Below are 57,445 nucleotides of genomic sequence, written 5' to 3' on the forward strand. Positions count from 1 at the left end.
CGTCAAGAACTACTACCTGGACCAGAACCAGACCGTCTCGCGCAAGCTGAAGGAACTGGTCATCTCGCTGAAGCTGGACCGCCAGAAGTCCAAGGACTACATCCTGGCCGGCTACATCAACACCAGCTACTACGGCCGCGGCGCCTACGGCATCCAGGCCGCGGCGCAGGCGTACTACCGCAAGGACGCCAAGGACCTCACGGTCGAGCAGGGCGCCTACCTCGCCGCGCTGCTGCAGGCGCCGAACCAGTACGACTGGGCCGCCGCGACCCCGACCGGCAAGCAACTGGCGAAGGCCCGCTGGAACTACGTGCTGGACAACATGGTCAAGCAGCACTGGCTGGACGCGGACAAGCGCCAGGCCATGACGTTCCCGGTACCGAAGGCCCCCAAGGCGGCGCCCGGCATGCAGGGACAGACCGGCTACCTGGTGGACGCGGCCAACGCGTCACTGGAGAGGCAGCTGGTCGCCCAGGGCAGCGCCGCAGACGTCGGTGACGCCGAGGCGCTGGTGAAAAAGGGCGGCTGGACCATCACCCTCAACATCGACAAGAAGAAGCAGACCCAGCTGGAGCAGGCCGTCAAGTCCCAGCTGACCAGCCTGCTGAACCCCAAGACGCGCCGCGTGGACGGCAACGTCCAGCCCGGTGCCGTGTCCGTCGACCCGAGGACCGGCAAGGTCCTCGCCATGTACGGCGGCGCGGACTACTTCAAGCACTACACCAACAACGCGACCCGCGACGACTACCAGCCCGCGTCCACCTTCAAGCCGGTCATCCTCGCCGCCGCCCTCGACGGGGGCGCCCAGACGCAGGACGGCCGGGCCATCGTCCCGAACACGATCTACGACGGCACGAGCGGCCGTCAGGTCCTGGACCACGGCGCCAAGGTCGGCTTCGGCCCGCCGAACGAGGACGATCACAACTACGGGCCCATCACCGTGCAGACCGCCATGGACGCCTCCGTCAACTCGGTCTTCGCGCAGATGGGCGTCGACGTGGGCATGGAGAAGGTGATGGGCGTCGCCGGCAAGCTCGGCATGGACACCAAGGGCATGCAGGCGGTCCCCGCGCAGACCCTGGGTTCCATGGGCGCGAGCCCGCTGGAGATGGCCGGCATCTACGCGACCCTCGACAACCACGGTAGGAAGGTCACCCCGGCGATCATCAAGTCGGTGGAGCACAAGGACCGTTCGGTCACCATCCCGGACCCGATCGGCGACCAGGTGATCAGCCGCCAGGCCGCCGACACGGTCACCTCCGTGCTCACCGGCGTGGTCGACGACGGTACGGCCAAGGACTCGGTGGCGAGGAACCCGGCGCGCGACGGCCAGCAGGTCGCCGGCAAGACGGGTACGTCCGACAACAACAAGTCGGCCTGGTTCACCGGCTACACGCCCGGCCTGGTCACCTCGGTCGGCCTGTTCGGCGAGGACGCCAAGACCCACGCGCAGGTGCCGCTGACGGGCGCCACTGGCCTCATCACCGCCGGCGGCGGCCGCGTCAACGGCGGCAGCTACCCGGCGAAGATCTGGGCCGAGTACACCTTCGGCGCGATGGGCGACGTCAGCAAGTTCGACCTGGACACCACGCAGGGCGCGGCCGTCCAGCCGCCGCCGTCCGCGTCGTCGTCCCCGAGCCTGTCGAACTCGCCGTCCCCGAGCCACTCGTCGTCGCCGTCCGCGAGCCACTCGTCCTCGCCGCCGCCGAGCCACTCCTCGTCCCCGCCGCCGAGCCAGTCGTCCTCGCCCCCGGCGACCACGTCGTCGTCGCCGCCGGCGACCGGCCCCTCGGACGACACCACCCCGCAGGACCCGCTCGACCCCGGCGCCCAGTAGGGCGCGAACACGAAGGGCGCCCGGCAAACGCCGGGCGCCCTTCGTGTTCGCGCGGACCTCAGCCGCGGTTCAGCTCGAACCACACCACCTTGCCGGTGCTCAGCCGGGTCGCACCCCAGCGCCGGGCCAGTCTGTTGACCAGGTACAGGCCACGCCCGCCCTCGTCGGTGGCCCGGGCCTGGCGCAGGCGCGGCAGCTGCGGCACGTCGTCGCCGACCTCGCAGCGCAGCACGTGCGTGCGCAGCAGCCGCAGCGTCACCGGCCGGGACGCGTACCGCACGGCGTTCGTCACGACCTCGCTGACCAGCAGCTCCACCGAGTCCGTCAGGTCCTCCAGGTCCCAGCGGGCGAGCGCGCGACGGGCCAGCCTGCGGGCCTGGCCCGGGGCCGAGTCCTCCGGCTCCAGCGTCCAGTAGGCGACGTCGCTCGGCGCGATCCCGTCGAAGCGGGCCGCGAGCAGCGCGATGTCGTCGTCCCGGTCGCCGGGGCCGAGCATGTCCAGCACCTCGTCGCACAGGGCTTCCAGCGGCGGCGGATGGTCCGGGCCGGTCAACTGCGCGGTGGCGGCGAGCCGTTCGCGCAGCTGCTCTATGCCGGTCCACACGTCCCGCAGCCGGGACTCCACCAGGCCGTCGGTGTACAGCAGCAGGGTCGCCCCGGCGGGCGCGTCCAGCTCGACCGCCTCGAAGTCCACCCCGCCGACGCCGATCGGCGCGCCCGGCGGCACCCGCAGCACCTCGGCCCGGCCGCCCAGGTGCAGCAGCACGGGCGGCGGATGGCCGGCGTTGGCGATCGTGATCCGGTGCGTGACCGGGTCGTACACCGCGTACAGGCAGGTCGCCATGCGGTCGGTGCCCAGGCGCTGCGCCTGCTCGTCCAGGTGGTGCAGCACCTCCTGCGGGGGCAGGTCGAGCCCGGCCAGGGTCTGCGCGGTGGTGCGCAGCTGGCCCATGATCGCCGCCGAGGTCATGGAGTGACCCATGACGTCGCCGACGACCAGCGCCACCCGGCTGCCGGGCAGCGGGATCGCGTCGTACCAGTCGCCGCCGACCCGGGCGGTCTCCGCGGCCGGCAGGTACCGGGAGGCGAGCCGCACCCCGGTCGGGCGGGGCAGGGTCTCCGGCAGCATGGTGCGCTGCAGCTCGTCGGCGATGTAGGCCTCCCGGCCGTACAGCACCGCCTTGTCGATGCCGAGCGCGCTGTGCGTGGCCAGCTGCGCGGCCACCAGCAGGTCGTCCGCCTCGAAGGCGAGCCGCTCCGGACGGCGCAGGAACAGGGCCGCGCCGATCACCCGGCGCCGGCCGCGCAGCGGCGCGAGGATCGCGTGCTGCCCGGTCGGTACGAGCGCCTCCGCGCCGTCGCCCAGCAGTTCGGGCAGCGCGGACCGGGCGGCGGGCGCGTCCGCGAACACCGGCCGCACCCCGCGCAGCACCTCGTTCAGCGCGCCGCCGGGCCGCACCTCGCACAGCTCGGTCGTCAGCGACGACAGCTCCGCCAGCGCGGTGGTCTCCGGCTCCGGTTCGAAGGCGGGGGGCAGCAGCACCCCGTCGGTGTCCCGCTCCTCCGGGATGCGGTCGGTGCGGCGCAGCCGCAGCACCACCGGTCCGGTGGGCCGCTCGTCGCCGACCGGCAGCGGATCGCGCAGGTAGACCAGGATCGCGTCCGAGAACGTCGGCACGGTGGCCCGGCACAGGCCCATCACGATCTCGTCCAGGTCCAGACCGCGGGCGATCCGCCGGGTGGCCGCGCCCACGAACCGCAGCCGGTCCCCGTCACGCCGCATCGGCATCGGCCGCCCCGGCGGCAGTCCCCGCCCGGTACGGCGCTCCTGACCGCCCGGCGTCCGCTCCTGGTCGGCACCGGGCTGCGGCGGGATGGTCTCCGGCGCGGGGCGCGGGCGATGGGCGGCGCCGGGTTCGGCGGTGGCGGGCTGGGAGTGCTCGGGGCCGTTGACTGGGGGCTCCTTCCCTTTGCCGTCCTTTCCCTTGCCACGAGGCGTGGCCGTGCTCCGCCCGGAGGGCGTCCCGTCGGCCCTGGCCTGCACGGGTAAGGCGGGCGTCCCCGGTTGCTTCGGGGTACGCACGAGCGCCCCGCGGGTCTCCGCGGGGTCGGCGCCCGGCTTGGGGCGCTCGAAGGAGGTGGGCTGCTCCGTCACGCGTGTCGCATCCATCCGTCCGGGGCTGCGCGACGGGCGCGCAGGTGGTCCCGCAGAAGTCCCGATACCCGCAATACGTGTCCCAGGAACGAAATTTCCGCGTGGTCAGAGGTTGGTTCCGTGCCACCGGCGAGACCTGCGCGGCCGGCGGTGTTGCCCTGATGCCCCACGTTCACGTTATGGCCGCCCCTCGGTGACGTTCGGTCAAGCCCGGCGCATGCACCGGGAGTTGCTGCTCCTGAGCGCCCTTGCGGAGGACGATCCTACGTTTCTTGCCCGGGGGCGCATCAAGGGTCTCATGAGGACACGTGCGCAGGCGTACGGTCCCAGTCCTCGGGGAGTGACGGTACCGCCCAGGACGGGTCCGGGCGCCAGTGCTGCCAGCCGTCCGAGAACGGCGGCCCCCAGGAGCGGATCGCGTCCACCGCGGCGTGCCCGGCGGCCCGGACCCGCTCGGCGGTCTGCGCGTCCATCAGGCCGTCCCGCTGTGCCTGCGCGAACTCGTCCTCGTCCCGCCAGTCCCAACTGCGGTCGGGGTTCACCGTGATGTCCAGGAAGTGGTCCTCCGAGTCCACCCCGGCCGCCCAACGGGCCAGGGGCGTCTCCAGGTTGACGTACCAGTTCTTGAACCGCCAGTCCGGCTCCCAGAACAGCCACACCGACCAGGGCCGGCCGGGCTGGGCCAGCTTCAGCACGCCGGTGCCGAACCAGCGGTCCCGCCGCACCCCGCGCGGCTTGGTGTAGCGGGACTCCAGCGGCTCCAGGTGCACGGGCGTGCCGTCGGCCAGGACCGGCCGCACGCACTCGGTGCCGGGTGCCAGCCACACCGCGAGCAGGTCCTCGTCGTCCCGTACGACGGTGACGGGCCGGGCGATGTGGAAGTGCTCGCCCGCGTTCTCCCGGTACCGCCACAGGATCTGACTGCCCGGTGCCCAGTACGTAGCAGGTCCCGCCGTCACCCGTCCCACCGCTCCGTCGTCCGTCATGCACAGATATTAGGTGCCGCAGGCACACGACGCTGCGGCGCCCGTCACGGTTCCCGGCGGTGGCCGGAAAGATTCGCCCGTCGTCACGGGCGCGTCATGCGCAGGACGTCCAGTGCCTCGTCGAGCTGCTCCAGGGTCAGGTCGCCGCGCTCCACGTACCCGCCCTCCAGCACGACCTGCCGGATGGTCTTCCGCTCCGCGAGGGACTTCTTGGCCACCTTCGCGGCCTCCTCGTAGCCGATGTACTTGTTGAGCGGGGTCACCACGGACGGCGACGACTCGGCGTACTCGCGGGCCCGTTCGCGGTCGGCGGTGATGCCGTCGACGGTCCGGTCGGCGAGCAGCCGCGAGACGTTGGCGAGCAGCCGGACCGACTCCAGGACGTTCTTGGCGATGACCGGGAGCATGACGTTCAGCTCGAAGTTGCCGGCCGCACCCGCGGTGGCGATGGTCGCGTCGTTCCCGACGACCTGGGCGGCGACCATCAGCACCGCCTCGGGCACCACCGGGTTGACCTTCCCCGGCATGATCGACGAGCCCGGCTGGAGGTCGGGCAGCCGGATCTCGGCGAGGCCCGTGCGCGGTCCCGACGACATCCACCGCAGGTCGTTGGCGATCTTCGTCAGGCCGACCGCGATGGTCCTGAGCTGTCCGCTGGTCTCCACGATCCCGTCCCGGGCGCCCTGCGCCTCGAAGTGGTCGCGGGCCTCGGTGAGCGGCAGCCCGGTGACCCGGGCGACCTCCTTGATGACGGCGGCGGAGAAGCCGGGCGGCGTGTTGATGCCGGTGCCGACCGCGGTGCCGCCCAGCGGCAGCTCGGCCAGCCGGGGCAGCGAGGCGCGCAGCCGCTCGACGCCGTACCGCACCTGGGCCGCGTAACCGCCGAACTCCTGTCCGAGCGTCACCGGTGTCGCGTCCATCAGGTGCGTGCGCCCGGACTTCACGACGTCGGCGAACTCCTCGCCCTTGCGCGCGAGGGCGCCGGCCAGGTGCTCCAGGGCCGGGATCAGGTCGTGCGTGACCGCCGCGGTGGCGGCGATGTGGATCGAGGACGGGAAGACGTCGTTGGACGACTGCGAGGCGTTGACGTGGTCGTTCGGGTGCACGTCCCGGCCGAGCCGCTCGCTCGCCAGCGTCGCGACGACCTCGTTGGTGTTCATGTTGGACGACGTCCCCGAACCCGTCTGGAACACGTCCACCGGGAAGTGCTCGTCCCACTTCCCGGCGGCGACCTCCGCGGCCGCCTCCTGGACGGCCTCCGCCACGTCCTTGTCCAGCACTCCGAGTTCGGCGTTCACCTTCGCCGCGGCCGCCTTGATCCGCGCCAGCGCCTCGATGTGCGCCCGCTCCAGGCGCTGCCCCGACACGGGGAAGTTCTCGACGGCCCGCTGCGTCTGCGCCCGCCACTTGGCATGCGCCGGGACCCGGACCTCGCCCATGGAGTCGTGCTCGATGCGGTATTCGCTCATGCCCTGTACAGCGACCGGCAGGGTGCGGATGTTCCGGGCGTTGGGCCGTCCGGGGCGTCCCGATCCCCGCGGGGCCCAGGCCGGCCCGGGACCGCGGACCGGGGGCGACGTGAACGTGAGGCGGAGCGTCCGCCCCTTCAGCCGTCGTTCCCAACAAATCATCCGAGTCGTGGAACACCGACAGCATGCCGTTGCCGCCGAACACGTCGAACGCCTCACCTTGCGTGCTGTCGTAGATCGAGAAGGTTTCCAGCGGCCACATGTGCCGGGAGGCGCTGCACGGCACGACGCCGAGGGAGACGGCCGGCAAGGACATGATCGACAGCAGATGGCCCAGTTGCCCGGCCATGACCTTTGAGCCACGGGAGCGGGGGACTCATAGCGCCGCCCAGGGACAGCAGCAGACCCCCCGGCGACGCCGAGGGGTCTGTGAGGCTCTTAGGGGAGTCAGGCCAGGCCAGGACCCCGCACCGGGATGCTGGTGAACGTCGGCTGCTCAGGTTCCCGCGAAGTGAAGAAGTCATTGCCCTTGTCGTCGACGACGACGAAGGCCGGGAAGTCCTCGACCTCGATCTTCCAGACGGCCTCCATGCCCAGCTCCTCGTACTCGAGGACCTCGACCTTCTTGATGCAGTCCTGGGCGAGACGGGCGGCGGGGCCGCCGATGGAACCGAGGTAGAAGCCGCCGTGCGCGTCGCACGCGTCGGTGACCTGCTTGCTGCGGTTGCCCTTGGCGAGCATCACCTTGGAGCCGCCCGCGGCCTGGAACTGCTCCACGTAGGAGTCCATCCGGCCGGCCGTGGTCGGGCCGAAGGAACCGGAGGCGTAGCCCTCGGGGGTCTTCGCCGGGCCCGCGTAGTACACCGGGTGGTCCTTCAGGTACTGCGGCATCTCCTCGCCCGCGTCGAGCCGCTCCTTGATCTTGGCGTGCGCGATGTCGCGGGCCACGACCAGCGGGCCGGTGAGGGACAGCCTGGTCTTCACCGGGTACTTGGTCAGCTCGGCGAGGATCGTGTCCATCGGCTGGTTGAGGTCGATCCGCACCACGTCGGAGGACTCGTCGAGGTGCTCGTCGGTGGTCTCCGGCAGGAAGCGCGCGGGGTCGGTCTCCAGCTGCTCCAGGAAGACGCCCTCGGCCGTGATCTTCGCGACGGCCTGACGGTCGGCCGAGCAGGACACGGCGATGGCGACCGGGCAGGACGCGCCGTGCCGGGGGAGGCGGACCACGCGGACGTCGTGGCAGAAGTACTTGCCGCCGAACTGGGCGCCGATGCCGATCTTCTGGGTCAGCTCGAAGACCTTCTCCTCCAGCTCCTTGTCCCGGAAGCCGTGGCCGAGCGGCGAGCCCTCGGCGGGGATCTCGTCCAGGTAGTGCGCGGAGGCGTACTTCGCGGTCTTCAGCGCGAACTCGGCGCTCGTGCCGCCGACCACGATCGCGAGGTGGTACGGCGGGCAGGCGGCCGTACCGAGCGAACGGATCTTCTCCTCCAGGAACTTCATCATGGAGGCCTCGTTCAGGACGGCCTTCGTCTCCTGGTACAGGAAGGACTTGTTGGCGGAGCCGCCGCCCTTCGCCATGAACAGGAACTTGTAGGCGCCGCCGTCGGTCGCGTACAGCTCGATCTGGGCGGGGAGGTTGGAGCCGGTGTTCTTCTCCTCCCACATGGTGAGCGGAGCCATCTGCGAGTAGCGCAGGTTCAGCTTCGTGTAGGCGTCGAAGATGCCGTGCGACAGGTGCTTCTCGTCCGCGCCCTCGGTGAGGACGTTCTGGCCGCGCTTGCCCATGACGATCGCCGTGCCGGTGTCCTGGCACATCGGGAGCACGCCGGCGGCCGCGATGTTCGCGTTCTTCAGCAGGTCGAGCGCGACGAACTTGTCGTTGCCCGACGCCTCGGGGTCGTCGATGATGCGGCGCAGCTGGGCGAGGTGGGCCGGGCGCAGGTAGTGCTGGATGTCGTGGACCGCCTCCTCGGCGAGCTTGCGCAGCGCCTCCGGCTCCACCTTGAGGAACGTCCGCCCGTCGGGACCCTCGACCGTGGAGACGCCCTCGGACGTCACCAGGCGGTAGGGGGTGGTGTCCTCTCCCTGGGGGAGCAGATCGGTGTACGCGAACTCAGGCATCGCAGCCCATTCCTCACTCTGACGGACGGCGCCCGCCGACGCTGGCGGGCCTCACCAGCCTAGAACCTGCCGCGGGCACGGATCCTGTGAGGTGAGGCTCAGTGCGTGTGAGGTGGGGCTCAGTGGGTGCGGGAACCGGTGGATCGGAGGTGACGCCAGGCCGGTGAGGGGGTGGGGCGGCGCGTCGACACGCCCGGGACCGCCCCGACCCCTAGTCGCGATCTATCGCGTTTCGGTACGCTGCTGTCGTGGACCTTCAGAAGCCCGCCCGAACCCAGGACGCCGCACCGAGCGTCTCCGAACTGCGCGCCTCGGACGCCGACCGCGACCGGGTCGCCGACATCCTCCGCGAGGCCCTCGCCGAGGGCCGGCTGACCGCCGACGAGCACGCCGAGCGCGTGGACGGCGTGCTGAGCGCCAAGACGGTGGGCGAGCTGGAGGTCTTCATCCAGGACCTGCCGGCCGCCCACCAGCGCCGGGCCGCCCCCGCCTACACCGCCGTGCCGCCCCGCCCGGCGGCCGGCGCGATCCCGGACGAGGCCGACGCCAACGTCGTCGCCGTCTTCAGCAGCGCGGTGCGCAGGGGCCGCTGGCGCGCGGGGCGCAGGCTGCACGCGTACTCGGTCTTCGGCAGCGTGGAGATCGACCTCAGCGAGGCGATCTTCGAGTACCAGCAGGTCGTGATCAAGGCCGTCTCGGTCTTCGGCGACATCCAGATCCGTGTCCCGGAGAACGTGTCGCTGCGCGGCACCGGCGGCGGCGTCCTCGGCAACTTCGAGGTGGACACCCTGGACTCGGTCGAGTCCGACGCCCCGGTCGTCTACGTCGACGGCTGGGCCGTGCTCGGCAACGTGGAGGCGCGGCCCAAGCGCGGCAAGCGGGTGTCCGACATCCTGGAGCGGGTGCAGAGCAGGGTCGACCGGAAGCTCGAACGTGTACAGGACAAGGTCGACAGGAAGCTGCGCAAACACCTGGACCGTTGACGGTCGCGAATCCGCCGGTAAACGGAGCGGCCGGGTCCTGCCCCTGCGCCGGTCCGGGGGCGCGAACGAGCCTCCGCGCGCCTGCCTTTGGGAACGCTGTGCATAGGCGCGCGTACAGCGGGTAGGGCTTGCTGCATCGTCTCTCGCTCGCGAAGCCGTCGTCAGGAGTAGACCGTGCTGCAACCGCTGCATTCGTCCCTGCAGGTAGCCGCCGTTCCGGCCCAGCGGGGGCCGGCACGGGACAGGGATCAGGACGCGCCCTGGCACACCGAGGCGGTGTGCCGGCGCGACGAGGCGGGTCTGTTCTTCGCCCCGTCCAAGGAGCCCACCGCCGCGCGGCTGTCCCGAGAGGAGGCGGCCAAGCGCGTGTGCGCCCGCTGTCCGGTCATGGTCGAGTGCCGCGAGCACGCGCTTCTCCAGCCCGAGCCGTACGGCGTCTGGGGCGGCCTCACCGCGGCGGAGCGCCGTGTGGTCCTGGCCAGGCGCCGCCGCCGGGAGATGGAGCTGAAGAAGACGGCCCAGGCGACGACGGCCGACCGCATAGCGGGCTAGCGAAGCGCGAAGAGGGCGCCCCCTCCGCACCGGGGACGCCCTCTTCGCGGCCTGCGCTACTTGGCCCGGTCGAAGTCGACCGCGCTGTAGGCCCGCAGCTTGCGCAGCCGGTGCTCGGAGTCGATCCGGCGCACCGTGCCGGACTTCGACCGCATCACGATCGACTCGGTCAGCGCGGTCTCCGACCGGTACCGCACGCCTCGCAGCAGCTCGCCGTCGGTGATGCCGGTGGCCACGAAGAAGACGTTCTCGCCGGACACCAGGTCGTCGGTCGTGAGCACGCGGTCCAGGTCGTGCCCGGCGTCGATGGCGCGCTGCCGCTCCTCGTCGTCCTTGGGCCACAGCTTGCCCTGGATGGTGCCGCCCAGGCACTTCACGGCGCAGGCCGAGATGATGCCCTCCGGCGTACCGCCGATGCCGAGCAGCAGGTCGACGCCCGTGCCCTCGCGCAGCGCGTAGACGGAGCCGGCGACATCGCCGTCGGAGATGAGCTTGATGCGCGCGCCGGCCTCCCGGACCTCCCTGATCAGACGCTCGTGCCGGGGCCGGTCGAGGATGACGACGGTGACGTCCTCGGGCTTGGACTTCTTGGCCTTGGCGATGCGCTTGATGTTGACGGCCACGGGCGCGTCGATGTCGACGAAGTCCGCGGCCTCGGGGCCGGTGACCAGCTTGTCCATGTAGAACACGGCGGACGGGTCGAACATGGCGCCGCGCTCCGCGGCGGCCAGGACGGCGATCGCGTTCGGCATGCCCTTGGCCGTGAGCGTGGTGCCGTCGATCGGGTCGACGGCGATGTCGACCTCGGGGCCGGTCCCGTCGCCCACGTGCTCCCCGTTGAAGAGCATCGGGGCCTCGTCCTTCTCGCCCTCACCGATGACGACGACGCCGTTCATCGAGACGGTGGAGACGAGGGTCCGCATGGCGCGCACCGCGGCGCCGTCGGCGCCGTTCTTGTCGCCGCGCCCCACCCAGCGCCCCGCGGCCATCGCCGCGGCTTCGGTCACCCGGACGAGTTCCAGGGCGAGGTTGCGGTCGGGAGCCTCGGCGGGAACATCGAGCTCGGACGGAAGGTGATGATTTTCGGTCATCGGAGCGCACCTTTCTGATACGACGACGGCCGGATGAGGGTATTGCCCCTGACTCTATCGTTGAGCCGACAAAATGAGCAGGGGACCCCACGGATGAGCGCTCGGGGCACCTGCGACGATAGGGAGCGTGGCAGGTTCGAACGGCAAGCAGAAGACGGCCAGGGACATGATCCTCTCCCTGGCCCTGATCGGCATCGCGGCGGCGGTCGTCTACTTCCTCACCATCCCGCACGACGATCACGCTCCCGACCTCCAGCGGGTCGACTACCGGGTCGAGCTGCTCACGGCCCGCCGGGCGGCGAGCTATCCGGTGGCGGCGCCCGAGGGCCTGCCGAGTACCTGGAAAGCGACCTCCGTACGCTTCCAGGGCGACAGCGGCGACCGCTGGCACCTGGGCTTCCAGACGCCGGACGCCCAGTACGTGCAGGTCGAGCAGTCCGCGCAGAAGCGCTCCGAGTTCATCGACCAGGCCAGCCAGGGCGGGTCGGCGACGAAGCGGACCGAGCGGATCGGTGACCGCACCTGGACCCGCTACACCGGCGGCCGTTACGACGCCCTCGTACTGGAGGGCACGCCCGGCTCCACCACGGTGGTGGCCGGCACGGCGTCCTTCGACGAGCTGACCAGGATGGCGGCGGCGCTGAAGACGCGCTAGCCGCTCCCGCGCGTACGCGAAGAGGCCCCCGGCGCTGCCGGGGGCCTCTTTCCGTGCTGCTCGGACGCGTGCCGCTCAGACGGTGGTGACGACGTCCTCGTACGCCAGCCGCGGGGAGCGCGGGAACCAGGCGTCCGGGCCCGGGTTGCCGATGTTCACGACCATCAGCGGGGTGTGGTCGTCGTCCAGGAACTCCTTGCGGACGCCCTCGAAGTCGAGGCCGGTCATCGGGCCGGCCGCCAGGCCCGCGGCGCGGACGCCGATGATGAAGTACGCGGCCTGGAGGGCGTCGTTCAGGGTGGCGGAGGCCTCACGGACCGGACGCTCGCCGAAGAACATGTCCTTGGCCTGCGGGAAGTGCGGGAACAGGGCCGGCAGCTCCTCGTGGAACTCGTTGTCCGCGGAGAGGATCGCGACCAGCGGGGCGGTGGCGGTCTTGGGCCGGTTGCCCTCGCCCATGTGCTGCACCAGGCGCTCGCGGGCCTCCGGGGAGCGGACCAGGGTGATGCGCAGCGGGGTCTGGTTGAAGGCGGTGGGGCCGTACTTGACCAGGTCGTAGATGGCCCGGACCTGCTCCTCGGTCACCGGCTCGTCGGTGAAGGTGTTCGCGGTACGGGCCTCGCGGAACAGCAGGTCCTGGGCGGCGGGGTCAAGAACGAGAGACATGCGTGACTTCCTCGGACGCGCGTCCGGTCCTCGCGGACCGGCTTACGCGACCGACCCTACGCGAGGCGAGGTTTAACATTCAACAAAAAGCGGGGTGTGGTGATCCTCTTCACAGCCCGCGCGCGTCCGGCCGTCCCCCTCGAATCCGCCCCGCCTACTCGCCGTCCTCCTCGGAATCCTCCTCGGCGAGGGCCGCGTCGAGGCGGGCCCGTGCCCCCTCCAGCCAGCGCCGGCACACCTTGGCCAGCTCCTCGCCGCGCTCCCACAGGGCCAGGGACTCCTCCAGCGTCGTACCGCCCGCCTCCAGCCGCCGTACGACCTCGATCAGCTCGTCGCGCGCCTGCTCGTACGACAGCGCCTCTTCCACCTTGCCGGTCATTCGCCCACCTTCACCGTGAATTCACCGTCGGCGACGCGCGCCCGCAGCGCCTCGCCCTGAGTCACCTCGTCCGCACCGCGCACCACATGGCCGTCGGAGTGCTGCAGCACCGCGTAGCCGCGCTTCAGCGTCGCCGCGGGGGAGAGGGCCACCACGCGCGCGTGCGTGTGCGTCAGCTCGGAGTCCGCGCGGTCCAGCAGATGCCCGAGGGTGCGCCGGCCCCGCTCGGCCAGGGAGGCCACGTGGTCGGCGCGCTCGTCGAGCATCCGGTGCGGATCCTCCATCGAGGGCCGGGCCAGCGCGTGCGCCAGGCCCCGCTCCTCGCGCTCCACGAACGCGTTCGCACAGCGCCGGGCGCGGTCCCGGAGCATCCGCACCCGCTCGGACTCCTCGCCCACGTCCGGCACGACCTTCTTCGCCGCGTCGGTCGGGGTCGAGGCCCGCAGGTCGGCGACATGGTCCAGCAGCGGGTTGTCCGGCTCGTGCCCGATCGCGGACACGACGGGCGTACGGCACTGCGCCACCGCCCGCACCAGCTGCTCGTCGGAGAACGGCAGCAGGTCCTCCACGCTGCCGCCGCCGCGCGCGACGATGATGACGTCCACGTCCTCGATCTCGTCCAGTTCCTTCACCGCCTGCACGACCTGCGGGACGGCGTGCACACCCTGCACGGCGACGTTGCGCACCTCGAAGCGGACGGCGGGCCAGCGGTGCCGGGCGTTCTCCAGCACGTCCCGCTCCGCGGCCGAGGCCCGCCCGCAGACCAGCCCGATCAGCTGCGGCAGGAACGGCAGCGGCTTCTTGCGCTCCGGCGCGAAGAGCCCCTCCGCCCGCAGCGCCTTCTTCAGCTGCTCCAGCCGCGCCAGCAGCTCACCGACGCCGACCGGCCTTATCTCGGCGGCCCGCAGGGACAGCTGCCCCCGGGGCGCGTACCACTCGGGCTTGGCCAGCACGACGACCCGGGCGCCCTCGCCGACGACGTCCGCGACGGCGTCGAACACCTGCCGGTAGCAGGTCACGCTGACGGAGATGTCGTGCGACGGATCGCGCAGCGTCAGGAACACGACACCCGCGCCGGGCCGCCGCGACAACTGCGTGATCTGCCCCTCGACCCACACCGCCCCGAGCCGGTCGATCCAGCCACCGATCAGCCGGGAGACCTCGCCGACGGGGAGCGGGGCTTCGGGGGAGGTGTTCGCTGCCATGCGGCGAGCCTAGCGGCGGGCACCGACAGCGCGGCAGCACGCCACCGGGCCCGGGACCGCGGCGGGAGGCGCCGGCCGCGCGCACACCTCCTACGAGACGGGACGCCCGCGCTGCGCCGCCAGCACCAGCAGCCCCACCACCAGCCAGCCCGCGCCCACCAGCTGCGCCGCCCCGGACGCCGCCACGATCACCGCCACCGTGATCGCCGCCCCCAGCACCGGCACCAGCACATGCCGCCACCAGCTGACCGGCCCGGCGCCGCGGCGCACCGCGAAGTACCCCACCACGCTCGCGTGCAGCAGCGTGAACGCCGTGAGCGCGCCGATGTCGACGACCGACACCAGCCTGTCCAGCCCGTCGCCCCGCCGGGCGGCCCACCCCGCCGCGACCAGCGTGACCACCGCCGAGACCAGCAGCGCGACCCTCGGCACGCCGCCGTCCGTCCGCGCCAGCGCACGCGGCAGCCGCCGGTCCCGTCCCATCGCGAACAGCAGCCTCCCGGCCGCCGCCTGCCCCGCCAGTGCGGCGAACGCGGCCCCGACGGCCTTGCTCACCGCCACCAGGTCGTGCAGCCACGCGCCGACCGAGGCGTCCACGGCGTCGTAGAAGGCCGGGCCCTGCCGGGCGGGATCGTGCGCCAGCCCCGCGGACGTGACCGGCTCCAGCAGCGCGACCAGGTACGTCTGCGCCACGAACAGCACCCCGGCCAGCGCCAGGCAGAACAGCAGCGCCCGGGCCACCCTTTCCGAGCCCCCGGTGACCTCCTCCGCGAACGTGGCGATCGCGTCGAACCCCAGGTACGACAGCACCGCGACCGACACCGCGCCGATCACCGCGGACGGCGCGAACGCGCCCTGCGTGCCGTCGCCCGACAGCGGCGTGAGCACACCGCGCGCCGCCCCGTCCCGCGCCAGCACCACGACCGCGGACACCACGAACACCAGCAGGACGGCGATCTCCAGCGCCAGCACGAGGAGACCCGCGCGCGCGGCGGCCCGTACGCCCCAGAGGTTCAGCAGGGTGGTGACGACGACGGCCAGCGCGGTCCACACCCACCGGGACACCCCCGGGACCAGCGCGTTCATCGCGATCCCGGAGAAGAGGTAGGCCACCGCCGGGATGAGCACGTAGTCCAGCATCACCATCCAGCCCGCGACGAACCCGGCCCCTTTCCCGAGCCCCGCGCGCGCGTAGGCGAACACCGAACCCGCCCGGGGGACGACCCGCACCATCTGCGCGTAGCTGAACGCGGTGAACCCCATGGCGACCGTCGCCACCACGTACACCAGCGCCACCGCGCCGTGCGACCTGGCGTCCAGCGTGCCGAACACCCCGACGGGCGCCATCGGCGCGATGAACAGCAGCCCGTAGACCACGAGATCCCGGACACCCAGACCGCGCCGCAGCCCGTCGTGCGCCCCGGTCGCGGAGGCGGCCGTTCCGGTGTCGGACATAAGTCCCAGTTTTCCCCGCGGGGGTCTGGGCACGCGATCCCGGCGCCGCCGAACGCGGCCTTACGATGGGACGCATGACCGCTTCGCCTGGCCGCCGTGTCCTGCTCGCCGCCCCCCGTGGCTACTGCGCCGGCGTGGACCGCGCCGTGATCGCCGTCGAGAAGGCCCTGGAACAGTACGGTGCCCCGATCTACGTCCGGCACGAGATCGTCCACAACAAGTACGTCGTGCAGACCCTGGAGAAGAAGGGCGCCGTCTTCGTCGAGCGGACGGAGGAGGTGCCGCCCGGCAACATCGTCATGTTCTCGGCGCACGGCGTCGCCCCGGTCGTGCACGACGAGGCCGCACAGGGCCGTCTCGCCACCATCGACGCCACCTGCCCCCTGGTCACCAAGGTCCACAAGGAGGCCGTCCGGTACGCCAACGAGGACTACGACATCCTCCTGATCGGGCACGAGGGCCACGAGGAGGTCATCGGCACCTCCGGCGAGGCCCCCGACCACATCCAGCTGGTCGACGGCCCCGAGGACGTCGCCAAGGTCGAGGTCCGCGACCCGTCGAAGGTCGTCTGGCTCTCCCAGACCACCCTCTCCGTCGACGAGACCATGGAGACCGTCGACGCCCTGAAGACGAAGTTCCCGGGGCTCGTCTCCCCGCCCAGCGACGACATCTGCTACGCCACGCAGAACCGTCAGCTCGCGGTGAAGCAGATGGGCGCCGAGGCCGAGCTGGTCATCGTCGTCGGCTCGCGCAACTCCTCCAACTCCAAGCGGCTGGTCGAGGTCGCCAAGCTCGCCGGCGCCCGCGAGGCCTACCTGGTGGACTTCGCCGCCGAGATCGACGAGGCGTGGCTCCAGGGCGTGACGACCGTCGGTGTCACTTCCGGCGCCTCCGTACCCGAGGTGCTGGTCGAGCAGGTCCTGGAGTGGCTCGGCGAGCGCGGCTACGGGGACGTGGAGATCGTCAAGGCCGCCGAGGAGTCGATCACCTTCTCGCTGCCCAAGGAGCTGCGCCGCGACCTGCGCGAGGAAGCGGCGGCCCTGGCGGCCGAGCGCGGCGGAACCGGCAGTTCCGAGGCGTGACCGTCAGTCGCCCGTCGTAACGTGGAGCCATGCAGATCTTCGGCGTGGACATCGGCGGATCCGGGATCAAGGGTGCCCCTGTGGACCTGGACAAGGGCGATCTGGCCCAGGAGCGGTGCAAGGTGCTCACCCCGCACCCGGCGACGCCCGACGGCGTGGCCGACGGGGTCAAGCAGGTGATCGACCACTTCGGCTGGACGGGTCCGGTGGGCCTGACCTTTCCCGGAGTGGTCACCGGCGGCGCCATGATCCGCACGGCGGCGAACGTCGACAGGAGCTGGATCGACACCGACGCGCGCGCGTTGTTCGGCGGCAGGCTGGGCGGCCTGCCGGTGACCGTCGTCAACGACGCGGACGCGGCGGGTGTCGCCGAGATGCAGTTCGGCGCCGGCCGGGACCGCAGGGGCACGGTCATCCTGCTCACCTTCGGCACCGGCATCGGCAGCGCCGTCTTCGTGGACGGCGTCCTGGTCCCCAACACCGAGCTGGGCCACCTGGAACTGGGCGGCCACGACGCCGAGAAGCGGGCCTCCAGCAAGGCCAAGGAGGACCACGGGCTGAGCTGGGAGCAGTGGGCGCACCGCGTCCAGAAGTACCTGGCCCACGTGGAGATGCTGTTCTCCCCGGAGCTGTTCATCATCGGCGGCGGGGTGAGCCGCAAGGCCGACAAGTTCCTGCACCACATCCAGGGCGTCAAGGCCGGGATCGTGCCCGCGCAGCTGCAGAACAACGCGGGGATCGTGGGAGCGGCGATGAGAGCGGCGCAGCAGGCCTAGGGCGGTCCCGGCCGCCGCTCAGGTCCGCCCCCGGCGCCGCCGCGCCCACAGCACCCGGCGTACGAGCACGATCAGGCCGGCGGCGAGCGTCCCCCCGTACAGCCAGCCGGCCTGCGTGGCGAGCCCGGTGACCAGCCCCATCAGACTGCCGAGCAGCCCGCCGCCGCCCGCGACGGTGAGCAGCCCGACGGCGAACGCGATCGGCACGACCACGGGGGCGGTCAGCGCGTCCCCGACACGCACCCACAGGGCGGTGACCCCGCACACCGGCAGGAACAGCACGCCGTACACCGGAAGCGACCCGCCGAGGAGTAACCGGTCCAGGCAGCCGAGCAGGAACATGGCCGCCACGCAGAAGAGCCCGCTGCCGAGCCCCGTCAGCCTGGGGTTCGCCGGACCCCGGCCCGGCGACGCCGGACGTGCGGCCCGCACCCGCCGTACGGAGCGTCCCGCCCGGGGCCCCTCCGGCCCGCGCCGGGCCTGCGGCGGCAGGTGGGCGGGCGGTGTGCCACGTCGCCGTCCGTCGTACGGGGGTCGCGCGCTGTGTTGCTCCATTGGACCAACTTAGGTCTGCTTATGTGCCGAATCACCACCCAGACACGCCGATGCGCGGAGCTTGGCCGGACGCCCCACGCTCCCGGGAGGACGCCGGCCGGAACGCCGTAGACTGGTGGATCGGCCAGTGTCTCCCTGGCCCCGCAGCCCCTAGCTCCTGGCCCTCTCATCCACGGGAAGTCGCAACGTGTCGCTCACGATCGGAATCGTCGGCCTGCCCAATGTCGGCAAGTCGACCCTGTTCAACGCCCTGACCAAGAACGACGTGCTGGCGGCCAACTACCCGTTCGCCACGATCGAGCCGAACGTCGGCGTGGTCGGCGTCCCCGACGGCCGTCTCGCCCAGCTGGCGTCGATCTTCAAGTCGGAGCGCATCCTTCCGGCCACCGTCGACTTCGTGGACATCGCCGGCATCGTGCGCGGTGCCTCCGAGGGTGAGGGCCTGGGCAACAAGTTCCTCGCGAACATCCGGGAGTCCGACGCGATCTGCCAGGTCATCCGCGCCTTCAAGGACGAGAACGTCGTCCACGTCGACGGCAAGGTCTCGCCGAAGGACGACATCGAGACGATCAACACCGAGCTGATCCTCGCCGACCTGCAGACGATCGAGAAGGTCCTGCCCCGGCTCCAGAAGGAGTCCCGGATCAAGAAGGACATCGCGCCCAAGGTCAAGGCGGTCGAGGAGGCCAAGGAGATCCTGGAGAAGGGCGACACGCTCTTCGCGCACGGCATCGTCCAGGGCACCGAGCGCAACGAGCTCCTGCACGACCTCCACCTGCTCACCACCAAGCCGTTCCTCTACGTCTTCAACGTCGACGAGGACGAGCTGGTCGACGAGGAGTTCAAGAACGAGCAGCGCGCCCTGGTCGCCCCGGCCGAGGCGATCTTCCTGAACGCCAAGCTGGAGGCGGACCTTGCCGAGCTGGACGAGGAGGAGGCCCTGGAGCTGCTCCAGTCGGTCGGCCAGGACGAGCCGGGCCTCGCCACCCTCGCCCGCGTCGGCTTCGACACCCTCGGTCTGCAGACCTACCTGACGGCCGGCCCCAAGGAGTCCCGCGCCTGGACCATCAAGAAGGGCGCCACGGCCCCCGAGGCGGCCGGTGTCATCCACACCGACTTCCAGAAGGGCTTCATCAAGGCCGAGGTCATCTCCTTCGGCGACCTCGTCGAAACCGGCTCCGTCACCGAGGCCCGAGCCAAGGGCAAGGCCCGCATGGAGGGCAAGGACTACGTGATGCAGGACGGGGATGTGGTGGAGTTCCGGTTCAACGTGTAGCGGGTGACATACCACCACGTCGCTGATCTGAACATGCAGGTCAGAAAGGGTCCGACTCTTCGGGGTCGGGCCCTTTGTGATGTCCCGTGCTGGGTTTACGCCTTCTTCGCGACTCCGGGGCGCCGCGCAGATCCAGGCGTGGCGCTTTTCCTACTCGTTTGGTCTCGTCGCAGGTCCCGCCGGTGTGCCATGGATTCCTCCGCCTCGGCGTACCGCGCCCGCCCCTCTCCCGGCCACTGTCCCGCGTGCGTCAGACCGTCGGGGGCGGCGGGGCCGTTCCGGCGAAGCCCCGCATCGGGGAGGGTGCCGGTTCCGTCACCCAGCCCGCCGTCAGCGCCAGGCGGGACTCGCGGTCGACGGCGAGGAAGCCGAAGGGGCGGTCGAAGGCGACCCGGACGACCCTGGTCTCGTAGCGGTACTGGGGCGGCCCGCTGCCCGGGGCCGCCATGACGGCCGTCACCGCCGCCGCTCGGAAGCCGAGCGCGCCGAACTGGGCCACGGCCGACTGCCGGGCCTCCCCGACGGTCAGCGGGTAGTCGCTCAGACCGGGGAAGTGACCGAACCGGTCGTCCATGGCGGCCGAGAGGCCGAACAGGTCGGCCGACGCGAGCAGGTCGTGGTCGGCGCGCACCTCGTACGCCACGGTGCGCACGTCCAGCGCCGTCGGCTCCGGGGCGACGGCCGGCTGCTGCTCGACGTGCAGGCCGGGGCCGACGTGCCCGTGCGGCAGGGCGCCGCCCGGCGTGAGCGGGAGCGTGCGCTGGACGACGTCCACCCCGGCGGCCAGCACCTGGCCCGGCGTCATGTGCTCCTCGCCGAGCAGCAGATGGACGTCGATCCCGTTGTCGCCGGGCACCGTCAGCGCGGTGAGGAAGCCGTGCGGGGTGCCCGTCACGCCGACCCGGTCCGGCCGCACGCTGCGCCGGTGCAGCCCGCGCAGGGTACGGCCCTGCCAGGGACCGGTCTCCGGCCTGAGCGGCAGCTCCGTGAAGGGCTGCCGCCAGGTGGTGCGCAGCGCGAGCGCGCCGGCCAGCACCATCCGCGACTCCCGGGTCAGCGTCACCGGCATGCGCTCGACCAGCCCGCCGGTCCGCTCCGCCGCCCAGGCGTCCAGCCGCTCCTGCGCGGTGACGAGGTCGTCCCCGAACACCCCGTGGGTGCCGGCCGGCAGCCCGGCCCGCCACTCCTCCCGCAGAGGGAGACCGTGGTGCGTCCACAGGCCGAGCGCGGCGTCCAGCCCGGACACCGCCCCCAGCGCCGCCAGCAACTCCCGCGCGGCCCCGGCCGCCTGCTCGGCGGGCACGCCCAGCGCCCCGGCCAGCTCCGCCCGCGCCGGCCCCGCCGCGCCGTCGGCCAGGAAGGCCAGCAGCGGCCAGACACCCGGCCCCGAGAAGACCGTGCCCTCGGGCAGGGCCTGCGCCCAGCGGGCCGTCAGACCGTTCACACGACGGACCGTCTCCGCGGTCACCTTGCTCAACTCGTCGTCCTTCCAAGAGGCCCCGCCCGCTTCCGCCGGCGCCATCAGGCCTCGATCGCTTCCGGCTCGGTCATGAGCCCGTACGCGTCCTCGTCGTACTCCGGATACGGCACCGGATCCGTCCCCCGTCCCACGGCGACAGCCGGCCCGAGTTCCAGGGCCCGCTCGGTCCACAGGCCCACGGCGGGCGCCGTGCCGGGGAGGGTCGTCGGTGTGGTGAGGTGGTCACGTGCCCCGGCGGACGCCTCCGCGGCGGGCAGACCGAGGGCCTCGGACAGTTCGTCCCGGGACGGGCCCGCCGAGCCGTCGGCCGGCGACGTCGGCAGGGGCCGGACGCCGGCCGCCGAGGGGGCCGTGCCGTCCCGCGTGCCGGCCGCCCGGACACCGGCCGTCGAGAGGACCGAGCCGTCGCGTGTGCCGGCCGCCCAGTGAGCGGTCGCCGAGAGGACCGTGCCGGCCGCCCAGTGGGCGGTCAGCGCGTTCCCCGCCCGGGCGGCCGTGCCGCCCACTCTGCTCGCCATCCTCGTTCCGCCCCCGGTTCGTGCCCCGCTTACCATGCGCAGTCGTACGTCAGTCCAGCCGCCGGCCGAGGCCGCCGGTCCGGGCTGCCGCTGTCCGCCCCCAGGAGCACGGTACCGGTGTCCATACCCCCGCCCTCCGGCCCCCATCAGCCACAAGGGCCGTATCAGCCACCGTCGGCGAGCCCGCAGGGGCCGTACGCGCCGTCGCCGTTCCCCCAACAGGCGGGTGTCCCGGGCGGGTTGCCGCCCTACCGGCCGTGGGCCCAGGGGTACCGTCCGTACAACCGCCCCGCCCCCGTCAACGGCCTCGCCGTCGCCTCCCTCGTGCTCGGCGTGCTGTGCTGTCTGCCCGGCGCGGGCCTGGTGTTCGGGCTGGTCGCGGTGCGGCAGATCCGCAGGCGCGGCGAGCGGGGCACGGGGCTGGCCGTGGGTGGCGCCGTGCTGTCCGGGATCGGGCTCGCGCTGTGGGCGCTGCTGCTCGCCACGGGCGGTGCGGCCGGCTTCTGGCACGGGGTCAGGGACGGCGCACGCGACGGCGCGAGCATCTCGCTGTCCAAGGGCGAGTGCTTCGATGCGCCGGGTGGTGCGCTGACCGGTGAGACCTCCGGCGTCCACAGGGTGCCCTGCTCCGGCGAGCACGACGGCGAGGTGTTCGCCTCCTTTCGGCTGAGCGGCGGCGGCTACCCCGGGGGCGGCACGGTCGCGGACACCGCCGACGAGCGCTGCTACGGCCTGCGCGACAGCTACGCGATGGACGCCTGGGCGGTCCCGCACGACGTCGACGTGTACTCGCTGACGCCGACCGAGGACAGCTGGGCGGCCGGGGACCGCGAGGTCACCTGCGTGTTCGGCAGCACCACCGAGGGCGGGAACCTGACCGGCTCGCTGCGCAACGACGCGACCGTGCTCGACGGCGACCAGCTGGCCTATCTGAAGGCCGCTCATGTCCTCAACACGGCGCTGGACAGCGCCCCGGACGCCCAGTACGTGACGGACGACCTGCCGGGGTACCGGGCGTGGGCGGGCCGGATGTCGGCCGCGCTGGCCGAGCAGGCCGGGTCCCTGCGGGCGCACCGGTGGCCCGGCGCGGTCCGGGGGCAGGTCACCGGCCTGGCCGCCGATCTGGACCGGGCGCGCGCCGAGTGGGCGAAGGCCGCGCGGGCCGGGGACGCGGACGCCTTCTCCACGCACTTCGAGGCGGGTTACGGCCTGCTCGACCCGCGCCGGGCGGTCACCTTGCGGAAGTCCCTGGGCCTGGCCACCACCCCGCCCTCGGCGGACGGCGGGGGCACGGACTCGGGCGGTGGTGGAGGCGACACGAGCGCGGAGGTGTGAGGGGCCGCCCATACGGGGCAGAAAGTGCCTGGGTAAAGCCCCCAGGCACCACTTGTCATCACTTCGAGTGATTCTCTGGCCTTCACTTGCCTGGCACAACCCACGGTTGCCACGCTGTTGCTGTCTGTACAACCTGATGGGAGCGGCCAGTGACTTTCGGTGAGCAGCCGGCGTATCTGCGTGTCGCGGGTGATCTCCGCAAGAAGATCGTCGACGGTTCGCTGCCCCCCCACACCCGGCTCCCCTCGCAGGCCCGCATCCGCCAGGAGTACGGCGTCTCGGACACCGTCGCCCTGGAGGCCCGCAAGGTGCTGATGGCCGAGGGGCTGGTCGAGGGCCGGTCCGGCTCGGGGACCTATGTGCGCGAACGGCCCGTGCCCCGGCGGGTCGCCCGCTCCGGTTACCGCCCGTCGGGCGGTGCCACGCCCTTCCGGCAGGAGCAGGCCGACGCCTCGGTGCGCGGCACCTGGGAGTCCAGCAGCGAGCAGGCCGAGGCGGGGGCCGTCATCGCCGAGCGGCTCGGCATCAAGGCCGGTGACCGGGTCATGCGCACCAAGTACCTGTACCGCGAGGCCGGTGAGCCGATGATGCTCTCCACCTCCTGGGAGCCCCTCGCGGTCATCGGCCGCACCCCGGTGATGCTGCCCGAGGAGGGGCCGCTCGGCGGCATGGGCGTGGTCGAGCGCATGCGGGCCATCGACGTCATCGTGGACAACGTCACCGAGGAGGTCGGCGCCCGCCCGGGCCTCGCCGAGGAACTGGCCGCGCTCGGCGGCGTCCCCGGCCATGTGGTCCTGGTCATCCAGCGCACGTACTACGCCTCCGGGCGCCCGGTGGAGACCGCCGACGTGGTGATTCCCGCCGACCGGTACCGGGTGGCGTACCACCTGCCCGTGAGATGAGGGCCGGTCTCGTGTGCGCCCTCCGGGTGAGGTAGCGCACACCCCGGGCCGTCACTCGATGGTGTGCCCCCGCCCCCGGCCTCGCCCGGGTCCCGCGAGGCCGTTGCATTCCGGCCGTTTTCGCAGGTGGCCCCGGTTCCCCCCGGTATGCCCCCGACGCGAGGCCGGGGCGCTTCCGACGGCGCATTCGGTCTCGTGCGCCCCCGGCGTTCTGGCTGGTTGCGTACCTCTTTGTGAAAAGGCGTATTCGCTCCGTGAAGGTTGGGCGTACGCTCGGGCATATGCGGATTGCGGTTTCCTTAGGCTGGGCTCAGTGGGGGTGGGGCGATGCCGGAACGGGTGACGGGGGCGGTGGGGGCGATGAGTGAGGGCACTGTCTCCCTGCCCTGGATCGTGATACGGCAGGACGACAACGGCAATCGCTACCGCGTCGGCCGGTACGCGACCCGGGCCGAGGCCCAGAAGATCGCCGACAGCTTCGACGACCGTGGCCACAAGCAGCTCTACTGGGTCGAACGCATCGGGCAGAACGGGGACGGCACCCACAACTGACCGCACCCGCACTCCCGTAGGCTCCGCCCCATGACGCCGATGACCGAACGGACCGTGGTGGTGGGAGCCGCCCTGCTCGACGCCGGCCGCCTGCTCGCCGCGCGTCGCAGCGCGCCCGCCGAACTGGCCGGACGCTGGGAGCTGCCCGGCGGCAAGGTGGAGACGGGCGAGCATCCCGAGGACGCCCTGGTGCGCGAACTGCGTGAGGAACTGGGCGTGGACGCCGAGACCGTCGAGCGCGTGCCCGGTCAGTGGCCGCTGAGGGAGCCGTACGTCCTGCAGGTGTGGACCGCCCGGCTGCGCCCCGGATCGCCGGCGCCGCGGCCCCTGGAGGACCACGACGAACTGCGCTGGCTGACGGCGGACGAGCTCTGGGACGTGCCCTGGCTGGACCAGGACGTGGCCGCCGTGCGCGAGGCCGCCGCACACCTCATCACCGACGCCCGCTGAAGCCCGCCTCCCCTTCGGGGCGCCTCTCCCGTACGCCGTTCGCGCCACAGTGCGCCCTCCCGGACGGTACTGCCCACCGGATATCGGGTATGTGCCCATTAACCCCACGAAACCGGACATGGGTGGGCTCGCTGTCCTGGGAAGTGATCGGCGTGATCGACACCGAAGGCGACTGCGTCGAGTGGACCTTTCCCGCGGAACCGGGCGCCGTGCGCGCCGCCCGCGCCGCGGTCCGCGGCCAGTTGCACGGCTGGGACCTCGACTGCGTCGCCGACCTCGCCGCGCTGCTCGTCAGCGAACTCGTCACCAACTCCCTTCGGCACGCCACCGGCCCCATCGGCGTACGCCTGGTCCGGCCCGGCGACCTCGACGGTTCGCTGCTGGTGGAGGTCTCCGACCCGCTCCCGGACCCGCCGCGCGAGCGTGTCGCCAGGCCGGAGGACGAGAGCGGACGCGGCCTCCAACTGGTCGCCGGCTCCTCGCGTCGCTGGGGCACCCGGCCCGGCGCGAGCGGGAAGACCGTCTGGTTCGAACTCGCGGTACCGGGGTGACACGGGGGGCGTCCGCGGGCGCTGAGGGGGGTGTACGTCCGCCGGTGCGCCGTCGGACGCGCGAGCCGCGCCGGGAACGGGTCCGCGGTGCGGGGTTCGACGGCGTGTTCCCTGGTTAGAAGAGTGGAAGTGTTGTCACGGACCGGTCCGAAAAAGAGCTGGACCGAGCTGTGATCGTGAACACCGTGTCGTGCGGCGCCGTAGTGCTGGATACTGCGGGCAGCCGCCTCCGGTGACCGGTACCGGACGCGGTGAGCTGGAGGGGACGGTTCGCGTGAGCGAGATACCAGCGAAGGCCACGGAGTCCGAGGACCCGTCGGACGGCGCGGGGGGCCAGACCGCCAAGGGGGCGGCGGCACCCGGAGACGCCATGTGGCAGAGCAGCCCGCCCGGCTCGATGTACGACTACATCAAGGTGGCTTCCTTCTCCATCGGCCCCGGCGGTCTGGTCGACCAGTGGAGCCTGCGCGCCGAGCAGCTCTTCGGCATCCCCGCCGCACGCGCCGTCGGTGTGGACCCCATAGAGGCGTTCATCGACCCGGACCAGCGCGACCGCGGGCAGCGCAAGATGGCCGAGATTCTCGACGGCCGGGAGTGGACCGGGGTGGTGCCCTTCCGGATGCCGGACGCGGAGGACGGCGCTCGCGGCGAGGAGGGCCTGGCCGAGGTCTATGTGATGCCCACCCGCACCGCCGAGGGCGACAAGGCCGCCGTCTGCATCGTCGTGGACGTCCGCACGCTGCGCAGCATCGAGACCGACCTGGCCGCCTCGCAGGCGATTTTCGGTCAGTCTCCGTTCGGCTTCCTGCTGATCGACACCGATCTGAAGGTCCGTCGGGCCAACCAGCGCTTCGCCTCCATCTTCGGCGGAACCCCGGACGACCACCGGGGCAAGGGAGTTCACGACTATCTGCTCCGTGGCGAGGCCGAGCGGGTTTCGGCCACCCTGCGGCGGGTGCTGGAGAGCGGCGATTCCATCACCGACATGCATGTCACGGGCTTCGTCCCCGGCTCCGAGGAGCGCCGGCACTGGTCGGTCAACCTCTACCGCGTGCACAGCGGCAGCGGCCGGCCCATCGGCATCGCCTGGCTGGGCACCGACATCACCGCCCGCCGCGCCGCCGCCCGCGAGGCGGCGGCCGCCCGCCGCAACCTGGCCCTGCTCAACGAGGCGGGTGCCCGGATCGGCAACTCCCTGGACCTGGAGACCACCGCCCGCGAACTCCTCGACGTCGTCGTACCGGGCTTCTGCGACGTCGCCACCGTCGACCTCTACCAGGGGCTGCTGGCCGGTGACGAGACCCCGCCCGGCCGCGCCGACGGCAGCGCCGAACTGCGCCGCGTCGCCTTCGCCAGCGCCGTCTCCGACGCCCCGCTCAGCGGCTCCGACGAACCGGTCGCGGTCGGCGCGGTCCACCACTTCCCCTTCAACTCGCCCTGCGCGGACGCCCTGCGCACCGCCCGCCCGCAGCACGTGCCCGCCGAGGAGGGCGGCCTCGTGCAGTCGACGCTCGCGGTGCCGATGGTCGCCCACGACACGGTCGTCGGCCTCGCCCGGTTCGCGCGCACCAAGGGCAGCGAGCCGTTCGGTCAGCGGGACCGGGAGCTGGCGGTGGAACTGGCCGCGCGCGCCGCGGTGTGCATCGACAACGCGCGCCTGTACCGCCGGGAGCACGAACGGGCGCTGATACTGCAGCGGTCGCTGCTCCCGCCCGGCGACCCCGAGGCGTCCGGACTGGACATCGCCTGCCGCTATCTGCCCGGCAACGCGGCGACCGAGGTCGGCGGCGACTGGTTCGACGTCATCGAACTCCCCGGACACCGCACGGCCCTGGTCGTCGGCGACGTGATGGGCCGGGGGCTGCGGGCCGCGGTGGCGATGGGCGAGCTGCGCACGGCGGTGCGCACGCTGGCGCTGCTCGACCTGGAGCCGGCCGAGGTGCTGTCGGCGCTGGACGAGATCGCGCGGGGGCTCGGCACCCCGGGCGGCGTCCAGCAGGCCACCCGTACCGCCCGCCAGCCCCGCGACGCCGACCTGTCCGAGGTGTACCTCGCGACCTGCGTGTACGCGGTGTACGACTCGGTGACCAGACGCTGTACGTTCGCCAACGCGGGCCATCTGCCACCGGTCCTGGTCGAGCCCGGCGAGGCCGCCCTGATGCTGGACGTGCCACCCGGCATGCCGCTCGGGGTGGGCGGCGAGCCCTTCGAGGAGGTGGAGGTCGAACTCCCCGAGGGCGCACTGCTCGCGCTCTACACGGACGGCCTGGTCGAGTCGCGCGACCATCCGCTGGACGAGGGGCTGCAGGCCTTCGTCGGGGCGCTCACCCACCCCACCCGTCCGGAGACGGCGTCGCCGCGCGCCGACACCCACCGGGACCTCGAGGACGTCTGCGACCACGTCCTCAGCACCCTGGACACCCACCACGGCGAGGACGACATCGCCCTGTTGATGGCCCGGGTCCAGGGCCTGCCCGCCGACTCCGTCGGCGACTGGACGCTGCCGCGGGAGCCGCGCAGCGTGGGGCGGGCCCGGGAGTACGCCCGGGGGCAACTGCTCAGCTGGGATCTGGAGCCGCTCGTCGACACCACGGAGTTGCTGGTCAGCGAGTTGGTGACCAACGCCCTGCGGTACGGCGAGGGGGAGATCAGGCTACGGCTGCTGCTCGACCGCACGCTGGTGTGCGAGGTGTGGGACTCCGGTCTGGTGCAGCCCCGGCGCCGGCGGGCGCGGGACACCGACGAGGGCGGCCGGGGGCTCCAGCTGGTCGGGTTGCTCAGCGCGGCCTGGGGGTCGCGCCGGACGCCCCGGGGCAAGACGGTGTGGTTCGAGCTGCCGCTGCCCGGGGGAGAGACCGGGCTCACCGACCCGGCGGAGGCGCTGCTCAGCCTCTTCTGACGTCCCGTGGGGCCCGGCCGTCACGAGGACGCCGGGAGCCGGCGGCGGCCCCGGGTCTCCGGGCCGCCGAAGCTCGCGGGCGGCCCGCCGTCCGGCTCCTCGCCGAGCAGGACGCCGCCGAGCACCGCGCCGGCCAGCCCGGCCGTGTCCTCGGCGCCCGGGTAGGGGGTGCCGTGCGTCCGCACGTCCAGCTCGGCCGCCTCCCGCGCCCGGCGGGCCCCCGCGTCCGCCCGCCACGCCGCGTCCGGCTCCACCCCCTTGCCCGTCTCCGCGCCCAGCGTCCGCGCCGCCTCCGCCAGCAGGGCGCGGGCGTCCGGGCCCACCGCGCCCCGGTGCGCGGTGATGAAGTCGTCCGTCGCCGGGACCGTGCAGCCCGCGACGAGCAGGGCCGCGGTGTCCAGGACGCCGGTGCGGCCCACGTCCAGCCGGCCGACGGCCAGGGTGATCCGGCGCAGCGCGTCCAGCGGGTCGTACGGCCCCCTGGTCAGCTCCTCGCGCACCGCGGCCAGCACGCCGTCCGCGTGGGCCAGCCGGGCGTTCAGGTCACCCGCGGACAGACGCGTGCGCGCACCCCCGCTTCGGGCGACCGCGATCTCCGCCTCCCCGCCGGTGAGCGCGGCCGGGACCAGCGCCGCGGCCTCCCGCAGCCGCGCCGCGAGCCGTTCCACCCCGCCCACCAGGACCGCCGCCTGGGCCACGGCGCCCTCTCCGGCGCGCAGTTGGCGCCCGGCCCGGTCACCGGCGCCCGCGTCGGCCGCCTGGCGGGCCTCGTTGAGGCGGGAGGTCGCGAACAGCAGCCGTTCCTTGGCCTGTTCGACGTACCCGGTGACGGGATCCACGGCGGAGGGCGCGTACCGCTCGTGGAGGGCCGCCAGGGTGTCCTGCGCGGTCACCGTGCGCGCCGCCAGCTCCCGGAACCGCGCCTCGGCCGGCGCCAGCGCCGTGTACAGGGATGGTCCCTCCAGCCCGCGCAGCCGGTCCAGGGCGGCGGCCTCGGCGTCCAGCCGCCGGCCCGCCTCCGCGCACCGGCCGACCACGCCCACCAGCGCCTGCCGCCGCGCCGCTGGGTCCTCGGGCACCCCCTGCTCGTACCGCCGCCACATCGCGAACGCGGCCGCCAGCTCGGTTTCGGCGGCCCGCAGGGCGTGGCGGAAGGGGTCGGTCTCCGCCGGCTCGAACCGGCCCCGCACGAAGGAGAGTTCCTCCCGGCTCGTGCGTACGCAGTCGTCGGCGAGGACCAGGGCGGCCCGGGCCTGGCGTTCGGAGTCGGCGAGGGAGGGAGCGGGCGGGCGGGCCGGGAGGGTCCCCGGCGTCGTACGGGTCCGGGCGCGCCGGGTGCGGCGCAGATAGCCGTACCCGGCCAGGACCAGGGCCGCGACCCCGGCGACGAGGGGCAGCACGAGGTCGGCCGTGGACGTCTCGTCCTGTCCCGCCGCCCGCGCGCCCGCCGCCGTCGTGGCGGGGGAGGCGGGAACCGGATCTTCGGCGCCGACCGTCATCACCGGCAGCAGCAGCCATCCCACCCCTACCAGGGCGCCCAGCACGGCATGCGCCACGCGCACCCGTATGTGTGCCTTGGCACGCCGGGGCCGGCCCCGGAACAGGGAGGACGTCACATTTCGGAGCGTATGGGCAGGTAGGCGGCTTCGCGAGCGGGATGGATACGGGTGGGGGACCAGGCGGACAGGGGGACGGAATGGGCGAAGACGCGGCGGCGGCACGGGCGGTCGAGGGGGAGAGCGGGCCGGACGGGGAGCCGGCACTGCCTGGGGCGGGGGAGAGCGGGACGGGCGGGGAGCGGGCACGGGCCGGTGCGGGGGAGGGCGGGACGGATGAGGAGGCGGGCCGGCCCGGTGCCGGGGAGGGCGCCGTCCGGGCGCCGGGGGAGCGCGAATGGCGCCGCCTCGTCCCCCGGCGCAGCGGACCGGCCGTCCGCCGCGGTCCGCTGCGCCGCGCCCTCACCGCGCTCGCCCTCCTCCTCGTGCTGCTCCTGCTCGCGTTCCTCGGCGCCGAGTCCGCCCTCCGCCTCGACTACGCGGGCGATCCGGCCCCAGGCACCCGCACCCGGGGCCGCGACGCCCTCTGGCTGGGGCACGCCTGGGTGGACGGCCGCAAGACGGACCGGGACGTCGAGGCGCTGGCCCGCCGGCTGCGCGGCACCGGAGTGCGCGACCTGTACGTCCACTCGGGGCCGCTGGAGCACGACGGCACGCTGCCCGGGACGGCGTACCCGAAGGCGCGTTGGCTGATCGCGGCCGTGCACCGGGAACTGCCCGGCGTCCGCGTCCAGGCCTGGCTCGGCGACAAGCTGGCCACCGAGAGCCCCGACGGACTGCGCCTGGAGCGGCCCGCCACGCGTGCGGCGATCGTCGCCACCACCCGCCACGTCCTCGCCGCGGGCTTTGACGGCACCCACTTCGACCTGGAGCCCCTGCACTCCGGCGACCGGCACTACCTGTCGCTGCTGGACGACCTGCGCGCCGTCACCCGGGCCCGGCACGCGCTGCTCTCGGTGGCCGCCCACCAGATCGACCCGCTGCCCGCCTTCCACTCCCTCGCCGGGGCGCTCACCGGGCACCCCAAGTGGTGGTCGCAGGCCTACTTCGGGCAGGTGGCGCGCCGGGTCGACCAGATCGCCGTGATGTCGTACGACACCGCGCAGCAGCTGCCCAGCCTGTACGGCGGCTATGTGGCCGAGGAGACGTCCCTCGCCCTGGAGGTCACCCCGAGGTCCACGGACCTGCTGATGGGGCTGCCCTTCTTCCACACCGACACGCTGGGCCACCGGGGGAGCGCCGAGACCGTCCCGGCCGCGGTGCGGGGCGCCCGCCTCGGCCTGTCCCGCACCGACGCCGGACGCGCCCGCTTCGGCGTCGCCCTGTACGTGGACTTCGCGGCGACGGAGGCGGACTGGCGGGCGTACCGGAAGGACTGGTGCGCCTGACCCTGGCACCGGACCGGTCCCGCTGGGACCCTCGTCGCCATGCACATGTTCCTGGTGGTCGCGGGCGCGCTGGTCGTGACCCTCATGGCCGGAGCCGCGGCGTCGCGGGCATCACGACCGGCTGGGTGATCCCGCTGAACCGGCGCCGGATCCTGCGCCCGAAGCTGTGGGGGTACGGCCGGCTGACGGGGGCGGTGGGGCCGGCCCTCTGGATGTTCCTCGGGGTGTTCCCCGCCAGGTTCGACGCGCTCCCGCTCGTCGGCTGGTTCATCTTCACGGGGGCGCTGGGCCGTCAGGTGCTCGCCCAGCGCCCGGGCCGTGGCCCTACGAAGAGCGCCTCCTGATCTTCGAGCCCAGCCACACGAGCGGGTCGTACTTGCGGTCGACCGCCCGTTCCTTCAGGGGGATCAGGGCGTTGTCCGTGATCCTGATGCCCTCCGGGCAGACCTCGGTGCAGCACTTGGTGATGTTGCAGTAGCCGAGGCCGTGCTCGTCCTGGGCCGTGCGCTTGCGGTCCAGGCCGGTCTCGGCGGCCGCGTCCAGGGGATGCATGTCGAGTTCGGCGATCCTCATGAGGAAGCGCGGGCCCGCGAACGCCGGCTTGTTCTCCTCGTGATCACGCACCACATGGCAGGTGTTCTGGCACAGGAAGCACTCGATGCACTTGCGGAACTCCTGTGAACGGTCCACGTCCTCCTGGGCCATGCGGTACTCGCCGGGCCCGAGACCGGGGGGCGGGACGAACGCCGGCACCTGTCTGGCCTTGTCGTAGTTGAAGCCGACGTCCGTCACCAGGTCCCGGATCACCGGGAAGGCGCGCAGCGGGGTGACCGTGATGGTCTCCTCGCGCGAGAACACCGACATCCGGGTCATGCACATCAGCCGGGGGCGGCCGTTGATCTCCGCCGAGCACGAACCGCACTTGCCCGCCTTGCAGTTCCAGCGCACGGCCAGGTCCGGCGCCTGGGTCGCCTGCAGCCGGTGCACGATGTCCAGGACCACCTCGCCGTCGTTGACCTCGACCGAGAAGTCCTCCAGGCCGCCGCCCCGGTCGTCGCCCCGCCACACCTTGAAGCGGGCCTCGTAGCTGCTCATTCGTACAGCTCCTCTTCGGCGAGGTACTTGACCAGCTCCTCCTTCTCGAAGAGGGCGAGCAGGTCGGCGCGGATGGGGTCGGTGGTCTGCCGGGTCAGCCGGATCTGGCCGCGTGCGGGGTCGGCCGCCGCCAGGCCCCCGGTGGGGTCGGCGAGCGTGCAGAGCAGGTTGACGTTGCGCCACCCGCGGTCCATCGTCGGGTGGTCCTCGCGGGTGTGGCCGCCGCGCGACTCGGTCCGCTCCAGCGCGGCCCGCGCCACGCACTCGCTGACCAGCAGCATGTTCCTGAGGTCCAGGGCGAGGTGCCAGCCCGGGTTGAACTGGCGGTGGCCCTCGACGCCGGCCCGCCGGGCGCGGGCGCGCAGCTCGGCGAGCTTCTGCAGCGCCTGCTCCATCTCGCCCTCGCGACGGATGATGCCGACCAGGTCGTTCATGGTCTGCTGCAGTTCCTGGTGCAGGGTGTACGGGTTCTCCGGCGGTCCCGCCTCGCCCTCCGTCTCCGCGGAGAAGGGCCGCAGGGCCTCCGCCGCGGCCGTGTTGACCTGGGCTTCGTCCACCGGCGGGCGCCGCTCGGGCCCCTGCGCGTACTCGGCCGCGTGCCAGCCCGCGCGCCGGCCGAAGACCAGCAGGTCGGACAGGGAGTTCCCGCCGAGCCGGTTGGAGCCGTGCATGCCGCCCGCCACCTCACCGGCCGCGAACAGACCCGGCACCCCGCGGGCCGCCGCGGTGTCCGAGTCGACCGCGATCCCGCCCATCACGTAGTGGCAGGTCGGCCCGACCTCCATCGCCTCCGCCGTGATGTCGACGTCGGCCAGCTCCTTGAACTGGTGGTACATCGACGGCAGCCGCCGGCGCACGACCTCCGCCGGCATCCGGGTGGACACGTCCAGGAACACCCCGCCGTGCGGCGAGCCACGGCCCGCCTTGACCTCGGCGTTGATCGCGCGGGCCACCTCGTCGCGGGGGAGCAGCTCGGGGGGCCTGCGGTTGTTGTCGGGGTCCTCGTACCACCGGTCGGCCTCCTCCTCCGACTCGGCGTACTTCTCCTTGAAGACGTCCGGGACGTAGTCGAACATGAACCGCTTGCCCTCGGAGTTCCTGAGCACCCCGCCGTCGCCGCGCACCGACTCGGTGACGAGGATGCCCTTGACCGAGGGCGGCCAGACCATGCCCGTCGGGTGGAACTGCACGAACTCCATGTTCACCAGCGGTGCCCCGGCCAGCAGCGCGAGGGCGTGCCCGTCGCCGGTGTACTCCCACGAGTTGGACGTGACCTTGAAGGACTTGCCGATGCCGCCGGTCGCGAGGACCACGGCGGGCGCCTCCAGGACGAAGAAGCGGCCGCTCTCGCGCTCGTACGCGAACACACCGCAGACGCGGTCCCCGTCCTTGAGGATCCGGGTGACCGTGCACTCCTGGAAGACCTTCAGCCGGGACTCGTAGTCACCGGTCTCGGCGAAGTCCTCCTGCTGCAGGGCGACGATCTTCTGCTGCAGCGTGCGGATCAGCTCCAGGCCGGTGCGGTCGCCGACGTGGGCGAGACGCGGGTACTCGTGGCCGCCGAAGTTGCGCTGCGAGATCCGGCCGTCCTTCGTACGGTCGAACAGCGCGCCCCAGGTCTCCAGCTCCCACACCCGCTGCGGGGCCTCCTGGGCGTGCAGCTCGGCCATCCGCCACTGGTTGAGGAACTTGCCGCCGCGCATGGTGTCCCGGAAGTGGACCTGCCAGGTGTCGTGCTCGTTGGCGTTCGCCATGGCCGCCGCGATGCCGCCCTCGGCCATCACGGTGTGCGCCTTGCCGAACAGGGACTTGCAGATCACCGCGGTACGGGCGCCCCGCTCGCGCGCCTCGATCGCGGCCCGCAGCCCGGCGCCGCCGGCACCGACCACGACGACGTCCCACTCCTGCCGGTCCACCACGGACATCAGAAAAACCTCGGATCGTCGAAGACACCGGACGCGACCAGGTAGACGTAGAAGTCGGCGAGCGCCACGCTCACCAGCGAGGCCCACGCCAGCTGCATGTGCCGGGCGTTGAGCCGGCCGACGAACTGCCACGCCCGGTAGCGCACGGGGTGCTTGGAGAAGTGCTTGAGCTTGCCGCCGACGATGTGCCGGCAGGAGTGGCAGGAGATGGTGTACGCCCAGATCAGCACGATGTTGGCCAGGAACACCAGGGTGCCGAGGCCCATGTGGCCCCAGCGGTAGTGGGTGTCCCGGAAGGACAGCACGGTGTCGTAGGTCAGCACGCCGGCGACCAGCAGGGCGGCGTAGAAGAAGTACCGGTGGACGTTCTGCAGGATCAGCGGGAAGCGGGTCTCACCGGTGTACTTCCGGTGCGGCTCGGCCACCGCGCAGGCGGGCGGGGAGGCCCAGAAGCTGCGGTAGTACGCCTTGCGGTAGTAGTAGCAGGTCAGCCGGAAGCCGAGCGGGAAGATCAGGATGATGACGGCGGGCGAGATGGCCCACCAGCTCCCGAACAGGTCCGCGTTCGGCCCGGCGTGCATGGTCCGGCAGTTCTCCGCCAGACAGGGTGAGTAGAACGGTGAGACGTACGGCGCCGCGTAGTAGTCCGCGTTCGCGAAGGCCCGCCAGGTCGAGTAGACGACGAAGGCCAGCAGGCCGGCCGCGGTGACGGCGGGTGCCAGCCACCAGCGGTCGGTCCGCAGGTGCGGGGCGGCGATCGCGGCGCGCGCACCGGTGCGTACGCCGCCGCTGTTCTGTTGGGGTTCCGTACCAGTGGCCAATGGACGACTCCGGTCGGTTCGGGTCGGATCAGGGGGCGTGCCGGTCGCGGGCGCCCAGGCCCTCGTCGTCCGAGTCCGTCCACAGGCTGATGTCGTACGGGGTGTCGGAGATGGTGACGAGTTCGGGCCGGCTGGTGGTGGCCGGGGTGGTGGCCGCCTCGCGCAGCAGTGCGAGGCTCTCGCGCAGATGGTCGGCGTCCGTCCGGACCCTGCGCATCTCCAGACCGCCGCTGCCGAGCTGCTTCTCCAGGCGTCCCAACGACCGGTAGAGGTCGTCGAGGCTGCGCTGGACTGTTGTCAGGTCGTCGTGCACGGACATGACTTGCCCTCACTTCCGCGGGTCCTGCGGTCCCTGGGCGGCAACGTTCATGCGCCTGCGAGTGTTGCGCGTCACACGTGGTGCTGTGAAGAGATCTGCATCGATTGGACTGGCGTGCGGATGCAAATCCCGGTGTGTTTGCGCCGCACGGGTGGCTTGACCGTCCGTCGTCGCCGTGTCGCTCGCTGTTGCCGGATCCTTTCCTCTTCAGTAGCCGCATAGATCTGATCAGCTCCAAATACCGCCAAACGTGATCATAACGCCCGCGGCTTTCCGGAGGTAGCAGAGATGTCCCACCACGGTGTCGGCCTGCGCGCGGTCCTGCGCTCGGCCGCCTTCCTCACCGCGGGCGCGCTCGTGGTGCCGCTGCTCGCCGGCTGCGGTTCCGACGACGACGCCGCGAAGCCCCTCGTCGGGCAGGACATCGACCTGGTGGCCCGGGACCAGGTCACCGACGGCGGCACCCTGAAGTGGGCCGTGGACGCCCTCCCGGAGACGCTGAACACGTACCAGGCCGACGCCGACTCCGGCACCACCCGGATCGCCCAGGCGGTCCTGCCGTCGATGTTCCGGCTCGACGCCGCCGGCCGCGCGGTGGCCAACCCCGCCTACCTGGAGTCGGCGAAGGTCATCGAGACCGAGCCCCGCCAGGTCGTGCAGTACAAGCTGAACCAGCAGGCCGTCTGGAGCGACGGCCGGGAGATCGGCGCCGCCGACTTCGTCGCCCAGTGGCGCGCCCTGTCCGGCCGGGACAGCGCCTACTGGACCGCCCGCAACGCCGGCTACGACCGCATCGAGAAGATCGAGCGCGGCGCCAACGACCTCCAGGTCCGCGTCACCTTCTCCCGCCCCTACGCCGACTGGAAGTCGCTGTTCTCACCGCTGTATCCGAAGGACGTCATGGGCTCCCCGGACGCCTTCAACGACGGGGCCCGCCGCAAGCTCAAGGTCTCCGCCGGGCCCTTCAAGGTGGAGAAGGTCGACACCGCGGCCAAGGACGTCGTCCTCACCCGCAACCCCCGCTGGTGGGGCAGGCCCGCCAAGCTGAACGAGATCGTGCTGCACACCGTGGACCGGGACAAGCGGGTGGCCGCGCTGGCCGACGGCAGCGTGGACCTCGCCGACATCGACTCGGACGACGCCGAGCGGATCGGGCTCGCCGCCCGCGCCAAGGGCACCGGCACCCCGCTGCAGGGCGCCGGCAAGACCTCCGTGAAGAAGCTGCGCTCCTGGGCGCTCGCCCACGGCCTGGATGCCGGCCCGGCCGAGGGCGGCAAGCAGAAGCTGCACCAGGCGATCACCCGGTACCTGGAGGAGCAGCAGGCCCTCCAGGCCTTCGAGGTCCGCAAGTCGCTGGAGCCCGCCTACACCCAGCTCGCCCTCAACGGCGCCTCCGGCCCGCTCACCGACGAACGGGTCCGCCGGGCCGTCGCCCGCGCCCTGGACCGCGTCGAACTGACCAGGCTGGTGCTCACCCCGCTGGGCCTGCCCGCCGTCCCGGTCGGCAGCCACCTCGCCCTGTCCGGGCAGCCCGACTACTCCGACGGCAGCGGCGCCCTCGGCGCCCAGGACACCAAGGCGGCCCAGGCACTGCTCGCCGACGCCGGCTGGGTGCCCGGCGGCCCGGTCAGGGAGGAGAAGAAGGCCGAGAAGGCGGCCGGCCCCGAGAGCAGCAAGGAGGCCAAGTCGGACGGCGGCAAGGAGGGCGAGTACATCGTCGGCGAGGACGACAAGGGCAAGCGCCACGAGTCGGCCGGGGAGAAGAGCGACGAGGGCGGCCGGCACCTCGCGCAGGAGGGCCGGCACGGCGGCGCGGCCGGCGCGTACGCGCCCAAGGGCACGGCCGCCCCGGCCGGCGCCAAGGCCGCGCTGCTCGCCAAGGACGGCAAGGCCCTCGCGCTCCGCTTCGTCCTGCCCTCGGGGCCCGGCTCCGAGACGCTGAACACGGTCGCCGAGCGGATCTCCGCGATGCTGGACAAGATCGGCATCCGCGCGACGATCACCAAGGTCCCGGACGAGAGCTACTTCAAGGACCACATCGCCTCCGGCGACTTCGACCTCGCCCTGTACTCCTGGCCGGCCTCCGCCTTCCCGGCGACGGACGCCCGGCCGATCTACGCCAAGCCGCTGCCCGCGGCCGACGGCTCGGTCAACGTCGAGCAGAACTACACGCGGGTCGGCACGGACCAGGTCGACCAGCTCCTCGACCAGGCGGCGGCCACGCTGGACGAGGGCGAGGCGCGGGACCTGATCCGGCAGGCGGACTCCCGCATCTGGGCCACCGCGGGATCGATCCCGCTCTACCAGCGCCCCCAGCTGGTGGGCACACGGAAGAACCTGGTCAACGTGGGTGCGTTCGGTTTCCAGACACCGGTCTACGAGGACATGGGCTTCCTCAGGAAGGGGGCGAAGGTCTCCCCGAGCCCCAGCAGGTGACGGCGAAGGAGCGGCCCGGCGAGCCCCTCCTGCGAAGGACACGTACCATGGGGTGAGGCCGTGGCGTGTCCAGCCCGGCAGGGCCCGCGCAACACAGACGTACGCGCAGGGTAATCCTCACACTCCGGGAGTTCGCCGCACCATGGCTGTGACTGCAACGCGTCACGACATCCGCAACGTCGCCATCGTCGCCCACGTCGACCACGGCAAGACCACCATCGTCGACGGCATGCTGAAGCAGGCCGGCGCGTTCGCCGCCCACCAGCTCGACCAGGTCGACGACCGGGTCATGGACTCGAACGACCTGGAGCGTGAGAAGGGCATCACGATCCTTGCCAAGAACACGGCGGTGAAGTACCACCCCAAGCACGGCGGGGACCCGATCACCATCAACATCATCGACACCCCCGGCCACGCCGACTTCGGTGGCGAGGTCGAGCGCGGTCTGTCGATGGTCGACGGTGTCGTGCTGCTGGTGGACGCCTCCGAGGGCCCGCTGCCGCAGACCCGCTTCGTGCTGCGCAAGGCGCTCCAGCAGCGGCTGCCCGTCATCCTGTGCATCAACAAGACGGACCGCCCCGACTCCCGCATCGACGAGGTCGTCAACGAGACCTACGACCTCTTCCTCGACCTGGACGCGGACGAGGAGCAGATCGAGTTCCCGATCGTCTACGCCTGCGGCCGTGACGGCATCGCCTCGCTGACCAAGCCGGACAACGGCACGGTCCCGGCCGACAGCGACAGCCTGGAGCCGTTCTTCTCCACGATCCTGGAGCACATCCCGGCCCCGACGTACGAGGAGGACGCGCCGCTCCAGGCCCACGTCACCAACCTCGACGCCGACAACTTCCTCGGCCGTATCGCGCTGCTCCGTGTCGAGCAGGGCGAGCTGCGCAAGGGCCAGACCGTGGCCTGGATCAAGCGCGACGGCTCCATCAGCAACGTCCGCATCACCGAGCTGATGATGACCGAGGCCCTCACCCGCAAGCCGGCCGAGAAGGCGGGCCCGGGTGACATCTGCGCGGTCGCCGGCATCCCGGAGATCATGATCGGCGAGACCCTGGCCGACCCGGAGAACCCGGTCGCGCTGCCGCTGATCACGGTGGACGAGCCGGCGATCTCCATGGTCATCGGCACCAACACCTCTCCGCTGGTCGGCCGCGGCGGCACCGGCAAGGGCGCGGACGCCAAGGCAGCCGTGAAGGACCGCAAGGTCACCGCCCGTCAGGTGAAGGACCGCCTGGACCGCGAGCTGATCGGCAACGTCTCGCTGCGCGTCCTGGACACCGAGCGTCCGGACGCCTGGGAGGTCCAGGGCCGTGGTGAGCTGGCGCTCGCCATCCTGGTCGAGCAGATGCGCCGTGAGGGCTTCGAGCTGACCATCGGCAAGCCGCAGGTCGTCACCAAGGACGTCGACGGCAAGACGTACGAGCCCGTCGAGCGCATGACGATCGACGTGCCCGAGGAGCACATGGGTGCCGTCACCCAGCTCATGGGCGTGCGCAAGGGCCGCATGGACAACATGTCCAACCACGGCTCCGGCTGGGTGCGCATGGAGTTCGTGGTGCCCTCCCGCGGTCTGATCGGCTTCCGTACCGAGTTCCTGACCCAGACCCGCGGCACGGGTATCGGCCACTCCATCCACGAGGGCTTCGAGCCCTGGTTCGGCGTGCTCCAGACCCGTAACAACGGCTCCCTGGTCGCCGACCGCTCCGGTGCGGTCACCGCGTTCGCGATGACGAACCTCCAGGAGCGCGGCGTGCTGTTCACGGAGCCGGGCACCGAGGTGTACGAGGGCATGATCGTCGGCGAGAACTCGCGCTCCGACGACATGGACGTGAACATCACCAAGGAGAAGAAGCTCACGAACATGCGGTCCTCGTCGGCCGACTCGTTCGAGGCCATCGTGCCGCCGCGCAAGCTCTCCCTGGAGCAGTCGCTGGAGTTCTGCCGTGACGACGAGTGCGTCGAGGTGACCCCGGAGGCCGTTCGCATCCGCAAGGTCAACCTGGACGCGCGCGAGCGGGCCCGCGCCGCGAGCCGCGCCAAGCACGGCTGATCCCAGGGCAGTTGAGCCCGGGTTTCCCCAAGCATGGGGGAGCCCGGGCTTTTTGCAACCCGTTTTCCGGCCGTCGGTGATCGATAAGCCGGGCCCGCTGTCCGAAATGCGGAGATCCCGGACCGATAGCCATGTAACACGTCCGTTTCGCGGCCTTCTGCCGTCGAACAGTTTGTCCAGTTTTTGGAAGTTCCAGCCGCCAGCTGTGACTGAATTGAGATTTAAAGACGGTGGTCGCCACCTGACTCATGGCAGATAGTTAGCCGCGTAGTGCTCGGGTCAATGGGTCACACGCTGTGGGGACAGCGTGACGACTCGCGAGCAACGAGGGGTGCCTGATCCTCCGTCAGGGGTGTCGGAGGTCGGTCGTCAACCCTCTTTTGTTGGTGAACACGTGGAGTCATGAGGAGGAACCCCCATGCGCGGTGTCACAAACACCAGGTGGGTCAGTTCGTCGCTTCCAGCAGTGTGATTCGGCTGTAGAACTACGCGCGTCCGGCTGCGGCTACGCGCGTTCTCGGAGTACCGGGCACCATTCACACCCATACCTGTGAAACGGACGAACCGTGACAAGTCCTATCGACATTGAGGGCGGCGGAACTTCGGTCGTCGTCGACGGCGAACCAGGGCCGGAGGCGAAGGACGAGGCCGTCAAGCTCGAAGGCCGGTCTCCCGGCCAGCTGATGTGGATGCGCTTCAAGCGTGACCGCACCGGCGTGATCTCGGCCTACGTCGTGGGCTTCTTCTTCCTGATCGGCCTGCTGGCCCCGCTGATCTCCAAGCTGTACGGCAAGAACCCGTACACGGTGTACGCGGACGAGCGCCCCGAGCTCTTCGACAGCGCGGGCGTGCCGGTGCAGCCCAACGGCGGTATCAGCAGCCAGTTCTGGTTCGGTCTGGAACCGGGCAACGGCTACGACGTCTTCACCAAGCTGATCTACGGCATCCGCACCTCGCTGATGATCTCGGTCGCCGTCACCGTCGCGGTCGTCATCACTGGCATCCTGCTCGGCGTCGCCGCCGGCTATCTCGGCGGCAGGACCGACTACTTCCTCGGCCGGATCATCGACTTCCTGCTCGCCTTCCCCGCGCAGCTGTTCTTCATCGCGAGCATGCCGGTCGTCGTCTCACTGTTCGTCAGCCCCCGTGACGAGACACCGACTTACGTCCGTGTGCTCGCGCTGATCCTCGTCCAGTGGTTCCTGGGCTGGATGGGCCTCGGCCGCATCCTTCGCGGCACCGCACTCGCCCTGCGTGAACGGGAGTTCATCGAGGCGGCCAAGGTCAGCGGTGCCTCGTCGTGGCGGATCATCCGCAGGGAGATCCTGCCGAACGTCGTCACGCCCCTGCTGGTGCAGGCGACCTATCTGCTGCCCGGATTCGTGACGGCCGAGGCCGGCCTGTCCTACCTGGGCGTGGGCATCGTCGAACCGACGCCGGACTGGGGGCAGATGTTCTCCAAGGCGTCCACGGAACTGGTGATGCAGAACGACATCACCTACATGTTCTTCCCCGGCATATCGATGATCATCTTCGTCGTCGCGTTCAACCTGCTCGGGGACTCGGTCAGAGACGCCTTCGATCCCAAGACCGCGCGCTGACCCAGGCACGTCGGCCGACGGAACGTCAGTTCCGTGGCAACTCCATTGCAACGCACTGCACTTCGGTGTCCATTTCGCACTGGTGACACATAGATCGCACTGGTGACACACAGATGGGTGGGAATGTTCGTGATGAGTAGGGGCGGACGCCACGTATACGGCGCACTCTCCGTGCTCGCGGCCGGAGCTCTCGTGCTCACCGGTTGCAGCAAGGGCGGCAGCGACAGCGGTACGAGCGACAAGAAGGACCAGCAGGACGCCAAACGCCAGCAGGCGTCCATCAAGTTCGGCGGCGCGGCCGACTCCACCGGCCCGGCGGCCGACGTGCCCGGCGCCAAGTCCGGCGGCACGATGGAGGTTCTGCAGCGTGACAGCTACGCCCACTTGGACCCGGCCCAGATCTACGTCTCCGACGAGGGCTCCCTGGCGACCCTGATCCACCGCGGACTCACCGGCTACAAGGCCACGGGCAACGACGGCCACCAGCACGAGGTGGTCGGCGACCTCGCCACCGACTCCGGCACCACCAGCGACGGCGGCAAGACCTGGAAGTACACGCTCAAGGACGGCATCAAGTTCCAGGACGGGACCCCGATCACGTCCAAGGACATCCGGCACACCGTCGAGCGGCTCTTCGCGCCGTTCATCAACCAGGGCCCCACCTACCTCCAGCAGTGGCTCGCCAACACCTCCGGCGCCACCTACCGCAAGCTGCTCCCGGACGGCCCCTACAAGGGCAAGCACCTGCCCAACTCCGTCCTGGAGACCCCGGACGACAAGACCATCATCTTCCACTTCAAGACCCCGCACCCCGACCTGCCCTACGCGCTGGCGATGGCCGGCTACGCGGCGGTGTCCGACAAGGGCGACACCAAGGAGAAGTACGACAAGGCCCCGCTCGTCACCGGCCCGTACAAGATCCAGTCGTTCAAGTCGGGCAAGTCGATGGTGCTGGTCAAGAACCCCAACTGGGACGCCAAGACGGACCCGATCCGCCACCAGTACGTGGACCAGTTCAACATCACGTTCAACCAGCAGTTCGAGACGTCCACCAAGTCGCTGCTCGCCGACAGCGGCGCCGACTCGACCGGCATCAGCTTCAACAACCAGGTCGACGCGGGCAACCTGTCCCAGGTGCTGCGCGACCCGAAGATGAAGGTCCGCACGGTCTCCGGCTACCAGCCGTACGTGGGCCAGATGAACATCAACATGAGCCACCCGGCCATGAAGGACAAGAACGTCCGCGAGGCCATCGCCTACGCCCTGCCGATCACCCCGTTCGTGCGTGCCTACGGCGGCACCGACGCGATGGAGGTCGCGGGCGGCCTGATCTCCCCGACCGTCTCCGGCTACGACCCCTCCTTCGACCCGTGGGGCAAGAAGGAGAAGCCCGCCGGTGACCCGGTCAAGGCCAAGGAACTGCTGAAGAAGGCCGGCAAGCTCGGCATGAAGCTGACCTTCGGCTACATCAACACCCCCGAGGGCCAGCAGTACTCCACCGCCATGGCGGCGGGCCTGCAGAAGGCCGGCTTCAACGTCCAGCGCCAGGAGATCCCGGCCGAGACCTACTACGACCAGGTCTCCAAGCTGAACAACAACTACGACATCTTCCACACCGCGTGGGGTGCCGACTGGCCGTCCGCCTCGACCGTGATCCCGCCGCTGTACGACGGCCGGGTGATCGCCGACGGAGCGCAGAACTACTCCCAGATCAACGACCCGAAGATCAACAGTGAGATCGACCGGATCAACACCATCACCGACCCGGTCAAGTCCGCGGCCGCGTGGGAGAAGCTCGACCAGTACATCGTGAAGGACAGCGTCAACGTCGTCCCGACCGCCTACTACAAGCAGGTCCAGATCGCCGGTTCCAAGGTCGGCGGCCTGGTCTACGACGACGTGATCGGCGGCGTCGACCCGCGTCGTCTGTACATCAAGTAACCGTCCCCTGCCGGTACCCGGCGCGCCCCCGCCCGAGGGGAGCGCCGGGTACCGCCCGGACCGCCGACGTCTGAGAGCTGCCCTGTCATGCTGCGCTTCCTCGTCCGCCGGATCATCGGTGCCGTCGTCATTCTGTTCCTGCTGAGCATCGTCACGTTCGTGCTGTTCTTCGGGGTGCCCCGGGACCCGGCGCTGCTGATGTGCGGCAAGACCTGCAACCCGGACAGCATCGCGAACATCCACCATGTGCTCGGCCTGGACAAACCCATCACCGAGCAGTACTGGATCTTCCTGCACAACCTCTTCCTGGGCAGCAACCAGTTCGCCCAGGGCCCGTGCCCGGCTCCGTGTTTCGGCTACTCGTACCACACCAACGAGCAGGTCTGGGGCACGCTGATGGACCGCCTGCCCACCACCGTCTCGCTCACCCTGGGCGCGGCCGTGTGCTTCCTCGTCATCGGCCTCGGCACCGGACTGCTCGCCGCCTGGCGGCGCGGCACGATGATCGACAAGACGGCCACCGCGGGCGCCATGGTCATCAGTTCGCTGCAGATCTACTTCCTCGGCCCGCTGGCCCTGGCCCTCCTCGTCTACCAGACGCACTGGTTCGACAAGCCGGCCTACAACGAGTTCACCCAGGACCCCGTCACCTGGTTCACCGGACTGATCATCCCCTGGGTGGTCCTCTCCACGATCTTCGCCGCGCAGTACACCCGTATGGCACGGTCCGCGATGATCGAGCAGCTCCAGGAGGAACACGTCCGCACCGCCCGCGCCAAGGGCATGTCCCGGCGGTACGTCTTCTTCCGCTACGCCTGGCGCGGCTCGCTGATCCCGATCGTCACCATCTTCGGCATCGACCTGGGCTCGCTGCTCGGCGGCGCCATCATCACCGAGTACACCTTCAGCCTTCCGGGCCTCGGCAACCTCGCCGTGCAGTCCGTCTTCTTCAGCGATCTGCCGCTGCTGCTCGGTGTGATGCTGTTCTCGGCCACCATGATCCTGCTGTTCAACATCATCGTCGACGCCGCCTACGCCTTCATCGACCCGCGCGTGCGGCTGTCCTAGGAGCACTGTCGTGACCACTGTGACCAAGGAGGCCGGTACCCCGATCCCGGCCGGAGGCGGTCCCCTGCTCTCGGTACGGGACCTGCACGTCAGCTTCAAGACCGAGGACGGCGTCGTACGGGCCGTGGACGGGCTCTCGTTCGACCTGGAGCGGGGCAGGACGCTCGGCATCGTGGGCGAGTCCGGCTCGGGCAAGTCGGTGACGAACCTGACCATCCTCGGTCTGCACAACCCCATGTTCACCACGGTCGAGGGCGAGATCCTGCTGGACGGGCGGGAGTTGACCACGGCCCGCGAGTCGGAGCTGGAGAAGCTGCGCGGCAACAAGGTCGCCATGATCTTCCAGGACCCGCTGACCGCCCTCTCCCCTTACTACACGGTCGGCCGGCAGATCGCCGAGCCGTACATGAAGCACAACGGCGCCTCGAAGAAGGACGCCTGGGACCGCGCCGTGGAGATGCTCGGCAAGGTCGGCATCCCCAACCCGCAGCAGCGGGCGAAGGACTACCCGCACCAGTTCTCCGGCGGTATGCGCCAGCGCGCGATGATCGCGATGGCGCTGGTCTGCGACCCCGACCTGCTGATCGCCGACGAGCCGACCACCGCCCTGGACGTGACGGTGCAGGCGCAGATCCTGGACCTGCTCAAGGACCTCCAGCAGGAGTTCGGGTCCGGCATCGTCTTCATCACCCACGACCTGGGGGTGATCGCCGACATGGCCGACGACATCATGGTGATGTACGCGGGCGGCGCGGTGGAGCGGGGCACGACCGACCAGGTGCTGCGCTCGCCCCAGCACCCGTACACCTGGGGCCTGCTGAACTCGATGCCGCGCCTCGACTCCGACCCGGGCGCCCAGCTGTCCCCGATCCCGGGCGCCCCGCCCTCCCTGCTGACCCCGCCGTCCGGCTGCCGCTTCCACCCGCGCTGCACGTTCCAGGACCGGGTGGAGGGCAACGGGCGCTGTGTGGCCGAACGGCCGCTCCTCGCCCCCGACCGGGCGTCGGCCTGCCATCTCACCGCCGACCAGAAGCGGACCATCTTCATCGAGGAGATCAAGCCCCGACTGGGCTAGGTCGTCATAGGAGGACACCGTCATGAAAGAGGACCTGGTCCTCCCGGCCCCGCGTGCGAAGGGCACCGGCGCGGACGGGGAGCCGCTGCTTCAGGTCTCGGGGCTGACCAAGCACTTCCCGGTCAAGGGAGGCTTCCCGATCCGCCGTACCATCGGCCAGGTCCAGGCCGTGGACGGCATCGACCTGACCGTGCACGCCGGCGAGAGCTTCGGTCTGGTGGGTGAGTCGGGCTGCGGCAAGTCGACGACCGGCCGGCTGATCACCCGGCTCCTGGAGCCGACCGGCGGCACGATCAAGTACCGGGGCCAGGACATCACCCACGCGGGCCGCAAGGGTCTGGCACCGATCCGGTCCGAGATCCAGATGATCTTCCAGGACCCGTACGCCTCGCTGAACCCGCGGCAGACGGTCGGCAAGATCATCGCCGGTCCGATGGAGATCAACGACATCAACCCGGCCGGGGGCCGCGAGAAGCGGGTCCGCGAACTCCTGGAGATCGTGGGCCTGAACCCGGAGCACTTCAACCGGTTCCCGCACGAGTTCTCCGGCGGTCAGCGCCAGCGCATCGGTGTCGCCCGCGCGCTGGCCCTGGAGCCGAAGCTGATCGTCGCCGACGAGCCGGTCTCCGCCCTGGACGTCTCCATCCAGGCGCAGGTCGTCAACCTCCTCCAGCAGGTGCAGAAGGACCTGGGCATCGCGTTCGTCTTCATCGCGCACGACCTCGCGGTGGTCCGCCACTTCTCGCACCGCGTCGCGGTGATGTACCTCGGCAAGATCATCGAGGTGGGCGACCGCGAGTCCATCTACACCCGTCCGCGCCACCCCTACACGCACGCCCTGCTGTCCGCGGTGCCCGAGGTCAACCTGACGGACGGGGAGACGAGGGCCCGCGAGCGCATCCGCTTGGCGGGGGACGTGCCCTCGCCCATCTCCCCGCCGTCCGGCTGCCGTTTCCGCACCCGCTGCTGGAAGGCCCAGGACAAGTGCGCGACCGAGGAGCCGCCGCTGATCCGGATCTCCGGAAACCGCGACAGCCACCTGACGGCGTGCCACTTCCCGGAGGAGCCGACGATCGAGGGCCGGGACGAGGACATCGTCCTCGACCCGGCGCTGGCGGCGCTGGAGGACACCGCCGGCGGCGAGGACTAGACAGCTAGGGCGACGGCACGCCGGCGGGCGAGGGCAGGCCCCCGCCCGCCGGCGCGGCCACGGTGACGATCTCCTGGCTGGCGGATGTCAACGGCCCCCGCCCCCAGTCGCCGTACTGCTCCACGATCGTCAGACCGGCCCCCGCGAGGAAGCCCTCCAGCGCCCCGGCGTCCAGGAAGCGGAGCACACTGTGGCTGACCCGGGGGGCGGGCCAGCGGTCGCTGTCGAAGGTCTCGGTGAGGCGCACCCGGCCCCCGCTGAGCCCGTCGTCCCGCACCTCGTGCCACACCCGTACGGCGGCCCCGTCGGCGGTGGTGACCTCGTGCACCCGCTCCGGCGTCCAGCCCTCCCAGGCGCGGGCCGCGGGATTGCGGGTCTCGAACACGAACCGCCCTCCGGCGCCGAGGGCCTCGCGGACCGCGCGCAGACAGCCGCGGATCTCCTCGTCCCCGACCAGCGCCTGGAAGGCGTGCCCGGTCATGACGACGAGGTCGAACTCCGCGGCCCACCTGCGTACTTGTGTGTCCCCGAGCACCCACTCCACGTCCGGCCGGGCCCGCCGCGCCTGTACGAGCATGGCGGCGGCCGGGTCGAGCCCCATCAGCCGGCCCGGGTGCCCCTCGGCGCGAGCTCTGCGCAGCAACTGCCCGGTGCCACAGCCGACGTCCAGCACCGACCGTGCCTCCCGCACCAGACCGAGGTAGAAGTCGTCACCCGGTCCCCAGGGATTCAGGCTGTCGTAGAGCCCGGCGAGCGAGAGATCAGCGAACGAGTGATCCACCACCGCGGCAGTCTGACACACGTTCCTGAACGGTGCGTCAGTTTCCCCGTCACTTCTCGAAGTCTTCGCGACAACGTCGCGGACGAGGAGCCGCACCGCGTCCGCGGGGCCGGACACGGCGAAGGCCCGCGCCTTGGGGAGGCGCGGGCCTTCGTCCCTGGACCGGACGTTCACGGGCTCGGGTCAATGGGCCGGAGAAGGTCCGTTCCGCGAGGAGCGGCTGACGAAAAGGGGTGTGTCAGGCCGCGGCCTCGGGGTCCTTGGGCAGGCGGGGAGCCGGGATGGCCTCCGTGGTCTCAGGATAGTGGCACGCGGTGAGGTGACCGGGCTTGTTGCCGTCGGCCTGGACCAGCGGCGGGGCCTCCGTCGCGCACTTCTCCGTGGCCTTCCAGCAGCGGGTGCGGAAGCGGCAGCCGGAGGGCGGGTTGATGGGGGAGGGCACGTCGCCGACCAGGCGGATGCGCTCGCGCGGCTCCTCGTCCACCGTCGCCTCGGGCACCGCGGAGAGCAGGGCCCGGGTGTAGGGGTGGCGCGGGTTGTCGTACAGGTCCTCGCGGTCGGCGATCTCGACGATCTTGCCGAGGTACATGACCGCGACGCGGTGCGAGAAGTGCCGCACGATCGCGAGGTCGTGGGCGATGAAGACGAACGCGATGCCGAGTTCCCGCTGGACCTTCTGCAGCAGGTTGACGACCTGCGCCTGGATGGAGACGTCCAGGGCGGAGACCGGCTCGTCGGCGACGATCAGCTTCGGCTCCAGGGCCAGCGCGCGGGCGACACCGATGCGCTGGCGCTGACCGCCGGAGAACTCGTGCGGGAACCGGTTGAAGTGCTCCGGGTTCAGGCCCACGATCTCCAGGAGTTCGCGGACCCGCTTCTCGCGGCCCCCGGCCGGGTTGATGTCGTTGATCTCCATCGGACCGGCGATGATCTTGCCGACCGTCTGCCGCGGGTTCAGCGAGGCGTACGGGTCCTGGAAGATCATCTGGATCTCGGACCGGATCGGTGCCAGACCCTTGCGGCCCGCGTGGGTGATGTCCTGGCCCCGGTACTTGATCGTGCCGCCGGTCGGCTCCAGGAGCCGGGTGATCAGCCGGCCGGTCGTCGACTTGCCGCAGCCCGACTCACCGACGAGGCCGAGGCTCTCGCCCTCGGAGACCTGGAAGTCCAGGCCGTCCACGGCCTGCACCGCACCGACGGTCCGCCGGATCGGGAAGCCGCCCTTGATCGGGAAGTGCTTGGTCAGCCCGGAGACGTCCAGGAGGGGGTTCGTGTTGCTCATGGTCGTGAAATCCCGTCTGGTGTCCGTCAGTGGTGCCGGGTTCCGGCGAAGTCGGCGAAGAGTTCCTGCTTCTGCTCCTGGGTGAGGTGGCAGGCGGAGCCGCGGCCCTCGACGACCTCCAGCAGCGGCCGCTCGCCGGAGCACAGCCCGCCCGCGACCTTCTCCTGGAAGGCACAGCGCGGGTGGAAGCGGCAGCCGGACGGCGGGTTGAGGAGCGAGGGCGGCGAACCCGGGATCGGCGTCAGCGGCACGTCCACCGGGCCGTTCAGGCTCGGCATGGAGTTCAGCAGGCCCAGCGTGTAGGGGTGGTCCGGGCTGCGGAGCACCTCCTGCTTGGTGCCGCGCTCCACGCACCGGCCGCCGTACATCACGAGCACGTCGTCCGCGATGTCGGCGATCACACCGAGGTCGTGGGTGATGAAGATGATCGCGGTGCCGAACTCCTGCTGGAGGTCCTTGAGCAGGTCCATGATCTGCGCCTGCACCGTCACGTCGAGGGCCGTGGTCGGCTCGTCGGCGATGAGCAGCTCGGGGTCGCAGACCAGCGCCATCGCGATCATCGCGCGCTGGCGCATACCGCCGGAGAACTGGTGCGGGTAGTCGTCGACGCGCATGTCCGGCTGCGGGATCCCGACCCGGCGCAGCATCTCGATGGAGCGCTTGCGTGCCTCGGACTTGGAGCAGCCCGTGTGCTTGCGGTAGGTCTCGCCGATCTGGGTGCCGATCGTGTGGTACGGCGACAGCGAGGCCAGCGCGTCCTGGAAGATCATGGACATCTTGTTGCCGCGCAGCCGCTCCAGCTCCCTCTCGGAAGCGGTGAGCAGCTCCTTGCCGTCGAGGAGGATCTCCCCCTCGATCGCCGTACGGTCGCGGTCGTGGAGGCCCAGGATCGTCAGGTTGGTGACCGACTTGCCGGAGCCCGACTCGCCGACGATGCCGAGGGTCTGGCCCTTGGCCAGGTCGAAGCTGAGACCGTCGACGGCCTTGACGATGCCGTCCTCGGTGGAGAAGTGGACCTTTAGGTCCTTGATCGAGAGGAACGGCTGCTGATCGGTGCTCGTCACGGGGACGCTCCTGAGGGGGGTGATGCGAGGGGTCGGGAGTGGGGCGGAGGTCAGGCGAGCCGGATCCGCGGGTCGATGGAGGCGTAGACGGCGTCGACGACGATGTTGAACACCACGATCGCGCCGGCGGACAGCAGGGTGACACCCAGCAGCATGGGCAGGTCGCTCTTGGCGACGGAGTCGACCGCGAGGCGGCCGACGCCCTGGAGGCTGAAGGTGTACTCGGTGATCATCGCGCCACCGATGAGGGTGGCCAGGTCGATGCCGAAGATGGTGACGATCGGGCCCATGGCACCGCGCCAGGCGAACCGGAAGAAGACGTTGCTGCGGGACAGGCCCTTGGAGCGGGCCGTGCGGACGTAGTCCTCGCTCAGCGTCTCGACCAGCTGGGAGCGGGTCATACGGGTGTAGTTGGCGGTCCAGATCAGGGCCAGGACCAGCCAGGGCAGCAGCAGGCCGGAGGCCCAGGCGGTCGGGTCCTGGGTGATGGGCGTGTACGACGGGTTGTCGAGGATGCCGAGCTTCGCGACGAAGATGTACATCGCGATGTAGCCGATGAAGTAGATCTGGAGCGAGGAGCCGATCAGCGACGCCGAACTGGCCAGCTTGTCCTGCCACTTGCCCTGCTTGACGGCGGCGAGCATGCCGGAGCCGACACCGAGGATCAGGAAGACGACGGCGGAGCCGAAGGCGAGCGAGAGGGTCAGCGGCAGCCGGTCCAGGATCGTGCCGAGGACGGGCTCGCGGTTGGCGAACGAGTAGCCGAGGCAGGGCGCGCTGCAGTTGCCGAAGTCGCCGTAGCTCCGTCCGACGAAGAGGCCCTTCAGCCAGTACCAGTACTGGACGGGTATCGGGTGGTCGATGCCCAGGTTGTGCCGGACCTGCTTGAGCATGTCGGGCGTGCAGTTCTTGCCGCACGACATCATGGCGGGGTCACGCGGGATGGCGTAGAAGAGCCAGAACGTGACGGCACTGATGATCAGCAGGATGACCATCGCGCCGAGGACTCGGCGGACAAGGAAGCGGAGCATGGGGCGTGACTTTCCGGACGGGGCGCCGTCGCCGGGATAGGGGGGTGGGCCTGAGGGGGCGGCCGGTTCGTGGCCGCCCCCGCGGGGTCGAGCGCGCTTACTTCATGGCGTACAGCTTGCAGAGCGCGACGCAGGTGTTGCCGGCGTCGTAGACGACGTTGCCGACCTTGGACCCGTACATCCAGTTGCGGATGGAGTGGTAGTCCGGGACCACCGGCGCCAGCTCCATGATCTGGCGGTCGATGGCACCCCAGGCCTTGTTGGCGGCCGAGACGTCGGCGATCGTCGAGGCGTTGTCGATCGCCTTGTTCACGCTCGCGTCGTTCAGCTGAGCGTAGTTGCTGCGGCCGTCGCCGATGTTCTTGCCGTCCCAGCAGGGGTAGAACACCGAGTAACCGCCCGGCCAGTCCGGGCTCCAGCCAGCGGCGAAGAGGTCGTACTCGTTGTCGACCTTGCCGATCTGGGTGTAGAAGGTCGTCTTGTCGATCTGCTTGTTGACGACCTGGAAGCCGGCCGCCTCGAGCGAGCTCTTGATCTGGACGGCCTGCTTCACCGCGTTGTCGGAGTGCTGGTAGGCGATGACCAGCTTCTGGCCGAGCTTGCCGGCCTCCTTCAGCAGGGCCTTGGCCTTGACCGGGTCGCCGGCGGGCTTCTTGTCCGTCCCGTAGAGGTCGAACTTGTCGTAGCCGGGGGTGACCGGGCTGAGGATGGTGGTGGCCAGCTCGCTGGTCGACGCGCCGCCGCGGATGGTCTGCAGCTGCTGGTGCGGCCAGGCCCAGTTGATGGCCTGACGGACCTTGAGGTCCTTGATGCGGGTCATGTTGATCGGCCAGTAGTACGTGACCGTGTCGACCTGGGTGAGGACGCGCTTCTTGAGGGTCGCGTTGGTCATGACCTGCGCGATGCGCTCGGGCGCGACCTCGTTGAAGATCGACATCGTGTACTGGTCGTTGCCCTTGTCCGAGATGTAGCGGTCGGTGGAGGCAACGGACTCGAAGCCGAACTGGAAGACGTACTTGTCCGGGTACGCGTTGCGCATCGAGTCCGTCTTCGGGTCCCAGTGCTCGTTGCGTACGTAGGTCAGCGACTTGCCGACCTGGCGGTCACCGATCTTGTAGGGGCCGAGCGCGTACGGGCGCTTGTCGTACTTCTCCTTGGTGTCGTGCTTCTTGTTCACGAAACCGTAGCCCGGCATGGCGAGCGTGTAGTTGAAGTCGGTGCGCGGCTCGGTGAGGTGGAAGGTGACCGTGTTGCCGGAGACCTCGAGCGAGGCGAGGTGCTTGCCGTCGTAGGGGCCCTTGTACTTGTCGCCGCCGACCATCCACTGCTGGACGTAGCGCGGACCCTCGGTGACGAACGAGGCGAAGAGGCGCTCGAAGGTGTGGCGGACGTCGTCCATGGAAAGGTCGGTGCCGTCCTCCCACTTGATGCCGTCCTTGAGGGTGAACGTCCAGGTCTTGCCGCCGTTCTTCATCGTGCCGGCGTCCGTGGCGACGTCGCCGACGAGGGTGCAGCCGCCCTTCTCGTCGATCTTGTAGCCGGTCAGACCGCGCAGGATCGGGCGGGTGATGGCGCCCTCGGTGGAGACGTAGATCTGCGCCGGGTCCATGTGGTCCATGTCGAACTGGTCGAGGGAGTAGATCGTCCCGCCCTTGACCGCGCCCGTGACCTCGGGGGCCGGACCCGTCGAGTCCGCCTTGGTGCCGACCGGGATGTTCACGGTCTTGGCCTTGCTCACCGACGGGATGTTCTTGTCGCTGGAGCTGCTGCCGCTGCTGCAGGCGCTCAGCACGGTGGTGGAGGCCGCGGCCACACCGGTGGCGATCAGGAAGTTTCTACGTGAAAAAGACATGCTGAGCCTGCCTCTGTGGGTCAAATCGGATGATCGGAGCAACCGGACGTCGTCGAACCGGGCCGGGTTGAACTGGTTGGCTAGCGCTTGGACTTGGGGTCGAGCGCGTCGCGCACGGAGTCGCCGAGCAGGTTGAAGGCGAGGACGAAGATCACCATGGACAGGCCTGGGAAGAGCATGAAGGTGAAGTCCTCGGTGTAGAACTGGGCGCCGCGCTGGATCATGACGCCCCAGTCCGGCGTCGGGTCGTTGATGCCGACCCCGAGGAAGGCCAGACCTGCTTCCGCCGTCACATAGGTCGGCAGCATGAGCGTGGACTGGATGAGGATCGGAGTCCAGAGGTTCGGCAGCAGCTCCTTGAACACGATGCGCATCGGTGACGCGCCCGTGACCTTGGCAGCCTCGACGAACTCGCGTTCGCGCAGCGCGAGTACCTGACCTCGCAGCAGTCGGGCGATGCTGGCCCAGCCGAACGCGGACAGCACGATGATCAGCGAGAAGGCGATCAGTGAGGTCGGGATGTTGTCGTTGTCGGCGACGAACAGGCCGTAGACGACCGGCATGAACGCGATCATGAAGAGCGTCGAGGGGAACGACAGCACGATGTCGATGATCCGGCCGACGAGATAGTCCGTCCTGCCGCCCAGGTAGCCGGCCGTGACGCCGATCACGACACCGAGGATCGTCGTGAGCAGGGTGGCCGCCGTGGCGATGCCCAGCGAGGTCCGGATGCCGTACAGCAGGAACGTGAAGACGTCCCGGCCGAGCTGCGGCTCGATACCGAACCAGAACTGGGAGCTCATGCCACCGTTCGGGCCGGCCGGGTACGCGAAGGGGTCCAGCAGGCTCGGGTCCTGGCTCGCATACGTCGTGTACGGGTTCTTGCCGTACAGCTTCGCTATGAGCGGTGCCGCGATCGCGATCACGAAGAAGAAGATCACGACATAGGCGGATATGACGCCCGTCTTGTCACGCTTGAAGCGCTTCCAGGCGAGCCTTCCCGGAGAGCGGCTCTCGCCGCCCTGCGAGCCGCCGGACGTGCTCGACTTCGCCGCGGACTCGTCGGTCACCTCAAGCGGGGCAGCCGCTGATGGAGTTGGGGGGGTCATGGTGCTCCTGGCCCAAGGGAGGGTCTGATGACTCCGCAGGGCGCTCCCCTACGGGCTACGCCGGACTTTTTCAACGCAATTCATTCAAGGTCAATAAATTCTCGACCGGCTTGGGTTTCTCTTTACAGTCTTTGCCTGTACTTGGTCATTCCGTAGCTACGCGGGTAGCGCGCCGTAATCAATCCGTGCTTCACATCGGACTAATCGGGCTAATCGGGCAACAAGTTCGATATGCGGACGGTGGTGTGTCGAAATGCGTACATCGGCACGTCCCAATCCAACGTTTCGGCAACGTTGCGCGATGATCCATTGCGCGCTGCGAGGAAGATCGTCCGTCGCCGTCCGGCCGGGTGCCTGCATTCGGATGACGTGTCCCTCTAAAGGCTCCTCAATCGGGCGGGGTGCATGCGTTATGTCTCCTATGGGTCGATATTGACCGGTAATGATTCGGTGATCGCGGAGGAGGCATCCATGCGAGGAGGCGCGCACGTCCGCCGGGCGTCGTGCGCGGCCGTGACGGCCCTCCTGGCGGCTCTCCTGGCGTCCGGCTGCGGCGGGGGTGCGGGCGGCGGTGGTGGCCCCGGTGTGCTCAGCGCCTCCTGGGGCGACCCGCAGAACCCGCTGGAGCCCGCCAACACCAACGAGGTCCAGGGCGGCAAGGTCCTCGACATGGTCTTCCGCGGGCTGAAGCGCTACAACCCGAGGACCGGGGCGGCCGAGGACATGCTCGCGCAGCGGATCGACACCTCGGACTCGCGGAACTTCGCCGTCACCGTCAAGGACGGCTGGCGGTTCAGCAACGGGGAGCCCGTGACGGCCCGGTCCTTCGTCGACGCCTGGAACTACGGCGCGAGCCTGAGGAACAACCAGAAGAACGCCTACTTCTTCGGCTACATCGAGGGCTACGACAAGGTGCACCCGGAGACCGGCGCCCAGAGCGCCGACACCCTCTCCGGGCTCAGGGTGACCGGCCCCCGCACCTTCACGGTCAGGCTCAACCAGAAGTTCTCGACATTCCCCGACACGCTCGGATACGCGGCTTTCGCCCCGCTGCCCCGGGCGTTCTTCGAGCACCACTCGGCCTGGCTGAAGAAGCCGGTCGGCAACGGCCCCTATTTGATCAAGTCCTATACCAGGGGCTTCATGATGTCGCTCCGGAAGTGGGGCGGCTACCCGGGACCGGACAAGGCGAGGAACAACGGGGTGGACCTCAGGGTCTACACGGACAGCAACACCGCGTACACGGATCTGCTGGCCGGCAACCTCGATCTCGTCGACGACGTCCCCGCCCCGCAGCTGAAGTTCATCAGGTCCGACCTGCACGGCCGGTACATCAACGCCCCGGCCGGCATCATCCAGACCCTCGCCTTCCCGTACTACGACCCGGCCTGGAACAAGCCCGGTACGGAGAAGGTCCGCACGGGACTGTCCATGGCGATCGACCGGGACCAGATCACGAGCACGATCTTCCTGAGGACCCGCACCCCCGCCACCGACTGGACCTCTCCGGTCCTCGGCGCGGCCGGCGGCTACAAGGCCGGCCTGTGCGGCAAGGCCTGCGAGTACCACCCGGCCGAGGCCAAGCAGCTGATCCAGCAGGGCGGCGGGATCCCCGGTGGCCAGCTCAAGATCACGTACAACGCCGACACGGGCTCGCACAGAGAGTGGATCGACGCGGTGTGCAACTCCATCAACAACACGCTCGGCAACGACAAGGCGTGCGTCGGCAACCCCGTCGGCACCTTCGCCGACTTCCGCAACCAGATCGGGCAGCACCGGATGAGCGGTCCGTTCCGCGCGGGCTGGCAGATGGACTACCCGCTCATCCAGGACTTCCTGCAGCCGCTCTACTACACCAACGCCTCGTCCAACGACGGCAAGTGGTCCGACAAGGAGTTCGACCGGCTCGTCGACCGGGCCAACGCCGAGACCGTCACGGCCCGGTCCATCAAGCTCTTCCAGCAGGCCGAGGAGGTGGTCCGCGACAACATGGCCGCCATCCCGCTCTGGTACCAGAACGGCAGCGCCGGCTACTCCGAGCGGCTGTCCCACGTGGCGCTCGATCCGTTCAGCGTCCCCGTCTACAACGAGATCAGGGTCGGCTGAGCCGGCATGGGACGCTACGTCGTCCGGCGACTGCTCCAGATGATCCCGGTGTTCCTCGGTGCCACCCTGCTCATCTTCCTGATGGTGAACGTGATGGGCGACCCCATCGCGGGCCTGTGCGGCGAGCGGGCGTGCGACCCGGCGACCGCGGCCCAGCTGGAGCGGGAGTTCGGCCTGGACCGGCCGCTGTGGCAGCAGTACCTCACCTACATGGGGGACGTCTTCACCGGAGACTTCGGCACGGCGTTCAACGGCCAGCCGGTCACCGAGCTGATGGTGTCGGCGTTCCCCGTCACCATCCGGCTCACCATCGTGGCCATCCTGTTCGAGATCGTCATCGGCATCACGTTCGGCGTCGTCACCGGCCTGCGGCGCGGCCGGCCCGTCGACACCGGCGTGCTCCTCGCCACCCTGGTCGTCATCTCCGTCCCCACCTTCGTCACCGGTCTGCTGCTCCAGTTGCTGCTCGGCGTGCAGTGGGGCTGGATCAGACCGTCCGTGTCCCCGGCCGCCACCTTCGGCGAACTCATCGTGCCCGGACTGGTGCTGGCCTCGGTCTCGCTCGCCTACGTCACCCGGCTCACCCGTACCTCCATCGCGGAGAACAAGCGGTCCGACTACGTCCGCACCGCGATCGCCAAGGGCCTGCCCCGGCACCGGGTCATCACCCGGCACCTGTTGCGCAACTCGCTCATCCCGGTGGTCACCTTCATCGGCACCGACATCGGCGCGCTGATGGGCGGCGCGATCGTCACCGAGCGGATCTTCAACATCCACGGCGTCGGCTACCAGCTCTACCAGGGCATCCTGCGGCAGAACACCCAGACGGTCGTCGGCTTCGTGACCGTCCTCGTGCTGGTCTTCCTCGTCGCCAACCTCCTCGTCGACCTCCTGTACGCCGTACTCGACCCGAGGATCCGCTATGCCTGAACAGCCGCACGAGCACGAGAGCGCGATCGCCGGCACCGGCATGGGCGGCGCCATGGACCTCGGCGCGAGCGAGGCGGCGACCCTGGAGAAGACCCCGGGCGGACCGCAGGGCACGGGCCCGGCAGGCAAGCCGCGCTCGCTGTGGTCCGACGCCTGGCGGGACCTGCGGCGCAACCCGGTCTTCCTCGTCTCCGCCGTCGTCATCCTCTTCCTGGTCTTCATCTCGCTGTGGCCCTCGGCGATCGCGCCCGGCAGCCCCCTGACGTGCGAGCTGTCCAAGGCCCAGGACGGCGCGGGTCCCGGCGCCCCCTTCGGGTACGACGGACAGGGCTGCAACGTCTACACGCGCACCGTCTACGGTGCTCGTACGTCCGTCACGGTCGGCGTGTGCGCCACGCTCGGGGTCGCCCTCCTCGGGTCGGTCCTGGGCGGCCTGGCGGGCTACTACGGCGGGTCCTGGGACTCGCTCCTGTCGCGCGTCACCGACATCTTCTTCGCCATCCCGGTCGTCCTCGGCGGTCTCGTCCTGCTCTCCGTCGTGACCAGCAATACGGTCTGGCCGGTCGTCGGGTTCATGGTGCTGCTCGGCTGGCCGCAGATCTCCCGCATCGCGCGCGGCTCGGTCATCACCGCCCAGCAGAACGACTACGTCCAGGCGGCCCGCGCCCTCGGCGCCTCCGACTCCCGCATCCTGCTGCGGCACATCGCCCCGAACGCGGTCGCCCCGGTCATCGTCGTGGCGACCATCGCGCTCGGCACCTACATCGCCCTGGAGGCGACCCTGTCCTACCTCGGCGTCGGGCTCAAACCGCCCAGCGTCTCCTGGGGCATCGACATCTCCGCCGCCTCCCCGTACATCCGCAACGCCCCGCACGCCCTGCTTTGGCCCTCGGGTGCCCTCGCCATCACGGTCCTGGCCTTCATCA

48 protein-coding genes and 1 pseudogene (1 of these 49 cut by a window edge) are annotated in these 57,445 nt (G+C 70.6%); 25 read left to right on the forward strand and 24 right to left on the reverse strand.

Annotation, left to right across the window (positions count from 1 at the left end):
- Positions 1–1,837 (forward strand): transglycosylase domain-containing protein (locus tag ACZ7FF_RS23530; RefSeq protein WP_470814225.1); only part of this gene is annotated, 1,837 nt, incomplete at its 5' end.
- Between the two features lie 58 nt (positions 1,838–1,895).
- Here ACZ7FF_RS23530 and ACZ7FF_RS23535 read toward each other — a convergent pair.
- The 5 genes and pseudogenes from ACZ7FF_RS23535 to ACZ7FF_RS23555 form a co-directional block, all read right to left on the reverse strand.
- Positions 1,896–3,992, reverse strand: a complete 2,097-nt coding sequence (locus ACZ7FF_RS23535) for a SpoIIE family protein phosphatase (RefSeq protein ID WP_470814226.1) — start codon at positions 3,990–3,992, stop codon at positions 1,896–1,898.
- Positions 3,993–4,288: 296 nt separating this feature from the next.
- Complete coding sequence (fomD, locus tag ACZ7FF_RS23540; RefSeq protein ID WP_470814227.1) at positions 4,289–4,978, reverse strand: cytidylyl-2-hydroxypropylphosphonate hydrolase; 690 nt, start codon at positions 4,976–4,978, stop codon at positions 4,289–4,291.
- A gap of 83 nt (positions 4,979–5,061) precedes the next feature.
- The gene (locus ACZ7FF_RS23545) at positions 5,062–6,447 is read right to left on the reverse strand and encodes a class II fumarate hydratase (protein ID WP_470814228.1); all 1,386 of its coding nucleotides are present in this window, start codon (positions 6,445–6,447) and stop codon (positions 5,062–5,064) included.
- Between the two features lie 229 nt (positions 6,448–6,676).
- Positions 6,677–6,796 (reverse strand): annotated as a pseudogene (locus ACZ7FF_RS23550) (Scr1 family TA system antitoxin-like transcriptional regulator); the annotation flags it as partial.
- A 98-nt stretch (positions 6,797–6,894) separates the two neighbouring features.
- On the reverse strand, positions 6,895–8,568 hold the full coding sequence (locus ACZ7FF_RS23555; RefSeq protein ID WP_470814229.1) for a fumarate hydratase: 1,674 nt from the start codon (positions 8,566–8,568) through the stop codon (positions 6,895–6,897).
- A gap of 248 nt (positions 8,569–8,816) precedes the next feature.
- On the opposite strand from ACZ7FF_RS23555, the gene ACZ7FF_RS23560 reads away from it, so the two are divergent.
- Together ACZ7FF_RS23560 and ACZ7FF_RS23565 are read left to right on the forward strand one after the other, a co-directional pair.
- Positions 8,817–9,551: a DUF1707 SHOCT-like domain-containing protein gene (locus tag ACZ7FF_RS23560; protein ID WP_470814230.1), complete on the forward strand. Its 735-nt coding sequence runs from the start codon at positions 8,817–8,819 to the stop codon at positions 9,549–9,551.
- A 174-nt stretch (positions 9,552–9,725) separates the two neighbouring features.
- A complete protein-coding gene (locus tag ACZ7FF_RS23565; RefSeq protein WP_470814231.1) occupies positions 9,726–10,103 on the forward strand; it encodes a WhiB family transcriptional regulator in 378 nt (125 codons plus the stop codon).
- A 56-nt stretch (positions 10,104–10,159) separates the two neighbouring features.
- Here the strand turns inward: ACZ7FF_RS23565 and glpX are convergent, their stop codons facing one another.
- Positions 10,160–11,194, reverse strand: coding sequence for a class II fructose-bisphosphatase (glpX, locus tag ACZ7FF_RS23570; protein ID WP_470814232.1), 1,035 nt, complete (start codon positions 11,192–11,194; stop codon positions 10,160–10,162).
- A 127-nt stretch (positions 11,195–11,321) separates the two neighbouring features.
- Between glpX and ACZ7FF_RS23575 the strand changes: the two genes are divergently transcribed.
- Entirely contained in the window at positions 11,322–11,849 is a 528-nt protein-coding gene (locus ACZ7FF_RS23575) for a DUF4245 domain-containing protein (RefSeq protein ID WP_470814233.1), read from the forward strand.
- A gap of 75 nt (positions 11,850–11,924) precedes the next feature.
- Here ACZ7FF_RS23575 and ACZ7FF_RS23580 read toward each other — a convergent pair whose 3' ends face one another.
- The 4 genes from ACZ7FF_RS23580 to ACZ7FF_RS23595 all read right to left on the reverse strand — a co-directional run bounded on the left by ACZ7FF_RS23580 (position 11,925) and on the right by ACZ7FF_RS23595 (position 15,554).
- Positions 11,925–12,515 (reverse strand): malonic semialdehyde reductase, encoded by a 591-nt coding sequence (locus ACZ7FF_RS23580; protein WP_470814234.1) that lies wholly within the window; start codon positions 12,513–12,515, stop codon positions 11,925–11,927.
- A 154-nt stretch (positions 12,516–12,669) separates the two neighbouring features.
- Positions 12,670–12,894, reverse strand: coding sequence for an exodeoxyribonuclease VII small subunit (locus ACZ7FF_RS23585; protein ID WP_470814235.1), 225 nt, complete (start codon positions 12,892–12,894; stop codon positions 12,670–12,672).
- The gene (gene xseA / locus ACZ7FF_RS23590) at positions 12,891–14,099 is read right to left on the reverse strand and encodes an exodeoxyribonuclease VII large subunit (protein WP_470814236.1); all 1,209 of its coding nucleotides are present in this window, start codon (positions 14,097–14,099) and stop codon (positions 12,891–12,893) included. Before xseA ends, ACZ7FF_RS23585 begins: the two co-directional genes overlap by 4 nt.
- A gap of 90 nt (positions 14,100–14,189) precedes the next feature.
- Positions 14,190–15,554: an APC family permease gene (locus ACZ7FF_RS23595; RefSeq protein ID WP_470814237.1), complete on the reverse strand. Its 1,365-nt coding sequence runs from the start codon at positions 15,552–15,554 to the stop codon at positions 14,190–14,192.
- A gap of 65 nt (positions 15,555–15,619) precedes the next feature.
- On the opposite strand from ACZ7FF_RS23595, the gene ACZ7FF_RS23600 reads away from it, so the two are divergent.
- On the forward strand, positions 15,620–16,636 hold the full coding sequence (locus tag ACZ7FF_RS23600; RefSeq protein ID WP_470814238.1) for a 4-hydroxy-3-methylbut-2-enyl diphosphate reductase: 1,017 nt from the start codon (positions 15,620–15,622) through the stop codon (positions 16,634–16,636).
- A gap of 29 nt (positions 16,637–16,665) precedes the next feature.
- Positions 16,666–17,412, forward strand: a complete 747-nt coding sequence (gene ppgK, locus ACZ7FF_RS23605) for a polyphosphate--glucose phosphotransferase (RefSeq protein ID WP_470814239.1) — start codon at positions 16,666–16,668, stop codon at positions 17,410–17,412.
- 18 nt (positions 17,413–17,430) lie between these two features.
- Here ppgK and ACZ7FF_RS23610 read toward each other — a convergent pair whose 3' ends face one another.
- Positions 17,431–17,967 (reverse strand): DUF6542 domain-containing protein, encoded by a 537-nt coding sequence (locus ACZ7FF_RS23610; protein WP_470814240.1) that lies wholly within the window; start codon positions 17,965–17,967, stop codon positions 17,431–17,433.
- A 187-nt stretch (positions 17,968–18,154) separates the two neighbouring features.
- Here ACZ7FF_RS23610 and ychF point away from each other — a divergent pair, with 187 nt between their 5' ends.
- Complete coding sequence (gene ychF, locus ACZ7FF_RS23615; RefSeq protein WP_470814241.1) at positions 18,155–19,243, forward strand: redox-regulated ATPase YchF; 1,089 nt, start codon at positions 18,155–18,157, stop codon at positions 19,241–19,243.
- Between the two features lie 250 nt (positions 19,244–19,493).
- Here ychF and ACZ7FF_RS23620 read toward each other — a convergent pair whose 3' ends face one another.
- Both ACZ7FF_RS23620 and ACZ7FF_RS23625 read right to left on the reverse strand, forming a co-directional pair.
- A complete protein-coding gene (locus ACZ7FF_RS23620; protein ID WP_470814242.1) occupies positions 19,494–20,765 on the reverse strand; it encodes a serpin family protein in 1,272 nt (423 codons plus the stop codon).
- Positions 20,765–21,241 carry a hypothetical protein gene (locus ACZ7FF_RS23625; RefSeq protein ID WP_470814243.1) on the reverse strand — a complete coding sequence of 159 codons (477 nt, stop codon included), beginning with the start codon at positions 21,239–21,241 and terminating at the stop codon, positions 20,765–20,767. Before ACZ7FF_RS23625 ends, ACZ7FF_RS23620 begins: the two co-directional genes overlap by 1 nt.
- A 240-nt stretch (positions 21,242–21,481) precedes the next feature.
- Between ACZ7FF_RS23625 and ACZ7FF_RS23630 the strand changes: the two genes are divergently transcribed.
- The 6 genes from ACZ7FF_RS23630 to ACZ7FF_RS23655 all read left to right on the forward strand — a co-directional run bounded on the left by ACZ7FF_RS23630 (position 21,482) and on the right by ACZ7FF_RS23655 (position 27,930).
- Positions 21,482–22,576 (forward strand): DUF4190 domain-containing protein, encoded by a 1,095-nt coding sequence (locus tag ACZ7FF_RS23630; RefSeq protein ID WP_470814244.1) that lies wholly within the window; start codon positions 21,482–21,484, stop codon positions 22,574–22,576.
- Between the two features lie 149 nt (positions 22,577–22,725).
- Positions 22,726–23,478, forward strand: coding sequence for a GntR family transcriptional regulator (locus ACZ7FF_RS23635; RefSeq protein WP_470814245.1), 753 nt, complete (start codon positions 22,726–22,728; stop codon positions 23,476–23,478).
- 360 nt (positions 23,479–23,838) lie between these two features.
- A complete protein-coding gene (locus ACZ7FF_RS23640) occupies positions 23,839–24,030 on the forward strand; it encodes an SPOR domain-containing protein (protein WP_392198713.1) in 192 nt (63 codons plus the stop codon).
- 39 nt (positions 24,031–24,069) lie between these two features.
- Positions 24,070–24,480: a (deoxy)nucleoside triphosphate pyrophosphohydrolase gene (locus tag ACZ7FF_RS23645; RefSeq protein WP_470814461.1), complete on the forward strand. Its 411-nt coding sequence runs from the start codon at positions 24,070–24,072 to the stop codon at positions 24,478–24,480.
- A gap of 122 nt (positions 24,481–24,602) precedes the next feature.
- Positions 24,603–25,031 carry an ATP-binding protein gene (locus tag ACZ7FF_RS23650; protein ID WP_470814246.1) on the forward strand — a complete coding sequence of 143 codons (429 nt, stop codon included), beginning with the start codon at positions 24,603–24,605 and terminating at the stop codon, positions 25,029–25,031.
- 274 nt (positions 25,032–25,305) lie between these two features.
- Positions 25,306–27,930, forward strand: a complete 2,625-nt coding sequence (locus ACZ7FF_RS23655; RefSeq protein WP_470814247.1) for a SpoIIE family protein phosphatase — start codon at positions 25,306–25,308, stop codon at positions 27,928–27,930.
- Between the two features lie 20 nt (positions 27,931–27,950).
- On the opposite strand, the gene ACZ7FF_RS23660 is transcribed toward ACZ7FF_RS23655, so the two are convergent.
- Positions 27,951–29,546 (reverse strand): hypothetical protein, encoded by a 1,596-nt coding sequence (locus ACZ7FF_RS23660; protein WP_470814248.1) that lies wholly within the window; start codon positions 29,544–29,546, stop codon positions 27,951–27,953.
- An 80-nt stretch (positions 29,547–29,626) separates the two neighbouring features.
- Between ACZ7FF_RS23660 and ACZ7FF_RS23665 the strand changes: the two genes are divergently transcribed.
- A complete protein-coding gene (locus ACZ7FF_RS23665; protein ID WP_470814249.1) occupies positions 29,627–30,874 on the forward strand; it encodes a glycoside hydrolase family 18 protein in 1,248 nt (415 codons plus the stop codon).
- Between the two features lie 125 nt (positions 30,875–30,999).
- On the forward strand, positions 31,000–31,218 hold the full coding sequence (locus ACZ7FF_RS23670; protein WP_470814250.1) for a hypothetical protein: 219 nt from the start codon (positions 31,000–31,002) through the stop codon (positions 31,216–31,218).
- Here the strand turns inward: ACZ7FF_RS23670 and ACZ7FF_RS23675 are convergent.
- Genes ACZ7FF_RS23675 through ACZ7FF_RS23690 form a run of 4 tightly spaced genes read right to left on the reverse strand, consistent with a single transcriptional unit; the run spans position 31,199 to position 35,034 of the window.
- Entirely contained in the window at positions 31,199–31,969 is a 771-nt protein-coding gene (locus tag ACZ7FF_RS23675; RefSeq protein WP_470814251.1) for a succinate dehydrogenase/fumarate reductase iron-sulfur subunit, read from the reverse strand. The two genes, ACZ7FF_RS23670 and ACZ7FF_RS23675, sit on opposite strands and share 20 nt — an antisense overlap.
- The gene (locus ACZ7FF_RS23680) at positions 31,966–33,894 is read right to left on the reverse strand and encodes a fumarate reductase/succinate dehydrogenase flavoprotein subunit (protein WP_470814252.1); all 1,929 of its coding nucleotides are present in this window, start codon (positions 33,892–33,894) and stop codon (positions 31,966–31,968) included. The genes ACZ7FF_RS23675 and ACZ7FF_RS23680 overlap by 4 nt, the downstream gene beginning before the upstream one ends.
- Positions 33,894–34,715 (reverse strand): hypothetical protein, encoded by an 822-nt coding sequence (locus tag ACZ7FF_RS23685; protein ID WP_470814253.1) that lies wholly within the window; start codon positions 34,713–34,715, stop codon positions 33,894–33,896. Before ACZ7FF_RS23685 ends, ACZ7FF_RS23680 begins: the two co-directional genes overlap by 1 nt.
- A 28-nt stretch (positions 34,716–34,743) precedes the next feature.
- Positions 34,744–35,034, reverse strand: coding sequence for a hypothetical protein (locus ACZ7FF_RS23690; RefSeq protein ID WP_470814254.1), 291 nt, complete (start codon positions 35,032–35,034; stop codon positions 34,744–34,746).
- A 288-nt stretch (positions 35,035–35,322) separates the two neighbouring features.
- On the opposite strand from ACZ7FF_RS23690, the gene ACZ7FF_RS23695 reads away from it, so the two are divergent.
- The 7 genes from ACZ7FF_RS23695 (at position 35,323) to ACZ7FF_RS23725 (ending at position 46,364) form a co-directional block, all read left to right on the forward strand.
- A complete protein-coding gene (locus ACZ7FF_RS23695) occupies positions 35,323–37,470 on the forward strand; it encodes an ABC transporter family substrate-binding protein (RefSeq protein ID WP_470814255.1) in 2,148 nt (715 codons plus the stop codon).
- A 142-nt stretch (positions 37,471–37,612) separates the two neighbouring features.
- Positions 37,613–39,529, forward strand: coding sequence for a translational GTPase TypA (gene typA / locus ACZ7FF_RS23700; RefSeq protein ID WP_470814256.1), 1,917 nt, complete (start codon positions 37,613–37,615; stop codon positions 39,527–39,529).
- A gap of 566 nt (positions 39,530–40,095) precedes the next feature.
- On the forward strand, positions 40,096–41,130 hold the full coding sequence (locus ACZ7FF_RS23705; protein ID WP_470814257.1) for an ABC transporter permease: 1,035 nt from the start codon (positions 40,096–40,098) through the stop codon (positions 41,128–41,130).
- Between the two features lie 132 nt (positions 41,131–41,262).
- A complete protein-coding gene (locus tag ACZ7FF_RS23710; RefSeq protein ID WP_470814258.1) occupies positions 41,263–43,071 on the forward strand; it encodes an ABC transporter substrate-binding protein in 1,809 nt (602 codons plus the stop codon).
- An 87-nt stretch (positions 43,072–43,158) separates the two neighbouring features.
- The gene (locus ACZ7FF_RS23715; protein WP_470814259.1) at positions 43,159–44,139 is read left to right on the forward strand and encodes an ABC transporter permease; all 981 of its coding nucleotides are present in this window, start codon (positions 43,159–43,161) and stop codon (positions 44,137–44,139) included.
- A 10-nt stretch (positions 44,140–44,149) separates the two neighbouring features.
- Positions 44,150–45,214: an ABC transporter ATP-binding protein gene (locus ACZ7FF_RS23720; RefSeq protein WP_470814260.1), complete on the forward strand. Its 1,065-nt coding sequence runs from the start codon at positions 44,150–44,152 to the stop codon at positions 45,212–45,214.
- Between the two features lie 22 nt (positions 45,215–45,236).
- Positions 45,237–46,364 carry an ABC transporter ATP-binding protein gene (locus ACZ7FF_RS23725; protein WP_470814261.1) on the forward strand — a complete coding sequence of 376 codons (1,128 nt, stop codon included), beginning with the start codon at positions 45,237–45,239 and terminating at the stop codon, positions 46,362–46,364.
- Between the two features lie 4 nt (positions 46,365–46,368).
- On the opposite strand, the gene ACZ7FF_RS23730 is transcribed toward ACZ7FF_RS23725, so the two are convergent.
- The 6 genes from ACZ7FF_RS23730 to ACZ7FF_RS23755 all read right to left on the reverse strand — a co-directional run bounded on the left by ACZ7FF_RS23730 (position 46,369) and on the right by ACZ7FF_RS23755 (position 53,444).
- Positions 46,369–47,148 carry a class I SAM-dependent methyltransferase gene (locus tag ACZ7FF_RS23730; RefSeq protein ID WP_470814262.1) on the reverse strand — a complete coding sequence of 260 codons (780 nt, stop codon included), beginning with the start codon at positions 47,146–47,148 and terminating at the stop codon, positions 46,369–46,371.
- A 235-nt stretch (positions 47,149–47,383) separates the two neighbouring features.
- A complete protein-coding gene (locus ACZ7FF_RS23735; protein ID WP_470814263.1) occupies positions 47,384–48,427 on the reverse strand; it encodes an ABC transporter ATP-binding protein in 1,044 nt (347 codons plus the stop codon).
- 26 nt (positions 48,428–48,453) lie between these two features.
- Positions 48,454–49,491, reverse strand: coding sequence for an ABC transporter ATP-binding protein (locus tag ACZ7FF_RS23740; protein WP_470814264.1), 1,038 nt, complete (start codon positions 49,489–49,491; stop codon positions 48,454–48,456).
- A 50-nt stretch (positions 49,492–49,541) separates the two neighbouring features.
- On the reverse strand, positions 49,542–50,522 hold the full coding sequence (locus tag ACZ7FF_RS23745; protein ID WP_470814265.1) for an ABC transporter permease: 981 nt from the start codon (positions 50,520–50,522) through the stop codon (positions 49,542–49,544).
- Positions 50,523–50,619: 97 nt separating this feature from the next.
- Positions 50,620–52,374, reverse strand: a complete 1,755-nt coding sequence (locus ACZ7FF_RS23750; RefSeq protein ID WP_470814266.1) for an ABC transporter substrate-binding protein — start codon at positions 52,372–52,374, stop codon at positions 50,620–50,622.
- Between the two features lie 80 nt (positions 52,375–52,454).
- A complete protein-coding gene (locus ACZ7FF_RS23755) occupies positions 52,455–53,444 on the reverse strand; it encodes an ABC transporter permease (protein ID WP_470814267.1) in 990 nt (329 codons plus the stop codon).
- 510 nt (positions 53,445–53,954) lie between these two features.
- Between ACZ7FF_RS23755 and ACZ7FF_RS23760 the strand changes: the two genes are divergently transcribed.
- The 3 genes in view from ACZ7FF_RS23760 to ACZ7FF_RS23770 are tightly spaced (at most 6 nt apart) and all read left to right on the forward strand, a layout consistent with a single transcriptional unit that may run on beyond the window.
- Positions 53,955–55,589, forward strand: a complete 1,635-nt coding sequence (locus ACZ7FF_RS23760) for a peptide ABC transporter substrate-binding protein (protein ID WP_470814268.1) — start codon at positions 53,955–53,957, stop codon at positions 55,587–55,589.
- 6 nt (positions 55,590–55,595) lie between these two features.
- Entirely contained in the window at positions 55,596–56,519 is a 924-nt protein-coding gene (locus tag ACZ7FF_RS23765) for an ABC transporter permease (protein WP_470814269.1), read from the forward strand.
- A protein-coding gene (locus tag ACZ7FF_RS23770; RefSeq protein WP_470814270.1) for an ABC transporter permease crosses the window boundary here: on the forward strand, positions 56,512–57,445 show its 5' portion. Its footprint extends 47 nt past the window's final position; the window shows 934 of its 981 coding nt (coding positions 1–934); its start codon is at positions 56,512–56,514; its stop codon lies off the right edge, out of view. Before ACZ7FF_RS23765 ends, ACZ7FF_RS23770 begins: the two co-directional genes overlap by 8 nt.

This window comes from Streptomyces sp. NPDC037126 (assembly GCF_055605965.1).

Bases quoted from the DNA above. Each gene is read 5' to 3' on its own strand.
- fomD (WP_470814227.1), bottom strand. From the start codon at position 4,978: ATGACGGACGACGGAGCGGTGGGACGGGTGACGGCGGGACCTGCTACG.
- ACZ7FF_RS23545 (WP_470814228.1), bottom strand. From the start codon at position 6,447: ATGAGCGAATACCGCATCGAGCACGACTCCATGGGCGAGGTCCGGGTC.
- ACZ7FF_RS23555 (WP_470814229.1), bottom strand. From the start codon at position 8,568: ATGCCTGAGTTCGCGTACACCGATCTGCTCCCCCAGGGAGAGGACACC.
- glpX (WP_470814232.1), bottom strand. From the start codon at position 11,194: ATGACCGAAAATCATCACCTTCCGTCCGAGCTCGATGTTCCCGCCGAG.
- ACZ7FF_RS23580 (WP_470814234.1), bottom strand. From the start codon at position 12,515: ATGTCTCTCGTTCTTGACCCCGCCGCCCAGGACCTGCTGTTCCGCGAG.
- ACZ7FF_RS23585 (WP_470814235.1), bottom strand. From the start codon at position 12,894: ATGACCGGCAAGGTGGAAGAGGCGCTGTCGTACGAGCAGGCGCGCGAC.
- xseA (WP_470814236.1), bottom strand. From the start codon at position 14,099: ATGGCAGCGAACACCTCCCCCGAAGCCCCGCTCCCCGTCGGCGAGGTC.
- ACZ7FF_RS23595 (WP_470814237.1), bottom strand. From the start codon at position 15,554: ATGTCCGACACCGGAACGGCCGCCTCCGCGACCGGGGCGCACGACGGG.
- ACZ7FF_RS23600 (WP_470814238.1), top strand. From the start codon at position 15,620: ATGGGACGCATGACCGCTTCGCCTGGCCGCCGTGTCCTGCTCGCCGCC.
- ppgK (WP_470814239.1), top strand. From the start codon at position 16,666: ATGCAGATCTTCGGCGTGGACATCGGCGGATCCGGGATCAAGGGTGCC.
- ACZ7FF_RS23610 (WP_470814240.1), bottom strand. From the start codon at position 17,967: ATGGAGCAACACAGCGCGCGACCCCCGTACGACGGACGGCGACGTGGC.
- ACZ7FF_RS23620 (WP_470814242.1), bottom strand. From the start codon at position 20,765: ATGGCGCCGGCGGAAGCGGGCGGGGCCTCTTGGAAGGACGACGAGTTG.
- ACZ7FF_RS23625 (WP_470814243.1), bottom strand. From the start codon at position 21,241: ATGGCGAGCAGAGTGGGCGGCACGGCCGCCCGGGCGGGGAACGCGCTG.
- ACZ7FF_RS23640 (WP_392198713.1), top strand. From the start codon at position 23,839: ATGAGTGAGGGCACTGTCTCCCTGCCCTGGATCGTGATACGGCAGGAC.
- ACZ7FF_RS23645 (WP_470814461.1), top strand. From the start codon at position 24,070: ATGACCGAACGGACCGTGGTGGTGGGAGCCGCCCTGCTCGACGCCGGC.
- ACZ7FF_RS23665 (WP_470814249.1), top strand. From the start codon at position 29,627: ATGGGCGAAGACGCGGCGGCGGCACGGGCGGTCGAGGGGGAGAGCGGG.
- ACZ7FF_RS23675 (WP_470814251.1), bottom strand. From the start codon at position 31,969: ATGAGCAGCTACGAGGCCCGCTTCAAGGTGTGGCGGGGCGACGACCGG.
- ACZ7FF_RS23680 (WP_470814252.1), bottom strand. From the start codon at position 33,894: ATGTCCGTGGTGGACCGGCAGGAGTGGGACGTCGTCGTGGTCGGTGCC.
- ACZ7FF_RS23690 (WP_470814254.1), bottom strand. From the start codon at position 35,034: ATGTCCGTGCACGACGACCTGACAACAGTCCAGCGCAGCCTCGACGAC.
- ACZ7FF_RS23695 (WP_470814255.1), top strand. From the start codon at position 35,323: ATGTCCCACCACGGTGTCGGCCTGCGCGCGGTCCTGCGCTCGGCCGCC.
- typA (WP_470814256.1), top strand. From the start codon at position 37,613: ATGGCTGTGACTGCAACGCGTCACGACATCCGCAACGTCGCCATCGTC.
- ACZ7FF_RS23710 (WP_470814258.1), top strand. From the start codon at position 41,263: ATGAGTAGGGGCGGACGCCACGTATACGGCGCACTCTCCGTGCTCGCG.
- ACZ7FF_RS23715 (WP_470814259.1), top strand. From the start codon at position 43,159: ATGCTGCGCTTCCTCGTCCGCCGGATCATCGGTGCCGTCGTCATTCTG.
- ACZ7FF_RS23725 (WP_470814261.1), top strand. From the start codon at position 45,237: ATGAAAGAGGACCTGGTCCTCCCGGCCCCGCGTGCGAAGGGCACCGGC.
- ACZ7FF_RS23735 (WP_470814263.1), bottom strand. From the start codon at position 48,427: ATGAGCAACACGAACCCCCTCCTGGACGTCTCCGGGCTGACCAAGCAC.
- ACZ7FF_RS23745 (WP_470814265.1), bottom strand. From the start codon at position 50,522: ATGCTCCGCTTCCTTGTCCGCCGAGTCCTCGGCGCGATGGTCATCCTG.
- ACZ7FF_RS23750 (WP_470814266.1), bottom strand. From the start codon at position 52,374: ATGTCTTTTTCACGTAGAAACTTCCTGATCGCCACCGGTGTGGCCGCG.
- ACZ7FF_RS23760 (WP_470814268.1), top strand. From the start codon at position 53,955: ATGCGAGGAGGCGCGCACGTCCGCCGGGCGTCGTGCGCGGCCGTGACG.
- ACZ7FF_RS23765 (WP_470814269.1), top strand. From the start codon at position 55,596: ATGGGACGCTACGTCGTCCGGCGACTGCTCCAGATGATCCCGGTGTTC.